At 72.5% G+C, this 45,619-nt stretch carries 39 protein-coding genes; 17 read left to right on the forward strand and 22 right to left on the reverse strand.

The annotated features are described in order from the left end of the window. Nucleotides 1-67: 67 nt before the first annotated feature. Together BIU98_RS05270 and BIU98_RS05275 are read right to left on the reverse strand one after the other, a co-directional pair. Nucleotides 68-961, reverse strand: coding sequence for a cytochrome c oxidase assembly protein (locus tag BIU98_RS05270; protein WP_139200574.1), 894 nt, complete (start codon nucleotides 959-961; stop codon nucleotides 68-70). 65 nt (nucleotides 962-1,026) lie between these two features. Next, complete coding sequence (locus tag BIU98_RS05275; RefSeq protein WP_071272815.1) at nucleotides 1,027-2,328, reverse strand: acyltransferase; 1,302 nt, start codon at nucleotides 2,326-2,328, stop codon at nucleotides 1,027-1,029. 164 nt (nucleotides 2,329-2,492) lie between these two features. On the opposite strand from BIU98_RS05275, the gene BIU98_RS05280 reads away from it, so the two are divergent. Beyond that, nucleotides 2,493-3,014: a Fur family transcriptional regulator gene (locus BIU98_RS05280; protein WP_083393000.1), complete on the forward strand. Its 522-nt coding sequence runs from the start codon at nucleotides 2,493-2,495 to the stop codon at nucleotides 3,012-3,014. 77 nt (nucleotides 3,015-3,091) lie between these two features. After that, the gene (locus tag BIU98_RS05285; protein WP_071272818.1) at nucleotides 3,092-4,621 is read left to right on the forward strand and encodes a catalase; all 1,530 of its coding nucleotides are present in this window, start codon (nucleotides 3,092-3,094) and stop codon (nucleotides 4,619-4,621) included. 84 nt (nucleotides 4,622-4,705) lie between these two features. Here the strand turns inward: BIU98_RS05285 and BIU98_RS05290 are convergent, their stop codons facing one another. The 3 genes from BIU98_RS05290 to BIU98_RS05300 form a co-directional block, all read right to left on the reverse strand. Further along, nucleotides 4,706-5,272, reverse strand: a complete 567-nt coding sequence (locus tag BIU98_RS05290) for a GNAT family N-acetyltransferase (RefSeq protein WP_071272821.1) — start codon at nucleotides 5,270-5,272, stop codon at nucleotides 4,706-4,708. A gap of 182 nt (nucleotides 5,273-5,454) precedes the next feature. Further along, nucleotides 5,455-6,324: a VOC family protein gene (locus BIU98_RS05295; RefSeq protein ID WP_071272824.1), complete on the reverse strand. Its 870-nt coding sequence runs from the start codon at nucleotides 6,322-6,324 to the stop codon at nucleotides 5,455-5,457. An 81-nt stretch (nucleotides 6,325-6,405) separates the two neighbouring features. After that, the gene (locus tag BIU98_RS05300) at nucleotides 6,406-7,182 is read right to left on the reverse strand and encodes an SDR family oxidoreductase (RefSeq protein ID WP_071272827.1); all 777 of its coding nucleotides are present in this window, start codon (nucleotides 7,180-7,182) and stop codon (nucleotides 6,406-6,408) included. A gap of 132 nt (nucleotides 7,183-7,314) precedes the next feature. Here BIU98_RS05300 and BIU98_RS05305 point away from each other — a divergent pair, with 132 nt between their 5' ends. After that, nucleotides 7,315-8,190: an AraC family transcriptional regulator gene (locus BIU98_RS05305; protein ID WP_071272830.1), complete on the forward strand. Its 876-nt coding sequence runs from the start codon at nucleotides 7,315-7,317 to the stop codon at nucleotides 8,188-8,190. 20 nt (nucleotides 8,191-8,210) lie between these two features. Here the strand turns inward: BIU98_RS05305 and BIU98_RS05310 are convergent, their stop codons facing one another. Further along, nucleotides 8,211-8,531, reverse strand: a complete 321-nt coding sequence (locus BIU98_RS05310) for a hypothetical protein (protein WP_071272833.1) — start codon at nucleotides 8,529-8,531, stop codon at nucleotides 8,211-8,213. 107 nt (nucleotides 8,532-8,638) lie between these two features. Here BIU98_RS05310 and BIU98_RS05315 point away from each other — a divergent pair, with 107 nt between their 5' ends. Further along, nucleotides 8,639-9,841, forward strand: a complete 1,203-nt coding sequence (locus BIU98_RS05315) for a PP2C family protein-serine/threonine phosphatase (protein WP_071272836.1) — start codon at nucleotides 8,639-8,641, stop codon at nucleotides 9,839-9,841. A gap of 671 nt (nucleotides 9,842-10,512) precedes the next feature. Here BIU98_RS05315 and BIU98_RS05320 read toward each other — a convergent pair. Both BIU98_RS05320 and purD read right to left on the reverse strand, forming a co-directional pair. Further along, nucleotides 10,513-11,391 (reverse strand): phosphoribosylaminoimidazolesuccinocarboxamide synthase, encoded by an 879-nt coding sequence (locus tag BIU98_RS05320; RefSeq protein WP_071272839.1) that lies wholly within the window; start codon nucleotides 11,389-11,391, stop codon nucleotides 10,513-10,515. Then, on the reverse strand, nucleotides 11,388-12,656 hold the full coding sequence (gene purD, locus BIU98_RS05325; protein WP_071272842.1) for a phosphoribosylamine--glycine ligase: 1,269 nt from the start codon (nucleotides 12,654-12,656) through the stop codon (nucleotides 11,388-11,390). Before purD ends, BIU98_RS05320 begins: the two co-directional genes overlap by 4 nt. Before the next feature lie 57 nt (nucleotides 12,657-12,713). Between purD and BIU98_RS05330 the strand changes: the two genes are divergently transcribed. Continuing rightward, complete coding sequence (locus BIU98_RS05330; protein WP_071272943.1) at nucleotides 12,714-13,091, forward strand: sterol carrier family protein; 378 nt, start codon at nucleotides 12,714-12,716, stop codon at nucleotides 13,089-13,091. Nucleotides 13,092-13,376: 285 nt separating this feature from the next. Here BIU98_RS05330 and BIU98_RS05335 read toward each other — a convergent pair whose 3' ends face one another. After that, nucleotides 13,377-15,941: a LuxR C-terminal-related transcriptional regulator gene (locus BIU98_RS05335; RefSeq protein ID WP_139200575.1), complete on the reverse strand. Its 2,565-nt coding sequence runs from the start codon at nucleotides 15,939-15,941 to the stop codon at nucleotides 13,377-13,379. A 122-nt stretch (nucleotides 15,942-16,063) separates the two neighbouring features. On the opposite strand from BIU98_RS05335, the gene BIU98_RS05340 reads away from it, so the two are divergent. Then, on the forward strand, nucleotides 16,064-16,459 hold the full coding sequence (locus BIU98_RS05340) for a hypothetical protein (RefSeq protein ID WP_071272848.1): 396 nt from the start codon (nucleotides 16,064-16,066) through the stop codon (nucleotides 16,457-16,459). 103 nt (nucleotides 16,460-16,562) lie between these two features. On the opposite strand, the gene purF is transcribed toward BIU98_RS05340, so the two are convergent. Continuing rightward, nucleotides 16,563-18,020 carry an amidophosphoribosyltransferase gene (gene purF, locus BIU98_RS05345; protein ID WP_071272851.1) on the reverse strand — a complete coding sequence of 486 codons (1,458 nt, stop codon included), beginning with the start codon at nucleotides 18,018-18,020 and terminating at the stop codon, nucleotides 16,563-16,565. 71 nt (nucleotides 18,021-18,091) lie between these two features. Between purF and purM the strand changes: the two genes are divergently transcribed. Next, the gene (purM, locus tag BIU98_RS05350; protein WP_071272854.1) at nucleotides 18,092-19,186 is read left to right on the forward strand and encodes a phosphoribosylformylglycinamidine cyclo-ligase; all 1,095 of its coding nucleotides are present in this window, start codon (nucleotides 18,092-18,094) and stop codon (nucleotides 19,184-19,186) included. A 179-nt stretch (nucleotides 19,187-19,365) separates the two neighbouring features. On the opposite strand, the gene BIU98_RS05355 is transcribed toward purM, so the two are convergent. Further along, a complete protein-coding gene (locus BIU98_RS05355) occupies nucleotides 19,366-19,584 on the reverse strand; it encodes a DUF3073 domain-containing protein (RefSeq protein WP_071272857.1) in 219 nt (72 codons plus the stop codon). A 162-nt stretch (nucleotides 19,585-19,746) separates the two neighbouring features. Here BIU98_RS05355 and BIU98_RS05360 point away from each other — a divergent pair, with 162 nt between their 5' ends. Next, on the forward strand, nucleotides 19,747-20,859 hold the full coding sequence (locus tag BIU98_RS05360) for an NAD(P)-binding domain-containing protein (RefSeq protein ID WP_071272860.1): 1,113 nt from the start codon (nucleotides 19,747-19,749) through the stop codon (nucleotides 20,857-20,859). A 140-nt stretch (nucleotides 20,860-20,999) separates the two neighbouring features. Here BIU98_RS05360 and BIU98_RS05365 read toward each other — a convergent pair whose 3' ends face one another. The 7 genes from BIU98_RS05365 to BIU98_RS05395 form a co-directional block, all read right to left on the reverse strand. After that, a complete protein-coding gene (locus BIU98_RS05365; protein ID WP_071272863.1) occupies nucleotides 21,000-21,440 on the reverse strand; it encodes a DoxX family protein in 441 nt (146 codons plus the stop codon). 221 nt (nucleotides 21,441-21,661) lie between these two features. After that, complete coding sequence (locus BIU98_RS05370) at nucleotides 21,662-21,973, reverse strand: DUF3072 domain-containing protein (protein ID WP_071272866.1); 312 nt, start codon at nucleotides 21,971-21,973, stop codon at nucleotides 21,662-21,664. Nucleotides 21,974-22,029: 56 nt separating this feature from the next. Beyond that, nucleotides 22,030-22,806: a hypothetical protein gene (locus BIU98_RS05375; RefSeq protein ID WP_071272869.1), complete on the reverse strand. Its 777-nt coding sequence runs from the start codon at nucleotides 22,804-22,806 to the stop codon at nucleotides 22,030-22,032. A gap of 30 nt (nucleotides 22,807-22,836) precedes the next feature. Continuing rightward, entirely contained in the window at nucleotides 22,837-25,050 is a 2,214-nt protein-coding gene (locus tag BIU98_RS05380) for an APC family permease (protein WP_071272872.1), read from the reverse strand. A gap of 138 nt (nucleotides 25,051-25,188) precedes the next feature. Next, nucleotides 25,189-25,761 carry a PadR family transcriptional regulator gene (locus tag BIU98_RS05385; protein WP_071272879.1) on the reverse strand — a complete coding sequence of 191 codons (573 nt, stop codon included), beginning with the start codon at nucleotides 25,759-25,761 and terminating at the stop codon, nucleotides 25,189-25,191. Then, entirely contained in the window at nucleotides 25,758-26,642 is an 885-nt protein-coding gene (locus BIU98_RS05390; RefSeq protein ID WP_071272882.1) for a DUF4097 family beta strand repeat-containing protein, read from the reverse strand. The genes BIU98_RS05385 and BIU98_RS05390 overlap by 4 nt, the downstream gene beginning before the upstream one ends. 216 nt (nucleotides 26,643-26,858) lie before the next feature. Beyond that, nucleotides 26,859-27,533 carry a YitT family protein gene (locus BIU98_RS05395; protein ID WP_254787796.1) on the reverse strand — a complete coding sequence of 225 codons (675 nt, stop codon included), beginning with the start codon at nucleotides 27,531-27,533 and terminating at the stop codon, nucleotides 26,859-26,861. A gap of 61 nt (nucleotides 27,534-27,594) precedes the next feature. Between BIU98_RS05395 and BIU98_RS05400 the strand changes: the two genes are divergently transcribed. The 3 genes from BIU98_RS05400 (at nucleotide 27,595) to BIU98_RS05410 (ending at nucleotide 33,055) form a co-directional block, all read left to right on the forward strand. Further along, nucleotides 27,595-29,037 carry a PLP-dependent aminotransferase family protein gene (locus BIU98_RS05400; protein ID WP_071272885.1) on the forward strand — a complete coding sequence of 481 codons (1,443 nt, stop codon included), beginning with the start codon at nucleotides 27,595-27,597 and terminating at the stop codon, nucleotides 29,035-29,037. Between the two features lie 82 nt (nucleotides 29,038-29,119). Beyond that, entirely contained in the window at nucleotides 29,120-29,767 is a 648-nt protein-coding gene (locus BIU98_RS05405; protein ID WP_071272888.1) for a DUF6518 family protein, read from the forward strand. Between the two features lie 75 nt (nucleotides 29,768-29,842). After that, entirely contained in the window at nucleotides 29,843-33,055 is a 3,213-nt protein-coding gene (locus BIU98_RS05410; RefSeq protein ID WP_071272891.1) for an efflux RND transporter permease subunit, read from the forward strand. Here BIU98_RS05410 and BIU98_RS19280 read toward each other — a convergent pair. Together BIU98_RS19280 and BIU98_RS05420 are read right to left on the reverse strand one after the other, a co-directional pair. Next, nucleotides 33,052-33,303 carry a hypothetical protein gene (locus BIU98_RS19280; protein WP_071272894.1) on the reverse strand — a complete coding sequence of 84 codons (252 nt, stop codon included), beginning with the start codon at nucleotides 33,301-33,303 and terminating at the stop codon, nucleotides 33,052-33,054. The genes BIU98_RS05410 and BIU98_RS19280 overlap by 4 nt on opposite strands. Nucleotides 33,304-33,490: 187 nt before the next feature. Further along, nucleotides 33,491-34,597 (reverse strand): alpha/beta hydrolase, encoded by a 1,107-nt coding sequence (locus BIU98_RS05420; protein ID WP_071272897.1) that lies wholly within the window; start codon nucleotides 34,595-34,597, stop codon nucleotides 33,491-33,493. A gap of 100 nt (nucleotides 34,598-34,697) precedes the next feature. On the opposite strand from BIU98_RS05420, the gene BIU98_RS05425 reads away from it, so the two are divergent. Both BIU98_RS05425 and BIU98_RS05430 read left to right on the forward strand, forming a co-directional pair. Next, entirely contained in the window at nucleotides 34,698-35,552 is an 855-nt protein-coding gene (locus BIU98_RS05425; RefSeq protein ID WP_071272919.1) for a polyphosphate kinase 2 family protein, read from the forward strand. Nucleotides 35,553-35,815: 263 nt separating this feature from the next. Further along, nucleotides 35,816-37,927: a DEAD/DEAH box helicase gene (locus BIU98_RS05430; RefSeq protein WP_071272922.1), complete on the forward strand. Its 2,112-nt coding sequence runs from the start codon at nucleotides 35,816-35,818 to the stop codon at nucleotides 37,925-37,927. A 125-nt stretch (nucleotides 37,928-38,052) separates the two neighbouring features. Here BIU98_RS05430 and BIU98_RS05435 read toward each other — a convergent pair whose 3' ends face one another. Together BIU98_RS05435 and BIU98_RS05440 are read right to left on the reverse strand one after the other, a co-directional pair. After that, entirely contained in the window at nucleotides 38,053-38,562 is a 510-nt protein-coding gene (locus tag BIU98_RS05435; protein WP_071272925.1) for a DinB family protein, read from the reverse strand. Nucleotides 38,563-38,604: 42 nt separating this feature from the next. Further along, the gene (locus BIU98_RS05440; RefSeq protein ID WP_083393001.1) at nucleotides 38,605-39,099 is read right to left on the reverse strand and encodes a MarR family winged helix-turn-helix transcriptional regulator; all 495 of its coding nucleotides are present in this window, start codon (nucleotides 39,097-39,099) and stop codon (nucleotides 38,605-38,607) included. A 203-nt stretch (nucleotides 39,100-39,302) separates the two neighbouring features. Here BIU98_RS05440 and BIU98_RS05445 point away from each other — a divergent pair, with 203 nt between their 5' ends. The 4 genes from BIU98_RS05445 (at nucleotide 39,303) to BIU98_RS19950 (ending at nucleotide 45,438) form a co-directional block, all read left to right on the forward strand. Continuing rightward, nucleotides 39,303-39,902 carry a hypothetical protein gene (locus BIU98_RS05445; protein ID WP_071272931.1) on the forward strand — a complete coding sequence of 200 codons (600 nt, stop codon included), beginning with the start codon at nucleotides 39,303-39,305 and terminating at the stop codon, nucleotides 39,900-39,902. Nucleotides 39,903-40,027: 125 nt separating this feature from the next. Beyond that, nucleotides 40,028-41,224, forward strand: coding sequence for a S24/S26 family peptidase (locus BIU98_RS05450; RefSeq protein ID WP_071272934.1), 1,197 nt, complete (start codon nucleotides 40,028-40,030; stop codon nucleotides 41,222-41,224). Nucleotides 41,225-41,290: 66 nt separating this feature from the next. Next, nucleotides 41,291-42,460 carry an exonuclease subunit SbcD gene (locus BIU98_RS05455; protein WP_071272937.1) on the forward strand — a complete coding sequence of 390 codons (1,170 nt, stop codon included), beginning with the start codon at nucleotides 41,291-41,293 and terminating at the stop codon, nucleotides 42,458-42,460. After that, entirely contained in the window at nucleotides 42,460-45,438 is a 2,979-nt protein-coding gene (locus BIU98_RS19950; RefSeq protein ID WP_071272940.1) for an AAA family ATPase, read from the forward strand. The genes BIU98_RS05455 and BIU98_RS19950 overlap by 1 nt, the downstream gene beginning before the upstream one ends. The last annotated feature ends 181 nt before the right edge of the window (nucleotides 45,439-45,619 follow it).

Genomic DNA, 45,619 nt, shown 5'->3' on the forward strand with positions numbered 1-45,619 from the left:
GGGGGGGGGGGGGGGGGGGCAGGCTGAGTCGGCAGGGGACGACGCCGCCCCGGTCGACCGACCCGCGTCAGTCGCGCCGGGCCAGGTGTGCGCGGGTCAGGGCGTCCATCTCCTCGTCGGAGAGGGCGTCGACGTCGTCGGCCTCGCGGCGGTCGGTCCGCTGCCACCGCACGAACAGCGAGATGAGCACGGGTACGTCGGCGACCTCGGCGATGAACCAGAGCAGGTCCCCGGCCAGGTGCTGGTCCCGCAGCGGCGACGGGAACCACGCAGGCCCGGACGCCATCACGGTCGCCCCGTCGAGCACGTGGTTCGTGATCCGCAGCACGATGCCGGGGATCGCGTCGAGCATCAGCTCCACGAAGGCGAGCAGGAACTCCGCGGTCACGAACGTCGACGAGCGCAGGACACCGGGCTCGGACAGCGGCGCGAGCAGGGCGAACCCGAGCAGCGGCACGAGGACGGTGATCGCGACCGCGCCGACCGAGGACGTGCGGAGCGCCGCCGACAGGGGTGTCAGCAGCAGGCAGAACAGCGCGAGTGCGACCAGCGGTGACACGATCGCGGTCCCGAGCACGCGCACCGGACGCGACCCCATGACAGCGGAGGCTGCGTGGGCGAGGCGAGCCGGGCCTCCAGTCCGGAGCAACGTGACGGGCGCGGCGAACGCGGCGAACGTGGGGACCGCGAAGAAGAGGAGTGCCAGGCGGAGCACGAACGCCCAGCGGAGGGTCTGGTCGTACATGCCGACGATGCCGAACTGCAGCACAGCGAAGAGCGCGAGCGCCCCGGCGAAGGACAGCGACCGCCACCAGGGCCACGGCCTGCGGGAGCGGTGAGCACCGACGACGAGCCAGCCGTAGGTGCCCGCCGCCAGGACGAGGAGGGCGACCGCCAGCGGGTCGACGTGCCAGATGCTCCAGAACTCGGACGGTGACGGCGTGGGGAGCCTCCTGCGGATCGCGCTGCAGGATCATCCTGCGACCGCGGGACCGCACTGACCTGGCGAATCCGGTGAGAACCGGCTCAGGCGCGTGCGACCCCGACCGCGGGGACGGTGCGGCAGAGCAGCCACACGCCGATCGGCACCAGCACGGCTCCCGCGAGTGCGACGCCGAGCGACAGGTGCAGCTGCATGACGGCGAACGCCGGACCGATCGTGCAGCACGCGGCGAGGGCGACCACCGGCCAGGCCGGGCGGTCGGTCCCGGGCACCAGGCGGGGGAGCGGGCGGTCGGACCGACGGAGGCCCCGCGCGACGGCGAGTGCGACGGCCAGGACGACGACGAGCGCGATCGGCCGGGTCGCCCACCACGTCGCCGACCCGGGTGTGGGGAACGGGAGCCCGACCAACAGTCCGATGCCGTTCAGCGCGATGTACAGCGGGAGGTGCCAGAGGTAGATCGTCATGCCGTCTCGGCCGAGCACGAAGACGGTGCCCTGCGCCGCCCGCGTCCGCATCAGGCGGGTGAGCGGCGCGTGGACGAGCTGGACCAGGCACGCCTGCGCGACGGCCAGCAGGGCGAGCGGCAGCATCGGCGGGTTGAGGTCCTGCAGCATGTCGGGCGCCCAGAGCCCGACCGACGTCATCGGGACGAGCAGGCCGTACGCGCCGACGGCGACGGCGGCCAGGAGCAGCCGTGACCGACGGGCGAACCAGCCGTCTGCCCAGAGGAAGCCGAGCTGCTGGGCGAAGAGCCACACCGGGCCGAGGTTGAGCAGGCCGACCTCGGCGGTGTCGGTGGCGAAGCGGAGGGCGTCCACCGCGGCGGCGAGGACGAGCAGCCCGGCCAGCGTCCACCACGGAGCACGCGCGTGCAGGCGTGCCATCAGCGGGACGCAGCACTGCGTGATGCCGTAGGCGGCCAGGAACCAGAGCGGCGCCCCGATGCCGAAGGCGACCTCGTCGAGCATCGCGGCGGGCGTGCCGAGCGCGGTGGCGATGCCCAGTCCGATCGTCAGCACCGCGAAGAGCGGCACCGCAGGACGGAAGAGCCGGACGAGCCGGGTCGACACGAAGTCACGGGCGCCGCCTCCGCGGGCGAGGGTGCTCCGCCAGCCGACGGCGCTGGCGAACCCGCCGACGACGAAGAAGAGCGGCATGACCTGGCCGACCCACGTGGCCGCGACGTACCAGTCGAGCTCCTGGAGCGGGCTCGTGACCCGGATGCCGGCGTCGCTCACCCCGACTCCGACCATCGTGACGTGCACGACGACGACGAGGACGACGCAGGCCGTCCGGATGAGGTCGACGACCAGGTCTCGCTGCGCGATGGTCCCCCGGACGTCCGATGCGATGTGCGACCCCTGCACGTTCTTCGTGGACATGTTCGGACGCTAGTGGCCGATCGCGCGTTCCCAGGGGCAGCCCAGCTGATCGCGACCGAACCGTGACATACGTATTCCGGCTCGGGCATGTGTCGGTCGTGCAGCTATCAGCGGATGGCGCTACAGTGGGCGTTGTCTTGACCAGCGCAAAAGAAGGGGTCCTCATGGATGTCGACGCAGACCTGCTCCGCTCCGCAGGACTCCGTGTCACGACCCCGCGTCTCGCCGTCCTCCGGGCGACCGAGACGGTGCCGCACGCGACGGCCGACGACATCGTGACGGCGCTCGCCGCTGAACTGCCGACGACGAGCCACCAGGCGGTCTACGGCGTCCTCGCGGCGCTGACCGGGGCCGGGCTGGTCCGGCGGATCGAGCCCGCCGGCAGCCCGGCGCGCTACGAACGGCGCACCGGCGACAACCACCACCACATCGTCTGCACGATGTGCGGCACCATCGCCGACGTCGACTGCGCCGTGGGGCACGCTCCCTGCCTGACGCCGTCCGACGCCCGCGGCTTCGCCGTCACCACGGCCGAGGTCACCTACTGGGGGATCTGCGAGGCCTGCGCGGCCGACGAGCGCGCCGACGCCGAGGCCGAGCCGGCACCCGCCGGTGCCATGAGTGCCGATGCCGAGCCGGCACCCGCCGATGCCGTGCGCCCCGACGCCGAGCCGGCACCCGCCTGACCCACCCCGTCGGCCCGGCCGACCCACGAGCTACCCGAGCATCCCTGTCCGAACCACGCCCCACCCCAGGAGGAACCGTGTCCGACCAGAACACGCCGACCGGCACCCCGTCCAGCACGCCCACCACCACGACCAACAGCGGCGCTCCCGTCTCGAGCGACGAGCACTCCATGGGTGTCGGCGCCGACGGCCCCATCGCCCTGCACGACCACTACCTCGTCGAGAAGCTCGCCCAGTTCAACCGCGAGCGGGTCCCGGAGCGCGTCGTCCACGCCAAGGGCGGCGGTGCGTTCGGCACCTTCACCGTCACGCAGGACGTCAGCCGCTTCACGCGTGCCGCGTTCCTGCAGCCGGGTCAGCAGACCGAGATGCTCGCGCGCTTCTCCAGCGTCGCCGGCGAGCAGGGCTCCCCGGACACCTGGCGCGACCCCCGCGGCTTCGCGCTGAAGTTCTACACGACCGAGGGCAACTACGACCTCGTCGGCAACAACACCCCGGTGTTCTTCATCCGCGACGGCATCAAGTTCCCCGACTTCATCCGCTCGCAGAAGCGCCTGCCGGGTTCGCACCTCCGTGACCACGACATGCAGTGGGACTTCTGGACCCTGTCGCCCGAGTCGGCGCACCAGGTCACGTGGCTGATGGGCGACCGCGGCCTGCCGTCGAGCTGGCGCCACATGGACGGCTTCGGGTCGCACACCTACCAGTGGATCAACGCCGACGGCGAGCGCTTCTGGGTGAAGTACCACTTCAGCACCGAGCAGGGCCACGCGACCCTGACGCAGGAGGACGCCGACCGCATCGCCGGTGAGGACGCCGACTTCCACATCCGCGACCTCCACGAAGCGATCGAGCGTGGGGACAACCCGCGCTGGACCCTCGCGGTGCAGGTCATGCCGTACGAGGACGCCGCCAGCTACCGCTTCAACCCGTTCGACCTGACGAAGGTGTGGCCGCACGCGGACTACCCCCTCATCGAGGTCGGCACGATGGAGCTCAACCGCAACCCGGAGAACTACTTCGCGCAGATCGAGCAGGCGACCTTCGCCCCCTCGAACTTCGTCCCCGGCATCGCGGCGAGCCCCGACAAGATGCTCCTCGCGCGCATCTTCAGCTACGCGGACGCCCACCGCTACCGCGTGGGCACGAACCACGCGCAGCTGCCGGTGAACGCCCCGAAGAACGAGGTGCACTCGTACTCGAAGGACGGCGCCATGCGCTTCGACTTCCAGAAGTCCGAGGTCCCCGTGTACGCGCCGAACTCCCTCGGTGGCGCACACGCCGACCCGACCGCCACGGACGACGCCCCGGGCTGGGAGTCCGACGGTGCGCTGCAGCGTTCCGCCGCGACCCTCCACCCCGAGGACGACGACTTCGGCCAGGCCGGCACGCTCTACCGTGAGGTCCTCGACGACGCCGCCCGCGAGCGCCTGGTCGGCAACATCGCCGGCCACGTCTCCAAGGTGACGCGCGACGACCTGCGCGAGCGCGTGTTCGCCTACTGGACCAACGTCGACCCCGACCTGGGTGCGCGCGTGCGCGCCGCGGTCGCGCCGAGCGCGCCGGGATCGAACGAGGACCCGGAGAAGGTCGCCGTCCAGGCGTAGCCCCAGCCGTTCCGCACAGACGGGAGGCACGGTGCCAGCTGGCACCGTGCCTCCCGTCCGTCGTCGGTCGCGTCGCTTGCTGGTCTAGACCTGTTGTCCGTTCAGCCAGATGGGGCCACTCGGCCAGTCCTCGAGCGCGGCGGTGACCGGGCGCACCATCCAGCCGCCCTGCTCGGTGTTGGTGACGCCCGCGCCCTCCGCGGTGAACGCGCTGAAGGTGGCGACCGCGCCGGGCAGCTCGTGCCAGCCGACGTGGCTGTAGAACGGGACGCGGTCCTCGCCCGTGCCGAGGAAGCCGTACGGCACGCGGAGCCCCTCGAGCACCGTGTCGGTGCGGGTCATCAGCTCGCGGCCGACGCCCGTCCCCTGCAGTCGGGGCGCGACCGCGACGAGGCCGGTGTCGCCGACCAGCAGGTCCTCGCCGCCGACCGTGACGAACATCCGCCGGATGCCCACGTGTGCCAGCACCACGCCGTCGGCGTCGTGGGCGAGCACGCGGCGCTCGGGCTGCATGCCGGACCAGCTCCGACCGCCCACGAACCAGTGCGACCAGTCCGGGAACGCCTGCCCCAGCATCGCCGCGATCGCCTCGTGGTCGGGGAGTGACAGCGTGCTCTCCTCGACCACCTCCCACCGGATGTCGTCGCTCATCCGTCCATCCTGCACGGTCCTGCCAGGTGAGCGTCGCGCCGGACGCAGGCCGAGCCTCCCGTGCGAGGTTGGTCACTCCGTGCGCCGCATCAGCGTCGCACCACGTTGCGGACCTCGCACCAGCCGAGCAACCGCGCACGGTGCGAGCAGCGCACCGTCCGGCGAGCAGCGCCGCCCCACCCTCACCCCCGCCCGGCCGCCGTGACCTCGATGCGGTTCGCCCACGGGTCCTCGAACGCGACGGTGCGCCCGTCGTCGGCCGTCTGCACGCCGTGGTCCCGCATCCGAGCGGTGAGTGCGCCGAGGTCGTCGACCCCCGGCACCTCGATCCGCACGAGCCCCAGCCCGAGCGCCAACTGCCGCCGCCCGGCCCCGCGGGAGTTCCACGTGTTCATCGCCATGTGGTGGTGGTACCCGCCGGCGCTGACGAACAGGGCCTCGCCGAAGCCCGCGGTCGTGGCGAACCCGAGCTGGTCGACGTAGAACGCGCGGGCGCTGGCGACGTCACCGACGGACAGGTGCACGTGCCCCACCCGGGCCGGACGCGCACCGGCGTCGGACAGCCCGGTCGACGTCAGGTGCTCCTGCAGGAAGGCGTTCGGGTCGACGTACTTCGTGTCCATGTCGACCATGCCGTGCGTCCACGACCACTCGGTGCGGTCGCGGTCCCAGTACAGCTCGACGCCGTTGCCCTCGGGGTCGGTGAAGTAGAACGCGTTGCTGACGAGGTGGTCCGCGCTGCCGGTGAACGTCTGCGGGTACCTGGTCGCGACGGAGTACAGCGCTGCGGCCAGGTCGGCGCGGGTGTCGAACAGGACGGCGGTGTGGAAGAGGCCGGCCTCGTGCGCTCCGGCATGTGCGAGGACCGGCGCGTGCTCGAGCACCACGATCGGTGTCGTGCCCCGCCCGAGCACGGCGACTCCGCCCGTGTTCGACAGCAGCGTGAGCAGGACGCCGTCGCGGTAGTAGGCGATCATCCGGTCGAGGTCGGCCACGCGGAGGGTGACGGCGCCCATGCCGGTGTCGGCGGCGAGGAGGTCCTGGGTCTGCATGGCACCAGTCTCCGTCCATTTGGTTGACGCGTCAACCAAATGGACGGAGCAGGCCAGGATCGGCAGGACGGGCAGCGCGACTCAGCGCGCGCTGAACCCGCCGTCGGACTTCAGCAGCTGCCCGTTCACCCAGCCGCCGTCCGGCCCGCAGAGGAACCCGACGAGGGCAGCGGTGTCGCTCGGCATCGACGGGCGCCCGCCCGGCGTCTGGTCGATCGCGGACTGGCGGATCGCGTCGGTCATCCACCCGGTGTCGTTCGGGCCGGGGTTGACGAGGTTCGCGCTGACGTGGACGTCCGCGAGCTCCTGCGCGGCGCCGATCACCAGCCGGTCGAGTGCGCCCTTGCTCGTGCCGTACGGCAGGTTGAACGCGACGTGGTCACTCGTCAGGGCGATCAGCCGACGCCGGTCGACGGGGGCGTCGACGCCGGCCCGGAGCCGTGCCGCGTACGCCTGCACGATGAGGAACGGCGCGCGCACGTTCACCGCCATGTGCCGGTCGAACGACTCGAGCGTGGTGGTCGCGAAGTCCGAGCCGACCGACTCGCAGTGCGACATCACGACGGCGGTGACGGGGGCGCCCGCCTCGGTCTCGGCGCGGCCGACGAGTGCGGCTGCCTGCTCGGGATCGGCCAGGTCGGCCGGGAGGCGCGACACGCGTGCGCCTGCGTGCTCGCACTCGGCGATGACGGAGTCGACGCCCTCGGGATCGGCCGCTCCGTGCACCCGGGCGTCGTAGGGGCCCCACCAGGACAGGGCCAGGTCCCAGCCGTCGGTCGCCAGCCGCGCCGCGAGCGCGGCGCCGATCCCGGCTCGTCGACCGACACCGGTCACCAGGGCGAGGGGTCTGTGGGACATGCTCCGAGCCTCCCGACCGGCGCGTCGGTGCGCCGTCCTGCCCACCCTGACACCGGGGCTCTGCCCCTGCACACGCGACGCGCGGGCGCGAGCCACCAGGGACAGACCCTCACGTCGCGGTACCGTTCTCGCGTGGGCGAGACCGAGACCGAGGGCGCGGCGGGGGCGCCGTTCGAGTACCGCACGGGCGGCGACGACGACGTCTCGGTGCACCGCATCGGGACGAACGGTCCGCAGACGGGCACGATCGGTCCGCGTCCTGCACACGTGTTGTTCTGGCTGTCGGACGGGCACGCCGTCGTGACCGCCGACACCGGTGACCGCTGGGAGGTCGGACCCGGCCGGCCGGTGATGCTCTCAGCTCCGGTCGCCTACGCGTTCGACACCGACGCCACCCGGATGACGCTGCTGCACCTCACGCCGGCGTACCTCGATGCCGTGGCCGCTCGTACCTCCGACGACGGCGCCGCGGGCGAACCGTGGGAGTTCGTGCAGCCAGAGGCCTCGGACATCCGACTCGAACCACTCCGCGCGCTGCTGCGCGAGGTGACCGCGCAGATCCTCGACCCCGATCTGCCGCCGTCCGACCGTCAGAGCGTGAACCGGCGCGTGGCGAAGGTCGTGCTGTCGACGTTCACGCGCTCCCGGGCGGACGTCGAGAACCGGCTGCGGCGGGCGGTCCGGTTCGTGCACGACACGGCGGCGGACGACATCACCGTCGGGGACATCGCCGACGCGGCCGGGCTCAGCGAGCGCGGCATCCAGGACCTGTTCCGCCGGACGCTCGACGTGACGCCGATGCGGTACCTGCGCGAGGTCCGACTGGACCGGGTGCACCTGGAGCTCCAGGCGCGACCGGCCCGCGTGGTCGTCACCGTGCAGGACGTGGCACGGCGGTGGCAGTTCATGCACCTCGGCCGGTTCGCGGCGAGCTACCGCGAGCGCTTCGGCGAGAGCCCGCACGAGACGGTCGAACGGGCAGGGTCAGGCCGCAGTCACCGCGACTGAGCCGAGCAGCGGCGTTGGGTTCAGCAGCCGATCGAGGACAGCGTGACGTCGGTCACCTTGCCGCTCTCGATCATCGCCGTCTGCGTGCAGAGGTCGTTCGCGCGGACCGTCACCTTGCCCACGGCGATGCCCGCGAAGCGCAGGGTGTCACCGGGGAACGCCCGCTGCTGTGCGGCGGTGCGACCGTTCGGCACGAGGACCTCGACGCGGTACTGGTGCTCGGCCTCGTTCTGCGACACCGTGACGGTGATGCGGCCGGTGGAGTCCTGGGCGCCACACCCGGACAACGTCAGCGCCGCTGCGAGGCCGACGACGAGCACGGTGGCGGAGCGACGGATCACGCGACAAGCCTACGACGCCGACCCGTGGGGGTTGACCCGCCTACTGGGGGCAGGAGTCCTCTGATGGGGGGACAGGCGATGTCCGGTTGGCGCGCTAGCGTGGAGGCATGACAGTCGGAACCGGGACGAGCGTGCAACCGACGTCCCGTCCGGACGCCGTGAAGCGAGCTGCGCTCCTCGCGGCCCTCGACGTCGTGCACGGCGGGCCCGAGGAACGCTTCGAACGGATCACCCGCATCGCGCGGGAGGCCTTCGGCGTCTCGGGCTCCTTCCTCAACCTCGCGGACGAGGACCACCTCGTCATCAAGTCGCAGCAGAGCGACGAGGTCTTCGCCGGCCCCATCCCGCTGCAGGACACCTTCTGCGGTCGGACCATCGCCGAACCGGGCGCCGTGCTGGTGCCCGACGCCCTGGTCGACGACCGCTTCCGCGACCTCCCGATGGTCACCGGCGACCCGAACGTGCGCTTCTACGCCGGCGTCCCGCTGCGGCTCGGCTCCGACGACGTCAAGGTCGGAACGCTGTGCCTCATCGACCAGCAGCCCCGGACGCTCACCCCCGACGACGTCGCCCTGCTCCGCGAGCTCGGCACCTGGGCGGAACGCGAGCTCGCCGCCGGCGCCGACGAGGACCGCCTGCGCTCCGTGCTCACCGGGCTCGAGCCGGACCCCGTCGACGTGCCCGGCTACCGCGTCGACGGCATGTCGGTCCCGCACGGCGTCGTCTCCGGCGACTTCCACGACTGGCACCGGTCCGGGGACGCCCTCGTCGTGACCGTGTCCGACGTGATGGGCAAGGGCATGTCGGCGGGACTCCTCGGTGCCGGCATCCGCGGCGCCGTCCTCGCCCGCGGCGACGAGCAGCCCGCCATCGCCGTGGCAGCGCTCGAACGACAGGTCGCGCCCGAGCTCAGCCGTGCCGAGTCCTTCGCGACGTTCTTCCACGGACGCCTCGACACGGCGACCGGGCACCTCGACTTCGTCGACGCCGGACACGGCCTCGTGCTGCAGCTGCACGCCGACGGCACCGAGACCATCCACCGGTCGCTCGACCTGCCGCTCGGGCTGCACCCCGCAGGGCTGCCCCGGACCGCCGGGGCCCTGGTGCTCGAGCCGGGTGACACCCTCATCGTGGTCAGCGACGGCGCGCTCGAGCTGTGGGACTCCACGCTCGCGTCGCTCTCGCGTCTGGGCGGGCTGTACCGGAAGGCGACGGACACCGCGTCCTTCCTGGAGCGCATCCGCGCCCGCGCCCGCACCCACGACCCGGGCGACGACCTGACGGTCGTGGTCATCGCGCGCGAAGGCTGACGCCGGGGCGTGCGGCCGGGCGGGGCTGTGGTGCGGCCGGACTGTGGTGCGGCGTCGACCACTCCGTGCGAGGTTGATCCGACGCACGGAGTGCGCAAGCTCGCACCGGCTGGGACACCGCGCACGGTGCCGCCGTCCTGTGGCCAGCCACCGTCGGACTGGAGGCCGTGCTCACGACGTCCGCCGAGCCTCCAGTCCGCCCCGGTGCCGGTGCCGGTGCCGGTGCCGGTGCCGGTGCTGGTGCCGGTCCGCCACCGCGTCGCCGTGCCGAGGAGTCGGGCTCCGTCGCTGCGCGACGCCAACCGTCCGCCGAGTGGTCGGGTCCTGTCGCTCCGCGACGCCCCCCGTCCGCCGAGTGGTCGGGTCCTGTCGCTCCGCGACGGCGAGCGGTCACGTTCTGTCGCGTGCGAGGGCGTGAGGCGACGGAATGTGGCCGCTCGGCGGACGTGAGCGGGGTGTCGTGACCGGTCGGCGGGGCGCCGGGGCTGCGGGTGCGTGCTGCATGTCGCCTCGGCGGGCTGGGCGCACACGGCGCCCGGTGCCGCGTTGCGCACCCGGTGCGAGGACGTGCGGGGGCACCGGGTGTGCAAGCTCGCACCGGGCGGGCGACTCCGCACGGTGCGGCGGGGCGGCAGCGCGAGCCGCAGCGCGGGCCCACGCCGGCCCGAGCGTCAGGCGCCGAGGCGCTCGATGAGCTCGCGGTACCGGGCCGCCGTGCGCTCGACGATCTCGTCGGGGAGCACCGGCGGCGTGCCCTGGCGGTCCCAGTGCGCGCTGAGCCAGTCCCGCACGATCTGCTTGTCGAACGAGTCCGTGCGGTTGCCGGCGTCGTACGAGGAGGCGTCCCAGTAGCGGCTGGAGTCGCTCGTCAGGACCTCGTCCCCGATGCGGATCTGCCCGTGGGTGTCGTGCCCGAACTCGAACTTCGTGTCCGCGATGATGACCCCGCGCTGCAGGGCGATCGCAGCGGCTTCGGAGTACACGTGCAGCGAGAGGTCGCGGAGCGTCGCAGCGACCTCGGCACCGACGAGCTCCTCCGTGCGCTCGAACGAGATGTTCTCGTCGTGCTCGCCCTGCGGTGCCTTGTACGCCGGCGTGTAGATCGGCTCGGGGAGGCGGTCGCCGTCGGAGAGGCCAGCGGGGAGCGGCACGCCGCAGACGCTGCCGGACTCCTGGTACTCCGCCCAGCCGCTGCCGGAGAGGTAGCCGCGCACGACGCACTCGACCGGGAACATCCGCAGCGGCATCACGTGCATGGCCCGGGATGCGACCGAGTCCGGCACCGGGGTCGTGGTGGACGAGGGGTGGTGCAGGTGGTTCGGGACGTCGCCGAGCTGGGTGAACCAGAAGCGGGACAGGCGTGTGAGGAGCTCGCCCTTGCCCGGGATCGGCGGCTCGAGGGCGAAGTCGTAGGCGCTGACGCGGTCCGACGCCACGAGGAGCAGCTCGGTGGCACCGGCGACGTTCGCGGTGGTGGCCGGGACGTAGAGCTCGCGGACCTTGCCGGACGAGACGTGCTTCCAGCCGTCGATCTGGGGTGCGGCGTTCATCGGGCGACCTTCGTGGCGATGTCGGTGCGGAACTGGGCGCCGGGCAGGGTGATGTCGTGCAGGCCGGCGTAGGCGCGGTCCCTGGCCTCGGTGAAGTCGGACCCGGTCGCGACCACGCTGAGGACACGGCCGCCCGTGGCGACGAGCTCGCCGTCGAGCACGCCGGTGGCGGCGTGCAGGACGGAGACGCCCGCGCGCGCGTTGGCGGCGTCGACACCGGTGATCGGTCGCCCGGTCTTCGGGTTCTCGGGGTAGCCCTCGCTCGCCAGGACGACGGTCACCGCGACCTCGTCGTGGAACGCTGGTGCGGGGGTCCCGCCGAGCTGACCGCCGGCTGCCGCGAGCAGGAGTGCGCTGAGCGGGGTGGCCAGGCGGGGGAGCACGACCTGGGTCTCCGGGTCGCCGAACCGGGCGTTGAACTCGATGACCCGCACGCCCTGCTCGGTCACGATCAGCCCGCAGTAGAGGAGCCCGACGAAGGGGGTGCCCTCGTGTTCGAGCTGGCGGACGGTCGGCAGTGCGACCAAGTCGGTGACCTCGTCGACGAAGGCCTGCTCGGAGCCCCAGCGGTCGGCGAGCCAGGGGAGCGGGGAGTAGGCGCCCATCCCGCCGGTGTTCGGGCCCACGTCGCCGTCGCCGAGGCGCTTGTAGTCCTGCGCGGGGCTGAGCGCGCGGACGTCGTGGCCGTCGCTGAGGAAGAACAGGGAGACCTCTTCGCCGTCGAGGAACTCCTCCACCACGACCGGGCCGTGCTGCAGCCAGTAGGTCGCGTGGTCCACGGCGGCCTGGCGGTCGTCGGTCACGAGCACGCCCTTGCCCGCGGCGAGCCCGTCGGCCTTGACGACGTACGGCGCACCGAGCTCGTCGATGGCGGCGATCGCTTCGTCCAACGTGCCGGCGGAGAGCGGCCTGCCCGTGGGGACGGCGGCCTCGGCCATGATGCGCTTCGCGAAGGCCTTCGAGCCCTCGAGCGCAGCGGCGGCCTTGCTCGGGCCGAACACCGGGATGCCGCGGGTGCGCAGGGGGTCGGCGACGCCGGCGATCAGGGGGGCCTCCGGGCCGACGACGACGAGCTCGACACCGTTCTCGAGCGCGTACTCGGCGACGAGTGGACCGTTCGTGGGGTCGAGCGACACGGTCTCGACGTCGGCGGCGATGCCGGCGTTGCCGGGCGCGGCCGTGATGACGTGGCCGGCCTGCTCCGCCAGGAGCGCCGTGATGATCGCGTGCTCGCGGGCACCGGAACCGAGGACGAGGATTCGCACCCGATCACCCTACCGAGCCACGGCTGCCCGCTGGGGTGCACCGGCTAGCCTGTGGAGATGGCCCGCAGGATGATCGACGACGCCGAGGGCGCAGCAGCACTGCGCGCCGTCGTCGACGGGGCCACGGACCGTCCGCTCGTCGCCACGGCCGTGCGGTGGACGCTCCAGCGGCTCGCCGAGGACGTGCCGGGCAACAGCGTCGAGGTCCGCGTGCCGCCGTTCGCCGCCGTGCAGGCCGTGCCCGGGCCGCGGCACACGCGGGGGACCCCGCCGAACGTCATCGAGACGGACGCGGCGACGTGGATCGAGCTCGCGACCGGGACGCTCCGCTGGGACGACCCGACCGCTGCCGTGCGCGTCAGCGCCTCGGGTTCCCGAGCGGACCTGGCGTCGTTCCTGCCCGTGCGGACGCAGGGACTCGGCCCCGCCGACTGACGACCACGCTCCCGGTACCCGGGGGGATCGAATTAGGTAGTGCCTACCGATGTGGCAGTTCGTACCGCAGCCGTAGCGTAGAAGTCGCCGGGATTCGGACCCGACCCGAACGGGTCCGAACCCGGCGACATCGCCCACGGTACGCGACAACCGTCGTTCCGTGTCAACCATCCGGCGTGGCGTGCTGCATTCCGCAACCCGATTGCGGATTCTGTCGCGCCCGGACGTGGGCAGCGGACACCCGCGGACCGCCAGGCAACAGACGCCAGACGCCCAGCGTGCGCCTCAGACCAGGTCCGCGAGCTCCGACCGCGCGTGCAGGTCCCACTTCGCGAAGATCCGCGACATGTGTGCGTCGATCGTCCGCACGGACAAGCCGAGCTGCTCCGCGATGGCCCGGTTCGACAGCCCCTCGGCGGCGAGCTCCGCGACCTCGTACTCCCGACGGGTCAGCGGCGGTCGCGAGCGCTTGGCCGTCACGTACATGCCCCGCGCGGCGAGTGCCCCCTGGGCGGCGATGGTCCTGGTGCCGTCCCCGGCCAGCACCGCGTCGGCGTACTCGCGCACGGCGGCCGCCATCGGCCCGTCGACGTGGTCGACCACGGCGCGGAGCCGCCCGATGGACGCGGCCGGGTCCCGTCCGTTCATGAGGTCGTTCGCGTACAGCAGGACCTCGCCGAACATCACGCTCGTCCAGGCGCCGTCGGCGGTGGCCCGCTCGATGACCTGCTGCGCGTGCTGCACGCCGGCGGGGTTGCCGAGCGCGGTCTCCGCCCAGGCGATCGAGATCGGGATCTGCTCGCCGGTGATCCGCATGGCCCGCAGGGGGACGCTCCGTGCACGCTCGAGCGCGACGCCGGCCTCCTCGGCCCGACCGGCGGACGCGAGCGCCATGGCCAGCCGTGCCCACGGGTACGCGCCGAACCCGCCGTGGTCGGCCACGGCGTAGCGCTCGCACGCCGCCGAGAACGCGGTGACGGCGTCGTCCCACCGGCGCTGCCCGATCGCCAGGTTGCCGACGCCGATGAGCTCGAGGGTGAAGTCGTACTTCAGGAACGGGCTGGACCGCTTGACCGAGATCTGCGTGATGAGGTCGTCGTAGTCGCCGCGCCAGACCTGCACCTGGTGCATGACGGACAGCAGCTCGCCGACGCTCCACGGGGCTTCCTCGACGTGGACGGTCGCGGTCGCGAGGGCCGCCCGCCCGAGGTCCATGGCGTCCTCGAGCCGTCCGCCCGTCGCCAGGGCCATCACGGCACACGGGGCGACACAGAGGAACGACATCGGCACGGTCGGGGCGTCGACGATGCCGGAGCGCTCGACCTCGGCGCGGACCCCGGTGAAGTCGCCGCCCCAGCCGAGGTGTGCCAGGCGCAGCAGGCGGAGACGCTCGACACCCTCCGGCCCGACGAACGCGGTGGCGGTGTCGGTGAGGGCGACTGCGGCCTGGACGTCGTCGTCGTGGAACTGCCGGATGTTGGCCAGGGTCTCGCAGGCCTCGATCACCGCGGCGTCGGGGACCTCGTCGTGGCGGGTGCTGGCGATCTCCCACGCGGCTTCGGCGTCGGCACGGCCAGCCTCCCGCCCGCTGCTGTACCCGCGGGCCAGGGACCGCAGGCAGTGGGCGGCGACCTGCTGGGCGGCGCTGAGGTCGGCACGGAGCGCGGCCGAGCTCAGGGCGACGGCGCTCTCGTGCTCCTGCAGACGACCGGCGACCTGCGCGGCGTCGAGCAGCTGCGGCACCGGCGGGAGCACCCCGCACTCGATCGCCCAGAGCGCAGCGCGGAGGCGAGCGGCGGGAACGGCACCGGCGGGGTGGTCGGTGCGGAAGGCGTTGGCGCGGGCGAAGAGCGTCGTCCGACGGGCCACGGGGACGAGCGACCGGACGACCTCGCCGACCAGGGGGTGCGACGGGCGCACGATCGGGGCACCGTCGGCGAGCGAGTCGATCCGCACGAGGCCGAGCGCGACGACCCGGTCGACGTCCCCACCGCCGACGAGCCCGAGCAGCCGGGACAGCGGGATCGGGTCGGCGAGCGCCACGATGTCGACGACGTCGCGGAGGTCCTCCGGCAGCGCACCGAGTTCCGTCCGGTACATGTCGGCGAGGCTGTTCGACGCGGTGATCCGCCCGCGCCAGTACCACCCCGAGGCGGTCTGGTCGAGGTCCCCGGAGGCCAGCGCCGCCCGCACGACCTCGCGCAGGTACAGCGGGTTGCCCTCGGTCGCCCGGTGCACACGCTCCACGGACGCCGACTCGAGCGGGGCGCCGAGGGCGTTGCCGATGAGCGTCGCGGTGTCGTTGAGGTCGAGCGGACCGAGGTCGATCCGCTCGAGCAGGTCGTCCTGCCACAGGGAGCGCAGCGGCTCGGCGAGGGCGGTGAAGTCACGGCACGTCAGCACGAGCCGCGCGCCCTGGTTCCGGACGAGCCAGGCGACGTACCTGGCGGAGATGGCGTCGAGGTGGTCGGCGTCGTCGACCCGGAGCAGCAGGTCGCGGTCGACGACGTCGGCGGCCTCCCGGAGGCGCTGCTCGGCACCGGCCTGGTCGGCGAGCAGCTCGGCAGGCAGGTCGCCGAGCTGTTCGGACACGGCGCTGAACGGCATGGTCGAGCCGGCGGCCACGGCGGTGATCGGCACGACGAGTGTCCGGTCAGCGCTGTCCCGGCGGGCGACGCGGTCGGTCACGCGCGCCGCTGCGGTGCTCTTCCCGAGGCCGGGCGCCCCCACCAGGGCGACGCTCGTGCCGTGCTCGGCGACGACGGCGACGGCGCGGTCCTCTTCACGGCGCTGCACGACGGGCCAGGCGATCCGTGCGGGCACGGCGCTGCGCCGGTGTTCCGGCAGCATCGGTCCGGCCATCCTGCGTCACCCCCCACCCGTCGGATACCAATCGGTACGGAACCATCATCTCCCGGATCCGCGTCCGTCGTGCGGCCCCGGTACGTCCCAAGGTGGGGGACAATGGGGTCGTGAGCACCACCGACCACCCCGACGACGCTGCCGCGCCCGCACCCGACACTGCTTCCACCTCGGACGAGGTCACCATCCGGCGCGCGCCCAAGTTCGGGGTCTTCATCGTCGGTGGGGCCCTGCTCGGCTTCCTCGTCACCGTCATCGTGATCGCCGCGACGATGAACATCGACCGTGGTGACAAGACCGAGACGGTCGGCTTCAGCGGCCTGGTCGGCTACTTCGGCCTGTGGGGCGTCACCATCGGCATGGCCGTCGGTGCCGTCGTCGCCGTGGTCCTGGACCGCGTGCTCGCCCGCCGCGCAGCCCGCCTCACGGCGGAGCGCATCGCCGTCGACCTGCCCCCCGAGACGGTCGAGGGCGAGATCGACGACCACGGCGACCAGGCGCGCTGACCGCCACCGGTCACGACGTGGCCGGCCATGCACGGACGGGAGGCACGGTGCCAGCTGGCACCGTGCCTCCCGTCCGTCGTCCTGGTCGCGACCAGGACCGCGCTCAGCTGAGCTGGTTGGCCTCGACCCACGACAGGTACTCGGGGCTCACCGTGCCGGTGACGTACTCACCGGTGAAGCAGCTCATCTCGAGGTCGGTGACGTCGGAGCCCTCGATGATGGCGTCCCGCATGTCGCCGATCTCCTGGTAGATCAGGTGGTCGCTGCCGAGCACGCGGTTGATCTCCGGGATCTTCCGGTCGTGCGCGATGAGCTCCTGCCGCGTCGGCATGTTGATGCCGTAGACGTGCGGGAACCTGACCGGGGGAGCGGCGGAGGTGAAGGTGACCTCGTTCGCGCCGGCGGCCCTGGCCATCTCCACGATCTCCTTGCTCGTCGTGCCGCGCACGATCGAGTCGTCGACGATGAGGATGTTCTTGCCCTTGAACTCGGACGACATCGCGTTGAGCTTCTGGCGCACCGAGCGCTTGCGCTCCGCCTGCCCGGGCATGATGAACGTCCGGCCGACGTAGCGGTTCTTGTAGAAGCCCTCGCGGTACTCGATGCCGAGCTTCTGCGCGACCTGCATGGCAGCGGGGCGCGAGGAGTCCGGGATCGGCATGACGACGTCGATGTCCCCGGTGGGGGCGTACTGCGCGATCGTGTCGGCGAGGCGGTTGCCGAGGCGCAGGCGGGCGTCGTACACGGAGATGCCGTTCATCACGGAGTCCGGACGGGCCAGGTAGACGTACTCGAACGAGCAGGGCACCAGGCGCGGGTTCTTGGCGCACTGGCGGGCGTGCATCGTGCCGTCCATCTCGATGAAGACGGCCTCGCCGGGGGCGACGTCGCGGACGATCTCGTACCCGCCCGACTCGAGGACGAGCGACTCGGACGTGACGACCCACTCGGAACCGCCGGCGTCGCTGAAGCGGTGCCCGAGGATGAGCGGCCGGATCCCGAACGGGTCGCGGAAGGCCAGCAGCCCGTGGCCCGCGATCGTGGCGATGGCGGCGTAGGAGCCCTCGACGCGCTCGTGCACGCGCTCGACGGCGTCGAACACCTGCCCGGCGTCGAGCTCACGGCCGCGCACCTGGCCCTGGAGCTCGTGCGCCAGGACGTTGACCAGCAGCTCGGTGTCGGAGCTCGTGTTGAGGTGTCGACGGTCGATGTCGAACAGCTCGCGCGTGAGCTCCCGTGTGTTCGTCAGGTTGCCGTTGTGGACGAGGACGATGCCGTACGGCGCGTTCACGTAGAACGGCTGGGCCTCTTCCTCGTTGCTCGCGGTGCCCTTGGTGGCGTAGCGCACGTGGCCGAGGCCCATCGTGCCGAGCAGTGCCCGCATGTCACGGGTGCGGAAGGCCTCACGGACGTGCCCGCGGGTCTTGTGCATGTGGTGGATGTGCCCCTCGACCGTGGCGATGCCCGTCGAGTCCTGTCCCCGGTGTTGCAGGAGGAGCAGTGCGTCGTAGATGGATTGGTTTGCTGGCCCCTGATTGACGAGGCCGACGATGCCGCACATGCGCGGAGTGCTCCAGACCGTAGGATCGGGTGGTACCGAACAAGTCTGCCATGCCCCGCGGAGGACGACGTATGCCCAACCCCTACGCCGAGGCCGGCGTCGACACCGCTGCCGGTGACCTGGCCGTCGAGCTCATGAAGTCCGCCGTCTCGGCGACGCACAACGCGTCCGTGCTCGGCGGTGTCGGCGGGTTCGCCGGGCTCTACGAGGTGTCGTTCCTGAAGGACTTCTCACGGCCGCTGCTCGCCACGTCCACGGACGGCGTCGGCACGAAGGTCGCGATCGCACAGGCCATCGACAAGCACGACACCATCGGACAGGACCTCGTCGGCATGGTCGTCGACGACATCGTCGTGGTCGGTGCGAAGCCGATGTTCATGACGGACTACATCGCCTGCGGTCGGGTCGTCCCCGCGCGCATCGCGGACATCGTCGCCGGCATCGCGCGGGGGTGCGCCGACACCGGCACGGCCCTGGTCGGTGGCGAGACGGCCGAGCACCCCGGGCTCCTCGGGCCGGACGACTACGACGTCGCCGGTGCGGCGGTCGGCGCGGTCGAGGCCTCGTCGCAGCTCGGCGCGCACCTCGTGCAGGACGGCGACGTCGTCGTGGCGATCGCGTCCTCCGGCCTGCACTCGAACGGCTTCTCGCTCGTGCGGCACATCCTGGGGCAGCGTGGCGTCGGCTACGCGGACTCGCTGCCCGAGTTCGGCGGCCTGGTGGGAGAGGCCTTGCTCGAGCCGACGCGCCTGTACACGACGCCGCTCCTGGCGCTCCTCGACGCCTTCCCCGGCGCCGTGCACTCGCTCTCGCACGTGACCGGTGGTGGCATCGCCGCGAACCTGGCGCGCGTGCTGCCCGTCGGTTCCTGGGTCGAGGTCGACCGCGCCACGTGGGAGCCCCTGCCCGTCTTCCGGGTGCTCGCCGACATGGCCGGCACCCCGATCGAGGACACCGAGGGCACGTGGAACCTCGGCATCGGGATGTTCGCGGTCGTCGACGCGGCCCAGGCGGACCAGGTCATCGCGTCGCTCGGGGCTGCCGGGATGGCGTCGTGGTCGGTCGGCGCGGTGTCGATGTCCGAGCGGGCGCTCGACGGCTTCGAGCAGGGCGCCAAGGGCGTCGACGGCGGGGCCGTGCGGCTGACGGGGGCGTACGCGGGCTGAGGTTCGCGCGCGCTCGGGCTGTTCCGACTCGGAACGACGCGGCGTCCGACTCCGAACGACATCGTCGACGTCGTACGACCTCGACGTTGTCGTTCGGAGTCCGCCCGGCCTCCCGGCACCGCCCGTACACGCAGAAACGCCGCGCTGCCCATGGGGCGCGCGGCGTCGTCGAGCCTGACTCAGGCGGACTTGTTCTGGTCCTGCTGGGTCTCGAGCTCGTCACCTTCGTCGAAGGGCTCTGGACCGTACTGGTCTGCCCAGCGGTCCTCGTAGTCCTCGCCGTCGTTCTGCCCTGTGGACAGCTCGCGTTCGAGTGCACCGTAGTTGGTCTCGGGGCTGAAGTACTTCAGCTCCCGAGCGACCTTGGTGTGCTTTGCCTTCTGACGGCCGCGCCCCATGCGTGACCCCCTCGTGTGTCGGCTCGTGTCCGGTCTGTCGGGAGAGGAGTGTCACCCGGTGAATCCGAACGGTTCGTGGTTGGAAATCTGCCGATCACTCTACCATGTAGCCCTATCTGGACCTGCCCCACGGGCCTTGAGCATCCAGCAGGATCGGAAGTGATGACGGACCCGACACCGACCCTCGACGACCAGCACGCCCGCGTGGTGGTGATCGGCGCCGGACAGGCCGGTCTGTCGGTCGCCTGGCACCTGCAGCGCCTCGGGCTGGTGCCCGGGACGGACATGATCGTCCTCGACCGCGCCCCGAGCACGGGCGGCGCGTGGCAGTTCCGCTGGCAGGCCCTGCGGCTCGGCGCTGCGCACCGGGTGCACGACCTGCCCGGGATGCACGAGATGGGCCTGCGGTTCGACGACGCCGACCGGGCCCGTCCCGCTCGTGACGTCGTCGGCGAGTACTACCGCCGCTTCGAGCAGCACCACGACCTCCGTGTGCGACGTCCGGTGCAGGTGACGAGCGTCGAGCGTGCGGGATCCGGACTGTGCGTGTCGACCCGGGGCGCGGACGGCACGGCCACACGGATCCTGGCGGACGTCGTCGTGAACGCGTCGGGCACCTGGGGCACCCCGTTCGTCCCCTGGTACCCGGGCCGCGACGTGTTCGGCGGGCGGCAGGTCGACACCACGGAGTACCGGTCGGCGTCGGCGTTCGCCGGGCAGGACGTCGTCGTGGTCGGGGGTGGCACGAGCGCGATCGGGTTCCTGCTCGAGCTCGACGGAGTTGCCCGCTCCACGCGGTGGTTCACCCGTCGCCCGATGATGTGGTCGGACGGCTCCGCGCTCGACGTCGAGTCCGCGGTCGGGGCGGTCGCGGAACAGGACCGGGCAGCGCGTGCCGGCGAGGTCCTGCCGAGCATCGTCAGCGGCACCGGCGTCCCGGTGTCTCGGCGCATCCGGGCTGGCCTGGACCGCGGGGTGCTCCGCGACGAGCCGATGTTCCAGCGCTTCGACGAGGACGGCGTGGTGACCGCCGACGGCGAGCACGTGCACGCCGATGCGGTCATCTGGGCCACGGGCTTCCGGGCGGACCTCCGGCACCTGGCGCCGCTGCACCTGCGGACGGCGAAGGGCGGCGTGGTCGTGGCCGACGGGCGGTCCGAGGACGAACCCCGGCTCTTCCTGGCCGGCTACGGCCCGCAGGCGTCGACCATCGGCGCGAACCGGGCCGGCCGGCGGATCGCTCGCCAGGTGATGGCGGCGCTCGACGCGTCCTGACCTCGCACCGTGCAGGGCCTTCCGCCCCGTGCGAGCTTGCACACCCCGTGCGCGCCCACAGGCCCGCACGGGGCGGTCAGCCTCGCACCGAGCCGCCCGCGCCTCGCACCGAGCCGCCCGCGCCTCGCGGCGCCGCCGCCCTACGCGGCCAGGGGCTCCTCGACGCCGAGGCGACGACGACGCGCACGCAGCACGACCGCGTCGAGGGAGAACCGCCCGGGTCCGGTCAGCGCGACTGCGAGCGCACCGGCGGCCAGCACGAGCACGAACTCGAAGCCGCCCGACTGCGCGAAGAACCCGGCCTCGCCGTGCGCCAGCACCCCCGCTGCCACCATGTCGATCGCGAGCAGTGCCGCGACGACCCGCGTCGCGACCCCGAGCACGAGGAGCGCGCCGCCGACGAGCTCGAGCCCGGCGACGAGCGGTGCGGCGACCTCGGCGAACGGGACGCCCATCCCGGAGAAGCCCGAGGCGACGGCGGGGATGCCCTGCCCGACCTTCTGGGCTCCGTGGGCGATGAAGACCACCCCGAGGACGACGCGGAGGACGGTCAGGCCGATGGAAGTCGATGTCGTTCGCATGGCCCCGAACGTACGAGGTGACGTGTCACGCATCCAACATGTCGGGGGTTCTCTGCAGACATCACCAGGGGATGCCCAGGCCGGCCGCCACGACGGCGACGCCGGACGGAGCCCGCACGGTGCGAGATCGCTCGGCCGGAACGGGAACTGCCACCCCGTGCGAGCACAGCAGCTCGCACAGGGTGGCCGACGTCGCACCAGGCGACGGGATCAGCGTCGCGTCAGGACGTGGCGCCGATCGTGCCGGAGTCCGAGGCCTCGCCGTCGGGCGTGCCGCGGCCGGTCTGGTGCTGCAGACGGTCGATGTGCTCGGACGCCTCGGCCTTGGTCAGGTCGGCGGAGAGCTCCTCGCCGGCCTCTCGAGCCAGGGTGTCGAGGTAGCTGCGCTGCGGGCCGGTCATGGGCTCGTCGCCGGTGACCCACTGCTCCGGGTCCTTGCTGGCGGTCGTGGACGGGTCCGGACGGGCCCCGCCGAGGGTCTCGCCGTCGTTCGAGGGCTCGGAGGGGGACGGGGAGGAGGTTGCATCGGTCATGCCACGGACGGTACGCCGCACCCACTGACACCCGGCGACCCGCGGGCCGGAAGACGCTACGCCGCGCCCGACTCGTCCACGGGCACGTTCGTGTACCGCACCAGGTCCGGCCCGACCTCGTTCGCCGCGAGCGGCACCGACCGCCCGTCCCGCGTGACCCAGAGCGTGTTGCCCGGCTCGTCGAGTCGTTCCACCGGGTGCAGTGACCCCTCGAGCAGCACCGCCGCACGGACTTCCACCCGACCGGAGGATGTGCGCGGGGGCAGCCCAGGCACGTCGTCCGCGAACACCGGGTAGGTGCCGGGCGCCAGCAGCGGGCTGATCGGCGTCGTGACGATCTCCACGCCGGCGGCCCCGGTCGGCGTCGCGACGTCAGCGGTCACGGTGACCAGCCGGACCACCTGGTCCTTCGGCAGTGGCGCGTCCACGACGCCGGACGCGGCCAGCGCGCGGAAGGCGGGCCGGCCGTCGGGGCCGAGGTGGGCCTCCTGGCCGTCGATCCGGACGCGACCGCGTCCGCGCGTGTCCGCGTAGATGCCGGGCTCCAGGCCGGAGCGCCGGGCCTCGACGAGCGGCACGACGACCCGGTCGGGCCGGTACCAGTCGCGGAGCGTGGCCGGGTCGACCCAGCCGATGCTCGCGACGCCACGGGCCAGTTCGGCGTCGTCGTCGACGGCGCGTTCGTCGAGCGCGCCGAGCGGGTGTTCGCCGCGGACGGCGACGAGGCCCTCGTACCGGTCGTCGAGGTGGTCGAGGACCTCGACGCGCTTCGACACCTTGCCGCCGTGGCCGTCGAACGTCGCCCAGGTGCGCAGTTCGGGAGCGTTGGTCATGGGGTCACATCGTATTCCGGGAGGCTCGGCTCACTCCGAGGACGTCGGCCTGCGGGCCGCGGACGCCGCCACCAGGGCACGGATCTCACCGGTGCAGAGGGCCGGGTCGACGCCCTCGGCGGGGCCGGCCGGTCGGGTCGCACGGCGCGACTGCAGGCTGTTCCGCTGGGCCGATCGGAGGATGCGGTCCTCCTCCTCACTGCGGAAGACCCCGTTCGGCGACCGTCGGAGCGGGGGTCGCACGGGCTCACCACGGCGGTCCTGCCCGGGGAAGGGGCGCGAGCGGCGACCGTAGAGCAGCTCGGAGGAGTCGAGGAGCCACGGCACGAGGGCGACGGTCACCCCGTGCACGAGCAGCAGCTTCTTCCGGATCCGTCGGCCGCGGTGGTTGTGGAGCAGCCCCTCCCACCAGTGCCCGACGATGAAGATCGGCGTGTAGACGGTGACGACCTCCGATCCGTGCGCTGCCCGGTGCGCCTTGATGTAGGAGATCAGCGGCATCGAGATGTCGCGGTACGGGCTCGGCACCATCGTCAGCGGGACCTCGATGCTGTGCTCGGCCCACTGCTGGCGGAGGTGCGCGGCGTCGGCGTCGTCGATGGCGACGTGCACGGCCTCGAGCCCGGCGTGCTTCGCGGCGATGGCGTAGTCGAGCGCCTTGAGTACCGGCTTCTGCAACTTGTTCACCAGGACGATGGCGTGGTCGCCGGTCGCGCCGAACTGGGTCTCGACGTCGGCCTCGACCTCGTGCTTGACGTCGCGGTAGTAGCGGTTCACGCCGAGCATCAGCACGTAGAGCACCGGCATGATGAGGAAGACCAGCCAGGCGCCGTGCGTGAACTTCGTGATCGTGACGATGACCAGGACGACCAGGGTGAACGTCGCGCCGATCGCGTTGATCGTCCGCGAGCGCACGACCTGACCGCGGTGCACGGGCTCGTCCGCCGTGCCGTCACGATCCGCGCGGAGCAGCCGCGTCCAGTGCACGACCATGCCCGTCTGGCCGAGCGTGAACGACACGAAGACGCCGATGATGTACAGCTGGATGAGGCTCGTGACGTTCGCCCGGTACACCACGAGCAGCGCGGCCGCGACGAGCGCCAGCACGATGACGCCGTTCGAGTAGATGAGTCGGTCGCCGCGCGTCGACAGGGCCTTGGGTGCGTAGGAGTCCCGCGCCAGGATCGATCCGAGCAGCGGGAACCCGTTGAACGCCGTGTTCGCCGCCAGGAGCAGCACCGCGGCCGTCGTCGCCTGGATCACGAAGAACAGCACGGAGTTGTCCCCGAAGGTCGCCGCCGCGATCTGCGCGATGAGGGAGCGCTGCGGCGTGGTCGCGCAGTTCGCGAAGCCCACCAGGTCGCAGGCCCGTTCGGCGTAGTGCACCCGCGACACGAGCGCGAGCGTGATGAGCCCGATGAACAGGACGATCGCGATGCCGCCCATGGCCACCAGGGTCGCCTGGGCGTTCCGCACCTTGGGTCGGCGGAAGGCCTGCACGCCGTTCGCGATCGCCTCGACACCCGTCAGCGCCGAGCAACCGGACGCGAACGCGCGGAGGAGCAGCAGGATGAACGCCGCCTGCGTGGTGTGCTCGACGTTCTGCACCGTGTACCCGGCCGACTCCGCGACGGGAGGGTGCCCCGCGGCGACCCGAACCAGGCCGGTGACGACCATCACGAAGACACTGGCCACGAACAGGTACGTCGGGACGGCGAAGGCCTTGCTCGACTCCCGCACACCGCGCAGGTTCGCGGCCGCGAGCAGCACGACGAAGACCAGTGCGAGCTCGACGCGGAACGGGTTGAGCATCGGCAGCGCGGAGATGATGTTGTCCACGCCAGAGGCCACCGACACCGCCACCGTCATGACGTAGTCGACGAGCAGGGCGCTGGCCACGACGAGCCCGGCCTTCTCGCCGAGGTTCCGGTGCGCGACCTCGTAGTCGCCGCCGCCGGACGGGTACGCCTTGATGAGCTGGCGGTAGGACGCGACCACGACGACGAGCAGCAGCACGACGAGCGCGGCGACCCACGGCGCGAAGGTGAGGAACGCCATCCCGCCGAGCAGCAGGATCATCAGCAGCTCCTGCGGGGCGTACGCCACCGAGGAGAGCGGGTCGCTCGCGAAGATGGGGAGCGCGAGGTGCTTCGGGAGGAGCTGGCCCTCGAGCTTCTCGGAGGGGAGCGGATCCCCGATCAGCCGCGACTTCAGCGACCGGATCTCGTTCGTCACGAGCGGCAAACCTACTCACATCCGCGCGCGAGTCAACACTGTGCGGACGGACAGGCAGGCGACGGTCCGGTCCACGCGCTGGTGCGGTGGCCGGCCGTGCCGGCGGACGGGAGGCCCTGGTCGCCCCCGCCCCGCCGGCGCGAGCGGTCAGAGCGACCGGCGCAGGGCCTCCAGGCCGTCACGCAGACGCGTCACGGTGTCAGCGCCGAGCGTGCCGCGGGTGGCGCGGCGACGCAGGTCGGCGCGGACCTGCTGCCGGAACGACGACAGGGCCATCTCGAGCTCGCGGAGGACCCGGGCGCTCTCCGAAGGGACCGAGGTCGGCTCCTCGGAGCTGGCGCCCTGTGCGGACGCGGCGAGGTCGGCGCGGAGCGAGCGCATCGCGTCCCCGACCGAGGCACGGACGCCGTCGGCCAGCGACCGGACGGAGTCGTTCACGCCGGACTCGACGTCGGCGATCTCGTCGGCGCGGGCGGTGAGCTCGGCGCGGCCGGCCTCGGTGATCGCGTAGACGGTCTTGCGGCCGTCGACGGTCTTGGAGACCAGGCCCTCGTCCTCGAGCTTGGCCAGGCGCGGGTAGACCGTGCCGGCGCTCGGGACGTACGTGCCGCCGAAGCGCTCGCCGAGGGCCTGGATGACCTCGTACCCGTGCATCGGGTGGTCGGCGAGCAGGACGAGCAGGTACAGGCGCAGCTGGCCGTGGGCGAAGACGGGGCTCATGCGGGCGCCTCGGTCTCGTCAGTCGTGGTCGCGGCCGTCGTCTCGGGGGCGGTGTACGCCGTCGTCGGGGGCGTCGTTGCGGCCACGGGCGGGGCGTGCAGCACCGCGATGTCGCCGGAGACCGAGTTCACCTTGAGGTCGAGCCACTGCCCGGAGAGCTCGCCGCCCTGCTTGACGTACGAGCCGCGCACGCCGTTGATCTCGGCATCGTCGAACTGCAGCTTGCCGGTCGCCGTGCTGACGGTGCAGCGGAAGGGGACGCCGTCCTCGAGCCGGACGCTCACCGAGCCGGACACCGTGTTGACCTTGGCGGCGTCGGGGGTGCCGCGCAGGTCGAGCACGACGTCCGCGGAGACGCCGTCGGCCGAGAACCGCGGGATCTCGCCCGTCGCGACGACGTCACCCGACACCGTGTGCACCGTGAGCGCACCGTCGAGGTCGTGGATCGTGGTGGAGCCGTTGACCGCGTTCACGGTCACGTCACCGGCGACGCCGTCGACGACCAGGTCACCGGACACGGTGTTCAGCGTCGCGCCGCGGTTCGTGCCTGAGAGCAGTGCGCCCGCGGAGACGACCCCGAGGGTGACGCCGGCGTCGCGGGGCACCAGGATGCTGACGTCCGCACGGGCAGAGCCGCGGAAGGACCGCAGGAACCCGATCGGGTCGTCCCAGCGGATCTGCGGGTGGTCGACGGTGAGCGTGTCACCGTCGAGCTCGATCTTGAGCGGCTTGCCCGACACGCTGTGCACCTCGACGCGTGCGGTGGGTTCGTCGTGCGCGACGACGTCGACCTGCCCGCCCACGAGTCCGACGCGCACGGACCGGACGATGCCGGTGTCGATGACCTTGGGCTCCTCGACGAGCCACTTCTCCTGTGCCATGTTGCCTCCTCGGACTCGCGATGTATCGCGTTGTGCAAGTCACGATACATCGCGAGTCCGTGCGCACGCCACCCCTCCCGCCACCCTCGCGCCCCCCGCGTCGAGGGAGCAGAAATCGTCGAGTTGCCCGGGTCCACCCGACGATTTCTGCTCCATCGATGAGCGCAGCGGGGAGGGGAGCGGAGCGGGGGCGGGCTGCGCGTGGGCACCCGGCCGTCACGGGGCGGGCGTGGGCTCCGGGGCGGAGGCGGGGCGGGCCTCCCGGCCGGGTGGGAGGTGACCCGACCGCTCGGGGCTCCACGGGAACCGGCGGAAGACCGGCATCATCGGCTGGACCATCGGGCCGATGGCGAACGCGGCGATCACCGTGCCGGCGCCGACGTCCCCGCCGAGGAACCAGCCGACGATCACCACGGCGACCTCGATCAGCGTGCGGGCGAGCCAGATCGGCCAGCCGAGCCGCTGGTGCAGGCCGACCATCAGCCCGTCGCGTGCTCCCGTGCCGAAGCCCGCGCCGATGTAGAACGCGGTCGCGACGGCCAGCAGGACCAGGCCGGCGACGAAGAGCGCGATCCGCGCGACCAGGCCGTCCGGCGTCGGGACGATCCAGAGCACCAGGTCGGCGCACGGGCCGATCAGCAGGGCGTTCAGCAGGGTCCCGATCCCGGGCTTCTGGCGGAGCGGGATCCAGAAGAGCAGGATCACGCCACTCGACACGACGGTGATGATCCCGAACGACCACGGCACCACGTGCTCCAGCCCCTCGGTCAGGACGGTCCACGACGACACGCCGACGACCGCGCGGACCTGCAGGGCGGTCGAGGCGCCGTAGAGGAACAGGCCGACGAGCAGCTGCAGGGTCCGGAACGTGAGGGCGGTCGGGCGGGACATGCGCTGATGCTCCCGCAGATTGGACTGCCCGTCGAGAGCCAATCTCGCTAGCGTGGTCCCCATGACCCCGGTCCTCCTCAGCGCCCGCTCGGCCGCCCTGCTGCTCGCCGAGTGGCGCACCGACTCCGACGCCACGGCCTACGAGGCGCTCGCTGACGCCGTCCGGGTCCTCGTCATCGACGGCCGGGTGCCGCTCGGGGCGCGCCTGCCGGCGGAGCGCGGACTCGCGGAGGCGCTCGGCGTCTCACGGACGACCGTCGCGAACGCGTACGCCCGGCTGCGCGAGGACGGGTTCCTGGTCTCCCTCCGCGGGTCCGGCAGCGTCGTGCGGCTGCCGGCGGACCTGGCCGGACGGCCGGACCCGGAGCGACTCGGCGGTGTCGTCGCGGGGGACGTGCTCGACCTGCGGAAGGCGGCCTTGCACGCGGCGCCCGGGGTGGCGGACGCGGTCGAGCGGGCGATGCGGCACGTCCCGGCAGCGCTCGCCGGGATCGGGTACGACACGGTCGGGGACCCGGGCCTCCGCGCCGCCATCGCATCGCGGTACACCGATCGAGGGCTGCCGACATCCCCCGACCAGGTGGTCGTGACCATCGGGGCGCAGCACGCGATCGCACTCCTGGCGCGGGTCCTCGTCCGACGGGGGGATGCCGTGCTCGTGGAGTCGCCGACCTACCCGCACGCGCACGAGGCCTTCCGCGAGGCCGGCGGTCGACTCGTCGGCGTGCCCGTCGACGCCCGCGGCGGGTGGGACGCGGCGGTGCTCGAGACCGCGCTCCGACGTTCGTCCCCGGCCGTCGCGTACGTGATGCCGGACCTGCACAACCCGACCGGTGCCTCCATGTCGGCCGAGGTCCGCGCGCTCCTGGTCGACGTCGCCGGCTCGGTCGGGACGACCGTCATCGCCGACGAGACGATGGGGGAGCTGCGGATCGACGGACCCGCCGCCGTGCCCCTGGCCACGCTCAGCGAGGACGTCGTGATGATCGGGTCCGCGAGCAAGGTCTTCTGGGGCGGTCTGCGGATCGGCTGGATCCGCGCGGAACCGGCGCTGCTGCAGCGCCTGCTGCTCGCCCGCCCGACGGGCGACCTCGGCACGCCGGTGCTCGACCAGCTGGTCGCGCGCGAGCTGGTCCCACGGACCGACGCCGTCCTGGAGGCTCGGCGTGCCGCCCTCAGAGCGGGTCGCGACGAGGTCGTGGGCGCCCTGCGCACGCGGCTGCCGGAGTGGGACGTGCCGTCACCGGCGGGCGGGTTGACGACGTGGGTCGGGCTCGGTCGACCGGTGTCCAGCGCGCTGGTGCTCGCCGCGCGGGCCGAGGGCGTGGTGCTGGCGTCGGGCGGGGTGTTCGGGCCGGACGGTGGGTTCGAGCGGTTCCTCCGGGTGCCCTTCACGATGCCGCCGGCCGACCGGGTGCGCACGGTCGACGTGCTCGAGCGGGCGTGGGGACGGGTCGGTGGGGTGTCCGCGGGCACGCGGGGGTCGCTGGCCGCGGTGGTGTGAGCGCGGGGGATCATCCTCCGGGTGGACCCCGCTGGCTCCCTGGTGTGACGACGGTGCGTCCGTCGTTCGCGATGCTGGGCGCATGACACCGATCAGCGCGAGCAGCTCCGCCCCCGAGTTCCCGACCGTGCCCGCAGCCGCTCGGGTCTCGATGGCGTTCGGCGGGGCACTGCTCGCCGGGGTGCTCACCTCGTACGGCCAGGGTGTGGCGGGGTTGTCGAGCGTCGCGAACTCGGCCGGACCCTGGTTCATCGTCGCCGTCGCGCTGCTGCTCCTCATGCGGGTGCGTGGCGGCCGCGTCGGGCTGCCCGTGGCGATGGTGACCGGCATCGTCCTGCTCGAGCTCCTGCACGTCGGGTACTGGGCGGCCTCGAACCTGCGCGGCTTCCCGGACGTGCTGTCGATCACGAGCTTCTGGGTGCTGATGGGCGTCCCCGCCGGGGTGCTCGCCGGCGCCGTCGCCGTGGCCGTCCGCTCCCAGGACTCCCGGTGGCGTGGTGCCGCCTCCGGGGTGACCGCCGCCGTGCTCGTCGGCGAGGGCATCCGCTGCCTGCTCCAGGTCGCCGCGACCACGGGCGTGGCGACGTGGATCGTCGAGATCGTCGTCGGGGCGGCCGTGCTGCTGGTCGGGGTCGTGCTCGCACGGACGCCGGTGGGACGGGTCGTGGCGCTCGGGTGCGGTGTGCTCGGGACGGTCGGGGTGCTCGGCGCGTACGTCCTGCTCGGCTGACGGGTCCAGTGGTCCCACGGATGCGGCGACGCTGCTGATCCGTCCGCTGTCAGCCCTGCCTGCGAGGATCGAGGTGTGCACCTCCTCTCGGTCTTCAGCCTGCGCAACCGCGCACTCATCGCGCTCGTGACCATCGTCGTCGCGGTGTTCGGCGGGATCGCGCTCACCAGCCTCAAGCAGGAGCTGATCCCGAGCGTCCAGTTCCCGCAGATCGCCATCGTCAGCGCCTACCCCGGCGCGACCCCGCAGGTCGTGTCGAACGACGTCTCGACGAAGATCGAGCAGGGCATCCAGGCGGTGCCCGACCTGAAGTCCACGTCGGCGACGTCCTCGACCGGGCAGAGCGTCGTCTCCGCCGAGTTCGACTACGGCTCCAACCTCGCCAGCGCCGAGGACAAGATCCAGACCGTCGTCAACGCCCTCTCGCTGCCGGACACCGTGCAGACGCAGATCGTCACCGGGTCCTTCGACGACCTGCCCGTGCTCCAGCTCGCCGTCTCGGCGAAGGGCGACCAGGAGCAGCTCGTCGACCGGTTGAACGCGACGGCGATCCCCGACCTCGAGAAGCTCGACGGTGTGCGCGAGGCCGACGTCTTCGGCAACCCGGGCCGCCGCGTCGTGATCACCCCCGACGAGGACGAGCTCACCGCCAGGGGCCTGTCCGAGACCGCCATCTCCGACGCCCTCGACGACAACGGCACGCTCATCCCCGGCGGCAGTCTCACGCAGGACGGCTCGACTCTCTCGGTGCAGACGGGGGAGCGCATCGCGTCGACCGCCGACATCGAGACCCTGCCCCTGACCGGCGGCAAGGACGTCACCGGTGCCCCCGTGGCGACCACGCTCGGGGACGTCGCGACGGTCGCGATCAAGGAGTCGCCGCGCACGTCGATCAGCCGTGTGGACGGCGAGCAGGCGCTGACGATCGCGATCACCAAGACCCAGCAGGCCAACACGGTGGACGTCTCCACGACCGTCCGTGACGCCCTGCCCGGCATCGAGTCCAAGATCACCGGCGACCCGAAGTTCACCGTGGTGTTCGACCAGGCGCCCTACATCCAGCAGTCGATCGACTCCCTCGCCGAAGAGGGGCTGCTCGGGCTCGGGTTCGCCGTGGTCGTGATCCTGGTGTTCCTGCTGTCCGTCCGCTCGACCCTCGTCACCGCGATCTCGATCCCGACCTCGGTGCTGCTCGCGGCGATCGGCATGCGCGCCGCCGGGTACACGCTCAACATCATCACGCTGGCCGCGCTGACGATCGCGATCGGCCGCGTGGTCGACGACTCGATCGTCGTCATCGAGAACATCAAGCGGCACCTGCAACCCGGGGTCGACCGACGACAGGCCGTGCTCGAGGGCGTGCGTGAGGTCGCCGGTGCCGTGACCGCGTCCACCGTGACGACCGTCGTGGTGTTCCTGCCGGTGGCGTTCGTCGCCGAGCTCGTCGGTGAGCTCTTCCGGCCGTTCGCGCTCACCGTGTCGATGGCACTCGTGGCGTCGCTGCTCGTCTCGCTGACGATCGTGCCGGTGCTGGCGTACTGGTTCCTCCGTGCGCCGAAGGGCCACAAGCACGCCGGGGCGGCTGCGCCCGCGTCGTCGTCCGCCACGAGCACCACGCTCAGCAGCGCGGACGACCTGCACGACGCCGGCGCTCCCGACCGGCTCCGGCGCGGGTACCAGCCGGTGCTGCAGTGGGCGCTGCGTGCCCCGTGGGTCGTCGTCGTCCTCGCCGTGCTGGTCCTCGGCGGGACGGCCGCCGCGCTGCCGTTCGTCAAGACGAACTACCTCGGCGACTCGGGCCAGAACACGTTCACGGTCACGCAGGACCTCGAGCCGGGCACCTCGCTCGACGTCCAGTCGGACGCAGCCCGCAAGGTCGAGCGCGAACTCCGCGCGGTCGACGGCGTGGAGACCGTGCAGACCACCATCGGGTCGAGCGGCCAGTCCATCCAGGCCGCGTTCGGCGGCGGCGGGACAGCGTCGATCCAGTACGCGGTCACGACCACGTCCGGCGCCGACCAGGTGCGGATCCAGGACGACACCCGCAAGCGCCTCGACGGCGTCAAGGGTGCCGGCGACGTCGCGCTGTCCTCGGCCGGCGGTGCCTTCGGCGGCAGCAGCGACATCGAGGTCGACGTCTCGGCCCCGACCCAGGCGCAGCTGAAGACCGCCGCCGACCGGGTGCTCTCGACCATGCGCGGTGTGGAGAACACCACCGGTGTCTCGAGCAACCTCTCTGCCGCCGAGCCCTACCTGGCCGTCCGGGTCGACCGCGCGAAGGCCGCCGAGCTCGGGCTCACCGAGACCCAGGTGGGCGGGCTCGTCGCCGCGTCGGTGTCCCCGCGCGACACCGGTTCCGTCGAGATCGAGGACGCCACCCTCGACGTCTACATCGCCGACCCGGCACCGCCCACGACGATCGCCGCGCTCCGTGCACTGTCGGTGCCGACCGCCACGGGCTCCGTCCCGCTGTCGGACGTCGCGACGGTCGAGCGTGCCGACGGTCCGACCACGGTCACCACGTCCGACGCGGTCCGCACGGCCACCATCACGGTGACCCCGGACTCGGCGAACCTCGGCGCCGCGGTGCAGTCGGTGACCACGGCGGTGGACCAGCTCGACCTGCCGAAGGGTGCGTCGGCGTCGATCGGCGGTGTCGCGTCGAGCCAGTCGTCGGCGTTCAGCCAGCTGCTGCTCGCCGCGCTCGTGGCGATCCTGATCGTCTACGTGGTCATGGTCGCGACGTTCCGCAACCTGTACCAGCCGGTGCTGCTGCTCGTGTCCGTGCCGTTCGCGGCCACGGGGGCGATCCTGCTGCAGCTCGTGTCGGGCATCCCGCTCGGGGTGGCCTCGCTCATCGGCGTGCTCATGCTCGTCGGCATCGTCGTGACGAACGCGATCGTGCTCATCGACCTCGTGAACCAGTACCGACGACGGGGCCTCCGCGTACGCGAGGCCCTGGTCGAGGGCGCCACACGACGACTCCGACCGATCCTGATGACGGCGCTCGCGACGATCTTCGCGCTCGTGCCGATGGCGATCGGGGTGACCGGGCAGGGCGGCTTCATCTCGCAGCCGCTCGCACTCGTGGTGATCGGCGGCCTGGTGTCCTCGACGCTGCTGACGCTCATCGTGCTGCCGGCGCTGTACTTCCTGGTGGAGCGGGCGCTGGAGTGGCGCGCCGACCGACGCGCCGCAGGCCTCCCGCGGCGTCGGTTCCGGCAGTGGCGCCGGGAGACCTTCACCCGGGCGGGCCGTCGCGAGTGGAAGGACCAGTACGCGCGCTAGCGCGCCCCGGCGTCCTCGACCTCGACCTGCGTGAACCAGTTCACCAGGACGACCGTCAGCGTGACGACGAACACGACCGCGCCGAGCTGGGCCACCTGCGAGGTGTGCCCGGTCGCCGCGCCCCAGCCGGCGAAGGCCATGGTCACGATGAACGACAGCCCGAGCAGCAGCTCCGCCGCGGTGCTGGCGAGCGAGCGGTGCTGCCAGGTGGTGGTGGGGCGCACGAGGAGGGTCGGGGTGTCGGTCACCCGGGAAGTCTCGTCCGGACGGTCAGCCGCCGGCAGTCCCGACTCCGGGTGCCACCCGCCCGGGGTACAGCTCCGGTCCACGGTGTGACCGACCCGCCGACCCGCCGACCCACCGACCCACCGACCCGCCGACCCACCGACCCGCCGACCCGCCGACCTCACTGGAGAGCGGGCCGGCCCACCGACCTCAGCGCAGCGTCCGCCGGAGGAACCGCACGACGCGCTCGCTCATCGCCTGGTCGAGCTGGGCGATCGAATGCGCGGTGCCCTCCACCGCGACGAAGGTGACCGGGACGCCCTCGTCGCGCAGGGCGGACGCGAAGTCCTGGGACTCCCACATCGGGATGAACTCGCGCGTCGAGTGCCCGATGAAGAACGGCGGGGTGTCCGCGGTCACGTTGTACCGCGGGGACGCCCGCTCGGCCGCGGGGCAGGCGTCGTACCGCGTGCACCCGAGGTACAGCAGTTGTCGCCGCTGGAACGCCGCCGACACCCCGTCGGACGCGGTCGATCGGCTGGTCAGGTCAGACGGCCCGCTCAGGTCGACGACCGCGCGGATCCGGTCACCGTCGGCGTACGCGGTCGAGCGGTGGTCCTCGACGGCGAGCAACGACACGAGGTTGCCCCCGGCACTCCCGCCGAACACCCCGACCCGGTCGGCGTCGACGTCGTAGGTCTCGAGCGTGGACGGTCGGAACACCCAGTCGAGCGCCCGTCGCACGTCGTCGAGCCCGGCGGGGAAGGGGTCGGTCGGGGCGAGGCGGTAGTCGACGTTGAACGTGACGAACCCCGCGGACGCCAGGTACTGGCAGACGGACCGGTACGCTGCCGTGCCCTTGTCGCCGTGCGACCAGCTGCCGCCGTGCACCATCATCACGGCCGGACGGGTCCCGGTGGAGGCCTTCTCGAGCGCTGACGGGTCGGCTGTCACGGGCGCGGTCGGTGACGGGGTCGTGCCACCGGTCGCGCTCGGCTCGGGGGACTCCGGCGCAGCCGACGAACCAGCAGCAGCGGACGCACCTGCCGCCGACGCGGCCCCCTCGGGCGTCGCGGTCGTGCCCGGGGCGCTGTCCGCCGGCAGGCAGACGTCGAGCCGCTGCAGTCGGTCGGCGCCGTAGGGCACGTCCGTGACGACGTCGATGCCGTGGTACCGCAACGACAGCGGGTAGATGACGGAGCCGGCGGTGACGGTCTGGTTGCCGTCACCAGCGGGGTCGGCGCTGCACGACGCGACCGCGCCGAGCGCCACGATCGCGGCGACGAGCGCGAGCAGGGTGCGACGGCCGGACCTCATCGCCGACAACGGTATCCCCAGGTGCGGCCGATCGCAGCACGGTGGACACCCGGGGGTGCCAGGATGAGGGCGACCCGTCACCGTCGAAGCAGGAGGACCCGTGAGTCGACGCAAGGCCTGGAACGCCGATCCCGAACCGCTCCTCCGTGTCGACGAGGGCTTCCGGCTCGCCGACGTCGACCCCGACGGCACCCCGGGCTTCCCCGGACGCAAGATCGACGGCCTCGAGTCCCTCGCGGCCGGCGCCGACCGACTCGCCGCCCTGCAGGAACGCCTGTGGGCCGCTGCGACCGCGGGCGACGAGCGCCGCGTGCTCCTCGTGCTGCAGGCCATGGACACCGCGGGCAAGGGCGGCATCGTCTCCCACGTCGTCGGTGCCGTCGACCCCAACGGCGTGCACTACGCCGGGTTCAAGGCGCCGACGGCCGAGGAACGCGAGCACGACTTCCTCTGGCGCGTGGAACGGCAGCTCCCGGCCGCGGGGCAGCTCGGTGTCTTCGACCGCTCCCACTACGAGGACGTCCTCATCCAGCGCGTCCGCGGGTACGCGCCGCCGGAGGAGATCGAGCGCCGCTACGGCGCGATCGTCGACTTCGAGAGCCGACTCGCAGCGCAGGGCACCACGATCGTCAAGGTGATGCTGCACATCTCGAAGGACGAACAGCGCGCGCGCCTGGGCGACCGCCTGGACCGCCCCGACAAGCACTGGAAGTTCAACCCGGGCGACATCGACGAGCGCCTGCGCTGGGACGACTACCAGCAGGCCTACCAGATCGCCTTCGACCGCACGTCGACCGCCGTCGCGCCCTGGTACGTCGTGCCGGCGAACCGCAAGTGGTACGCCCGCCTCGCCGTCCAGCAGCTCCTGCTCCGCGCGCTCGAGGACATGCACCTCTCGTGGCCCGCGGCGGACTTCGACGTGGCCGAGCAACGACAGCGGCTCGCCGAGTCCTGAGCACGTCCGGCCAGGAGGCCCCGCTCACCCACCGACACCAGCTCCACCGATCGACGGGGCTGGTGCAAACGCGCGTGGTCGCGTAGACTCGGTCGGTCGGCCTTCGACACCGCGGCTCGCGAGCCGCGGACGTGTTTGGGTGTTGTGTAGTTCGAGGGCTGGAATCACGTCGATCGACGACGGGATGAACCCCCTCTCCACGAACCGCCCCCGCCGATGTCGCTGCTGGGCTGCGTGGTACGTCTGCACCCCGGAAAGCACTCATGGCCCCCTACGACAAGGGCGCGGACAACCGCGCCTCCGACCGAGCCCGTCACCCGAACGGCACCCCCGCCGCTCGCAGCAGCAAGCACCGTGGCTTCCGCGCCCCGGAGCCGACCGCTCCCCGGCAGAAGCAGCGCTGGGACGCTGACGACCGCCGCAACCGTTCGTCGCAGGGCGAGCGCCCGAGCCGTCCGAACTGGGACCCGCGCGACAGCCGCGGCAGCCGTCCGGCGTGGGAGCCCCGCGGTGCGGGCCGTCCCGCACGCGGTTCGGACCGTGACGAGCGCGCCCCGCGGTCGTTCAACCGTGACGATCGCGCGCCCCGTCGCGACAACGACGACCGCGCCCCGCGTCGCTTCGACCGTGATGACCGTGCGCCGCGCACCTTCAACCGTGACGACCGCGCGCCCCGCCGTGACAACGACGACCGCGCCCCGCGTCGCTTCGACCGTGACGACCGCGCGCCCCGCCGTGACAACGACGACCGCGCCCCCCGTCGCTTCGAGCGCGACGACCGTGCCCCGCGCACGTTCAACCGCGATGACCGCGCCCCTCGTCGTGACAACGACGACCGTGCGCCCCGTCGCGACAACGACGAGCGTCCCCAGCGCCGGTTCGACCGTGACGACCGTGCCCCGCGCACGTCCAACCGCGATGACCGCGCCCCGCGTCGTGACAACGACGACCGCGCCCCGCGTTCCTTCAACCGCGACGACCGCGCGCCCCGCCGTGACAACGACGAGCGTCCCCAGCGTCGCTTCGACCGCGACGACCGCGCCCCGCGTCGTGACAACGACGAGCGTCCCCAGCGCCGCTTCGACCGCGACGACCGCGAGGCCCCCGCTGCCCGCGGCGGCCACTTCGTCCCCGTGGACGACGTCAAGCTCGACAAGCTCAAGGCCGAGTCGACCATCGCCGCCGACGTCGAGGGCGTGACCTTCGCCGACCTCGGCATCGGTGGCAACATCTCGCGTGCCCTGGCCGAGCTCGGTGCGACCAGCCCGTTCCCGATCCAGGCCGCGACGATCCCCGACGTGCTCGCCGGCAAGGACGTCCTCGGTCGTGGGCGCACGGGCTCCGGCAAGACGATCGCGTTCGGCGCCCCGCTCGTCGAGAAGCTCATGGAGAACGGCGGCGGCGCGAACCGCAAGATGGGCCGCGCCCCGCGCGCGCTCATCCTCGCGCCGACCCGCGAGCTCGCCCTGCAGATCGACCGCACGGTGCAGCCCATCGCCCGGTCGGTCGGCCTGTTCACGACGCAGATCTACGGCGGCGTGCCGTACGGCCGCCAGGAGGGCGCCCTCCAGCGCGGCGTCGACATCATCGTCGGCACCCCCGGCCGCGTGCAGGACCTCATGCGGAAGGGCACGCTCGACCTCAGCGAGGTCGTCGTCTCCGTCCTCGACGAGGCCGACCACATGTGCGACCTCGGGTTCCTCGAGCCCGTGCAGGAGATCCTCGAGGCCACGGCCCAGGTCACCCCGGCCGGCAAGCGCGCGCAGAAGCTCCTGTTCAGCGCCACGCTGGACACCCAGGTCGCGGCACTCGTCGAGCAGTTCCTGCACGAGCCGTCCGTGCACGAGGTGGCGGGTGAGGACCAGGCGTCCTCGACCATCGACCACCGCGTGCTCGTGGTCGAGCAGCGCGAGAAGGACCGCCTCCTCGAGGAGCTCGTCGCCGGCGACGGCAAGACGATCGTCTTCGCCAGGACCCGTGCCTACGCCGAGCGTCTCGCCGAGCAGTTCGAGGACGCCGGCATCCGCGCGACCTCGCTCCACGGTGACCTGAACCAGTCGCGCCGCACGCGCAACCTGCAGCTGCTCACGAGCGGTCGGGTGAACGTGCTCGTCGCGACCGACGTCGCCGCGCGCGGCATCCACGTCGACGACGTCTCGCTCGTCGTGCAGGCCGACGCCCCGGACGACTACAAGGCGTACATGCACCGCTCGGGCCGCACGGGTCGTGCCGGCAAGGAGGGCACCGTCGTCACGATCGTCCCCCGTGGCCGCATCCGCAAGATCGAGGGCATCCTCGAGCGCGCCGAGATCCAGGCCGAGCTCGTGCAGGCCGGCCCCGGCGACGGCATCGTCGCGGAGCTCGCCGCGCGCTGATCGCGAGCAAGGACGGACGGGAGGCCCGGTGCCAGCTGGCACCGGGCCTCCCGGCCGTCATCGGTGGAGCAGGAATGGTCGGGTCGCCGTCGTGTACCCGACCATTCCTGCTCCCTCGATGCGCGTCAGCGGTTGAAGAACAGCAGCCCGCGCGCGTAGCCGGCCTGTCCGGCGTGCTGCGTGCAGTCGTCGAGGATGCTGACGAGCCGGGCACCGGCGGTGACAGGCGGGTCCCATGCGTCGTCCACCACGGCGTCGAGGTCGTCCGGTCCGAGCGTGCCGAGGTACGCGACGGTCCGCTCGTGGACCGCGCGGAGGTACCCGGTGAGCAGCTCACCGGACGCACGGACCCGGCCGACGTCGTCCTGGGACATGCCGTAGCCGAGCGCCTCCGCCGGGAAGGGCAGCCCGAAGCGGTCGTACCAGCCGTCCGCGGTCCACACCTGCTCGGTGCCCGCGAGGTCGGCGACCTGGACGTCCTGCCCGCGTGCGATGTGCCAGGCGAGCCAGCCGACGGTGTTCGCGCCCGTGCCGGGTCGCGACGCGAGCTGGTCCTCGGAGAGTCCGTCGACGGCCCGCTCGACGGTCTCGGGCACGCGGGAGAACGCTTCGATGAGGAGTTCTGAGGGGGTCATGCCCCGAACCTACGCCCGGGCGCGCAGAGCCAGTCCGACTCGTCAGGCGGAGGCGCCGGAGCGACGGGCGAGCGCGCTGCCGAACCGCGTGAACGCCTCGGCGAGGTCCTCCCGGGCGTCGGGGGCGATGACCTCCCGGAACGCGGCCGAGTACACGGCGCCGATCTGCTGGGCGATCGCCTCGCCGGACGGCGTCAGGTGGATCAGGATGCTGCGGCGGTCGTCGGGGTTCGGGCGACGCTCGATGTGGCCGCCCTGCTCGAGCCGGTCGATGAGCGACGTCATGGCACCCGTGGAGAGCTCGAGGTACTCGCCGGCGCGCTTCGGGGTGACACCCGTGTCATCGGTCGACGCCAGGAAGAACACGAAGCGGCTGTCCGTCGGGTTGAGCCCGCGGATGCTGCTCTCGTGGTGGAGCACCCGTGAGTGCTGTGTCTGCAGCAGACGGAAGGCGGTCACCAGGGCGGCGATGCCGTCGTCGGGGCGGTTCGGTACGGCGGGCGTCGTGGGGGAGGTGGTCGGCACCGTACTGCTCATCGAGCGAGTATCTCACCGATTGAGACATCTCCGCTGTCCCCACCAGAGGGGGCGTCGGGCGTCTTGTCAGTCACTCTCGGAGCAAGTAACTTGATCGTCGTACCAACCAGTACACCGCACCACCCCGGCATGCAGCGCGACTCAAACCATCGCGGTCCCGGCCGAAACCACCGATCAGACCTCTTCTCCTCTGGAGCACCGCCATGCCTCGTGTCACCCCTCGTGCTGCCCGTCTCGCCGCCTGGATCGCCATCCCCGCCGCTCTCGTCGCCTCGGGCGCCGTCGTCTCCACCGCCTCGTACTCCGCGTTCTCCGCCACCACGGTGAACCCGACGAGCAACTGGACCGCCGGCAACGTCGCCCTGACGGACGACGACAACAACACCGCGCTCTTCAACGCCACCGGCCTGAAGCCCGGTTCGACCGGGTCCAACTGCATCACGGTGACCTCGACCGGCTCGCTCGCGTCCGCCGTCAAGCTCTACGCGACCGCCCCGGCCACGACCAACGGGCTGGCGTCGAACATCACCCTCGCGATCGACCTCGGCACGGGCGGCGGCTTCGGCTCCTGCACCGGCTTCACGCCCGCCGCCACGAACAGCTCCGTCTACTCGGGCACCCTCGCCACGTTCGGCACGTCGGCGACGAACTACGCCACGGGTGTCGGCACCTGGACCCCGACCGGCAGCGCGTCCGACTCGAAGGTCTACCGCGTGACGTACACGGTCTCGCCGACCGCGCCGAACACGGTCATGAACGGCACCGCCTCCGTCGGCCTCACCTGGGAGGCCCAGAACAGCTGAGACGCCGCCAGCGGTGACGGACGTGTGACCAGCACGCCCGGCAGCGTTCCCGTCAGCGACGACCAGGTCCGTGCACGAGCCGGCCCTGTCCGTCGACCCCAGCACGCCCCCGGTCGAAGGCACCCATGGTCAGCATCGAAGTCAGCGGTGGACGCACACCGCACGATGCGCTCCACGACGCCGTCGACTGGGGGCGTGTCGTCGTCGCGACGGTCGCCCGCGGGGTGGTCGCCACACTCCTCGGCCTGGCGCTCTGGGCTGCAGCACCCGCCGTCATCGGCTGGCTCCCCACCACGGTGATGACCGGTTCGATGGCACCGCGGATCGTCCCCGGCGACGTCGTCGTCTCCCGTCCGGTGGCGCCAGCGGAGCTCCGGGTCGGCCAGGTCCTGCTCGCCGACGACCCAGACCAGGCCGGTCACCTCCGCATGCACCGCTTCGTCGAGGCCGGCCCCCGCGGCTCCGTCGTCACCAAGGGCGACGCGAACCCCGAACCCGACTCGACCGCGATCACCCGGTCCGACGTGCACGGTGTCGCGTTCCTGCGCATCCCCGTCGTCGGGACGCCGATCGTCTGGATGCGCGACGGCGACTGGTCGAAGGTCGCGCTGCTGGTCCTCGCCGTCGCGGTCGTCCTGTGGCTGGCCACGGTCGACGGCTCGCTCCGGCGGTTGGCCGCGGCCGGCCGTGAGGACGACGACGGTCCTGGTCCCGACGACGGGCCCGGTCCGTCACCGCGGCACAGCCTGGAGGCTCCCCCCTCGTCCGCCCCGTCCGCGCGGCCCGACGGTCGGTCGGGTCGCCACGTGCTGTCCCGCCACGGGTTGCCCCGGCAGGTGCTGTCCCGCCGCGCGCACCGCCGTCAGGCCCGGCGGCAGCGCCGGCTGCGCGGCACCGGCGGGGTCGCCGCAGTGGTGCTGGTGGCCGGCGGCCTCGGCCTGCTGCTGCCGGCGCAGGCCGTCGCCGCCCCGTTCACCGCGAAGACCTCGACCGCGTCGGGCTCCCTGCAAGCCGCGACTGCGGTGGCAACCACGGCGTTGACCTGCGTGGGCAACAGCGACAACTCCGTGACCATCGGGTTCACGTACGCCGGAGCACCCGGGGTGGTCTCGTCCTTCGACGTGATGGCGGGCTCGACGGTGGTCGGGACTGCCGTCGGTACGGCGTCGTCCGTCCGGGTGGTCGGCACCGGGATCCTCAGCCTCGGTGCGAACGTCACCGTCACCGTCCGGACCAACCTCGGCGGGACGTGGACCGCCACGAGCACCTCGACGACGAAGATCCAGACCGCCCTCGTCGGCACCAACCTCAGCTGCGGCTGACCGGGTTCTCCACAGGCACGGGCGGGGTGCCCTGTGATGTCCGTGGGCGGCGCTAGCGTGACCGGCATGCGCATCCTGCACACCGGCGACTGGCACCTGGGCCGCTCGCTGCTCGGTGCCGACCTGCTCGAGCACCAGGCCGCCTTCCTCGACCACCTGGTCGGGGTCGTCGTGCAGCGCTCCGTCGACCTCGTCGTCGTCGCCGGGGACGTCTACGACCGCGCGATCCCGCCGGTCGACGCCGTGCGGATGCTCTCCTCCGTGCTCGAACGTCTGGCCACCGTCGCCAAGGTCGTCGTGACCCCGGGCAACCACGACTCCGCCGTCCGGCTGGGGTTCGGTTCCGCGGTGATGAACGAGCGCGTCCGCATCCTGTCCGAGCCCGCGCGGCTCGCCGAGCCCGTGCTCGTCGACGACCCGGACGGTCCCGTCGCCGTCTACGGCATCCCGTACCTGCAGCCCGACATGGTCCGGTACGCGCTCGCCACCGTCCCCGACGAACCGCTCGCCCGCTCCCACCAGGCCGTCGTCGGTGCCGCGATGGACCGCGTCCGGGCCGACCTCGCCTCGCGTCCCGGCACCCGCAGCATCGTCGTCGCGCACGCCTTCGTCGGCGGTGCCGAGCCGAGCGACAGCGAGCAGGACATCCGCGTGGGCGGGGTGGACCGCGTCGCCGAGTCCACGTTCGACGGCATCGACTACGTGGCCCTCGGGCACCTCCACGGACCACAGCGCGTCGGCCGCACCGACCGGATCCGGTACGCGGGGTCGCCACTCGCGTTCTCGTTCGGGGAGCGGAACCACACCAAGTCGGTCACGCTCGTCGACCTCGACGCCGCTGGCACGGTCTCCGTCGAGCTCCTCCCCACGCCGGTGCCGCGGCCACTCGTGGACGTCCGCGGGTCGATCGACGCCATCGAGTCCGGCGCGTTCGCCGAGCACGCGGCCGCCTGGGTCCGGGTCGCCGTGACCGACACGGTGCACCCCGAGCGGATGTACGCCAGGGTCAAGGACCACTTCCCGTACGCCCTCGCCGTCACACACGAACCCACCGACGCCCCCGCACGCACCACCACGCGGGCGGTCACGGCGACGTCCGACCCGGTCGAGGTCTCCGCCGACTTCGTGACCTTCGCCACCGGCGCAGCCCCCTCCGACGACGAACTCCTCGTGCTGCGCGACGCCTACGAAGCCGCCGTGGCGACGATGTCCGACCAGGACCGGACGGTGCGCTGATGTACCTGCACCGGCTCGAACTCCGCGCCATCGGCCCGTACCCCGACCTCGTGTCGATCGACTTCGCCGCGCTCGCCGCGTCCGGGGTGTTCCTGCTCGAGGGCCCCACGGGCTCGGGCAAGTCCACGATCATCGACGCCGTCGTCTTCGCGCTCTACGGCGGGCTCGCGGGCACCGACGTCAGCACCGACCGCCTGCACTCCCAGCACGCCGACCCCGCGGTCGAGCCCTTCGTCGAGCTCGTCTTCGAGACCGGTGCCGGCGTGTTCCGCGTCCGCCGCACCCCCCAGTACGACCGCCCCAAGCAGCGCGGCTCCGGCACCGTGAAGCAGCAGGCGTCGGCGCAGCTCACCCGACTGTCCGGCTCGACCGACGCCGCCGGCGAACCCGTCTCCGCCCGTGCACAAGAAGTCGGTGCGGAGATCACGCGGATCATCGGGCTCGACCGCGCGCAGTTCCTGCAGACGGTCGTGCTGCCGCAGGGCGAGTTCGCGAAGTTCCTGAAGTCCCCGGGCGAAGACCGCCGCCGCCTGCTGCAGTCCCTGTTCGGCACCGAGATCTACGACCGCACCGCCGACGAGCTCGCCACCCGGCGCCGTGCCGCCGCTGCGGAGGTCGACGCCGCCGACGCCCGCGTGCGGGACGCCCTCGCACGCTTCACCGAGGCCTCCGGTCGTCCCGACGCGGACGAGCCGGCGGTCCCCGACGTCGCCGCCGAGCTCCGTGCCACCGCCGAGGCTGCCGAGGCCGTCCGGGCGCAGGCCGCGCTGACGGTGACGGCTGCCACGGAACACGAACAGGCCGTCGTGCTCCGGGCCGCCGCGCTCGAGCGTCGTGCCGAGCTCCTCCGTCGAGCCGCGGCACTCGACGACCAGTCCGCCACGGTGGCGGACGTCCGCCACCGCCTGGCCGTCGCCGAACGCGCAGCACGGGTCAGCGCCGTCGCGGACGGTCTCGACGCCGCCGAGCAGCGCGCGTCCGCCGCCGATGCGGTGCGCGACGCGGTCCGCACCGAGCACGGGGTGACCGACGAGGACATCGCGGCCGAGCGCGACCGCCTGACGGACGTCGTCGGCGGGGTCCGACACCTGGTGACCGTGGCCCGGGCGCTGCCCGGTCGCCGCGTCGCGCTCGACGCCGCCCGCGCAGACGCAGAACGACTGGGCACCCGGCGCACCGAACTCGACGCCGCGCTCGACGCCCGCCCGGCCGAGCGCGCGCAGATCGTCGAGACCGCCCGGGCCGCCGCCGTCACGGCAGCCGGTGCCGACGCCGCTCAGCACCAGGCCGACGCGGTCGCTGAACTCCGGCGCGTGTCCGCGGAGCTCGACGCCACCCGGGTCCGGGTCACCGACGGGGAAGCCGCGGTCACCGCCGCCCGGGTCGCAGCGCAGCGGGCACTCGACGCCGAGCAGCAGCTCCGTGAGCGCCGGATCGCCGGCCTGGCGGGGGAGCTCGGCGCAGCGCTCCAGCCCGGCGACCCCTGCCCGGTGTGCGGTGCCGTGGAGCACCCCGCGGTCGCTGCACCGCAGGCCGACCACCCCACGCCGGCGCAGATCGCCGAGGCCGCCGCAGCCGCACGCCGCGCGGACGACCTGCTCGCCGACGCCGCGACCACGCTGGCGCTCGACCGGGCCGACCGCGACCGACTCGCCACCGTCCTCGGCACGACCACCTCGACCGACCTCGACGCCCGCGCAGCCGACGCCGACGCCCGACTCGCCGAGGCCCGCGCCGCCGCCGCCGACGTCGCCCGGCACGAACGTGCCCGCACCGCCCACGACGACGCCACCCGTGCGCTCGAACGCGACCGCAACGAGGTCGATGCCCGCCGCCAGGTCCTCCTCGCGACGACCGCCGCGGACGCCGACCGCATCGAGCAGGACACCACCGCGGTCGCCACGGCGCTGCACACGCTGACGGCCGACCTCGCGCACCTCGACGAGCAGCCCTCGGCGCTGCCGGACGCGGTCGCCGCGATCGACCGCCGCGTCGAGGCCCTGCGAGCGGTCGCCACCGCCGACGAGCACGCCCGCGCCGCCGCACGCGCGGTCGTCGAACGCCGGACGGAGGTCGACCGGGTCGTCGCCGAGCAGGACTTCGCCGACGTCGCCGCCGCCCGGGCCGCCGTGCTCGGCCCCGACGACGCCGAGCGGCTCCAGGAACAGGTGCGGGTCGCCGACAGTGAGCGTGCGGTGGTGGACGCCGGGCTCGCGGAACCGGCCGTCGTCGCCGCGGCGCAGGACGCCCCCGCGTCCCTCGACCTCGACGCAGCCCGAGCCGCACGGGTCCAGGCCGCCTCCGCGCTCGAGGCCGCCGCTCGCGACGCCACCACGACCGCCGACCGGGCCACGGCCGCCGCGCGCTGCGCCACGGACGTCGAGCGTGCGGTGACGGCCCGGGCAGCGACGTCCGCCCGCAGCCGCGCGGTGGTGCGCCTCGCCGACATCGCGGCCGGTGCGCCCGGCGTGAACCCGACGGGCATCACGCTCGGCACCTACGTGCTGATGCGCCGCTTCGAGGACGTCGTCGCGGCGGCGAACGACCGGCTCCGGGCGATGCTCGGCGGGCGGTTCGCGCTCGAGACCTCGGACGAGCGTGAGTCCGGCAGCCGATCGCGGCGCACGGGTCTGGCGCTCGCGGTCCGCGACCACACCACGGACACCACCCGCGACCCCCGCAGCCTGTCGGGCGGTGAGACCTTCACGGTGTCACTGTGCCTGGCACTCGGGCTCGCGGACATCGTGCAGGCCGAGGCCGGCGGGGTCTCGCTCGGCACGCTCTTCGTCGACGAGGGCTTCGGCACGCTCGACCCCGAGTCGCTCGACGGCGTGATCGGGCAGCTCACCCGCCTGACCGCCGGCGGTCGTCAGGTCGGCATCGTCAGCCACGTCGAGGAGCTCAAGCAGCGGATCCCCGAGCGGATCGCGGTCCGCCGCGCGCCGGGTGGCGGCTCGCGGGTGACCACGACCGTCTGACGGCCGGGCGTCGGGTCAGGGCGTCGGCGTCGCCGAGGTGTCGACGGTGCCGTCGGGTGGCGGCAGGATGTCGGCCGCGATGAAGGGGAACACCCAGGTGAACAGCGCGAAGACGATGACGGCGAGGAGCAGGAGCAGCTCGATGACCTTGAGGGCGGTGGGACCGGGCAGGACCCGCCAG

The sequence above is a fragment of the Curtobacterium sp. MMLR14_010 genome (assembly GCF_001865015.1).
Taxonomy (GTDB): Bacteria; Actinomycetota; Actinomycetes; order Actinomycetales; family Microbacteriaceae; genus Curtobacterium.

Excerpts from the sequence above, each read along its gene's own strand:
- BIU98_RS05275 (WP_071272815.1), bottom strand. The coding sequence starts at position 2,328 with ATGTCCACGAAGAACGTGCAGGGGTCGCACATCGCATCGGACGTCCGG.
- BIU98_RS05280 (WP_083393000.1), top strand. The coding sequence starts at position 2,493 with ATGGATGTCGACGCAGACCTGCTCCGCTCCGCAGGACTCCGTGTCACG.
- BIU98_RS05290 (WP_071272821.1), bottom strand. The coding sequence starts at position 5,272 with ATGAGCGACGACATCCGGTGGGAGGTGGTCGAGGAGAGCACGCTGTCA.
- BIU98_RS05295 (WP_071272824.1), bottom strand. The coding sequence starts at position 6,324 with ATGCAGACCCAGGACCTCCTCGCCGCCGACACCGGCATGGGCGCCGTC.
- BIU98_RS05300 (WP_071272827.1), bottom strand. The coding sequence starts at position 7,182 with ATGTCCCACAGACCCCTCGCCCTGGTGACCGGTGTCGGTCGACGAGCC.
- BIU98_RS05315 (WP_071272836.1), top strand. The coding sequence starts at position 8,639 with ATGACAGTCGGAACCGGGACGAGCGTGCAACCGACGTCCCGTCCGGAC.
- BIU98_RS05320 (WP_071272839.1), bottom strand. The coding sequence starts at position 11,391 with ATGAACGCCGCACCCCAGATCGACGGCTGGAAGCACGTCTCGTCCGGC.
- BIU98_RS05330 (WP_071272943.1), top strand. The coding sequence starts at position 12,714 with ATGGCCCGCAGGATGATCGACGACGCCGAGGGCGCAGCAGCACTGCGC.
- BIU98_RS05335 (WP_139200575.1), bottom strand. The coding sequence starts at position 15,941 with ATGCTGCCGGAACACCGGCGCAGCGCCGTGCCCGCACGGATCGCCTGG.
- purF (WP_071272851.1), bottom strand. The coding sequence starts at position 18,020 with ATGTGCGGCATCGTCGGCCTCGTCAATCAGGGGCCAGCAAACCAATCC.
- purM (WP_071272854.1), top strand. The coding sequence starts at position 18,092 with ATGCCCAACCCCTACGCCGAGGCCGGCGTCGACACCGCTGCCGGTGAC.
- BIU98_RS05355 (WP_071272857.1), bottom strand. The coding sequence starts at position 19,584 with ATGGGGCGCGGCCGTCAGAAGGCAAAGCACACCAAGGTCGCTCGGGAG.
- BIU98_RS05360 (WP_071272860.1), top strand. The coding sequence starts at position 19,747 with ATGACGGACCCGACACCGACCCTCGACGACCAGCACGCCCGCGTGGTG.
- BIU98_RS05365 (WP_071272863.1), bottom strand. The coding sequence starts at position 21,440 with ATGCGAACGACATCGACTTCCATCGGCCTGACCGTCCTCCGCGTCGTC.
- BIU98_RS05370 (WP_071272866.1), bottom strand. The coding sequence starts at position 21,973 with ATGACCGATGCAACCTCCTCCCCGTCCCCCTCCGAGCCCTCGAACGAC.
- BIU98_RS05375 (WP_071272869.1), bottom strand. The coding sequence starts at position 22,806 with ATGACCAACGCTCCCGAACTGCGCACCTGGGCGACGTTCGACGGCCAC.
- BIU98_RS05385 (WP_071272879.1), bottom strand. The coding sequence starts at position 25,761 with ATGAGCCCCGTCTTCGCCCACGGCCAGCTGCGCCTGTACCTGCTCGTC.
- BIU98_RS05390 (WP_071272882.1), bottom strand. The coding sequence starts at position 26,642 with ATGGCACAGGAGAAGTGGCTCGTCGAGGAGCCCAAGGTCATCGACACC.
- BIU98_RS05395 (WP_254787796.1), bottom strand. The coding sequence starts at position 27,533 with ATGTCCCGCCCGACCGCCCTCACGTTCCGGACCCTGCAGCTGCTCGTC.
- BIU98_RS05400 (WP_071272885.1), top strand. The coding sequence starts at position 27,595 with ATGACCCCGGTCCTCCTCAGCGCCCGCTCGGCCGCCCTGCTGCTCGCC.
- BIU98_RS05405 (WP_071272888.1), top strand. The coding sequence starts at position 29,120 with ATGACACCGATCAGCGCGAGCAGCTCCGCCCCCGAGTTCCCGACCGTG.
- BIU98_RS05420 (WP_071272897.1), bottom strand. The coding sequence starts at position 34,597 with ATGAGGTCCGGCCGTCGCACCCTGCTCGCGCTCGTCGCCGCGATCGTG.
- BIU98_RS05430 (WP_071272922.1), top strand. The coding sequence starts at position 35,816 with ATGGCCCCCTACGACAAGGGCGCGGACAACCGCGCCTCCGACCGAGCC.
- BIU98_RS05435 (WP_071272925.1), bottom strand. The coding sequence starts at position 38,562 with ATGACCCCCTCAGAACTCCTCATCGAAGCGTTCTCCCGCGTGCCCGAG.
- BIU98_RS05440 (WP_083393001.1), bottom strand. The coding sequence starts at position 39,099 with ATGAGCAGTACGGTGCCGACCACCTCCCCCACGACGCCCGCCGTACCG.
- BIU98_RS05445 (WP_071272931.1), top strand. The coding sequence starts at position 39,303 with ATGCCTCGTGTCACCCCTCGTGCTGCCCGTCTCGCCGCCTGGATCGCC.
- BIU98_RS05450 (WP_071272934.1), top strand. The coding sequence starts at position 40,028 with ATGGTCAGCATCGAAGTCAGCGGTGGACGCACACCGCACGATGCGCTC.
- BIU98_RS05455 (WP_071272937.1), top strand. The coding sequence starts at position 41,291 with ATGCGCATCCTGCACACCGGCGACTGGCACCTGGGCCGCTCGCTGCTC.
- BIU98_RS19950 (WP_071272940.1), top strand. The coding sequence starts at position 42,460 with ATGTACCTGCACCGGCTCGAACTCCGCGCCATCGGCCCGTACCCCGAC.